47 protein-coding genes (1 of these 47 running past the window's edge) are annotated in these 57,671 nt (G+C 68.5%); 24 read left to right on the top strand and 23 right to left on the bottom strand.

Annotation, left to right across the window (positions count from 1 at the left end):
- The 3 genes from ACFE64_RS03430 to ACFE64_RS03420 all read right to left on the bottom strand — a co-directional run.
- A protein-coding gene (locus tag ACFE64_RS03430) for a hypothetical protein (RefSeq protein WP_375391054.1) crosses the window boundary here: on the bottom strand, nt 1-1,153 show its beginning. Its footprint begins 2,885 nt before the window's first position; the window shows 1,153 of its 4,038 coding nt (coding positions 1-1,153); it begins with the start codon at nt 1,151-1,153; its stop codon lies beyond the left edge, outside the window.
- Nucleotides 1,150-3,642 (bottom strand): beta strand repeat-containing protein, encoded by a 2,493-nt coding sequence (locus ACFE64_RS03425; protein ID WP_375391053.1) that lies wholly within the window; start codon nt 3,640-3,642, stop codon nt 1,150-1,152. Before ACFE64_RS03425 ends, ACFE64_RS03430 begins: the two co-directional genes overlap by 4 nt.
- A 176-nt stretch (nt 3,643-3,818) precedes the next feature.
- Entirely contained in the window at nt 3,819-4,556 is a 738-nt protein-coding gene (locus ACFE64_RS03420) for a hypothetical protein (protein ID WP_375391052.1), read from the bottom strand.
- Nucleotides 4,557-4,804: 248 nt separating this feature from the next.
- Between ACFE64_RS03420 and ACFE64_RS03415 the strand changes: the two genes are divergently transcribed.
- A complete protein-coding gene (locus ACFE64_RS03415) occupies nt 4,805-4,993 on the top strand; it encodes a hypothetical protein (protein WP_375391051.1) in 189 nt (62 codons plus the stop codon).
- A 594-nt stretch (nt 4,994-5,587) separates the two neighbouring features.
- Here ACFE64_RS03415 and ACFE64_RS03410 read toward each other — a convergent pair.
- From ACFE64_RS03410 to ACFE64_RS03390, 5 genes are all read right to left on the bottom strand, one after another.
- Nucleotides 5,588-5,983: a recombinase zinc beta ribbon domain-containing protein gene (locus ACFE64_RS03410; protein WP_375391062.1), complete on the bottom strand. Its 396-nt coding sequence runs from the start codon at nt 5,981-5,983 to the stop codon at nt 5,588-5,590.
- 83 nt (nt 5,984-6,066) lie between these two features.
- Nucleotides 6,067-6,297: a hypothetical protein gene (locus ACFE64_RS03405; protein ID WP_375391050.1), complete on the bottom strand. Its 231-nt coding sequence runs from the start codon at nt 6,295-6,297 to the stop codon at nt 6,067-6,069.
- Nucleotides 6,298-6,727: 430 nt separating this feature from the next.
- A complete protein-coding gene (locus ACFE64_RS03400) occupies nt 6,728-8,764 on the bottom strand; it encodes an amidohydrolase family protein (protein ID WP_375391049.1) in 2,037 nt (678 codons plus the stop codon).
- A 343-nt stretch (nt 8,765-9,107) separates the two neighbouring features.
- Entirely contained in the window at nt 9,108-10,118 is a 1,011-nt protein-coding gene (locus ACFE64_RS03395; RefSeq protein ID WP_375391048.1) for a cell wall hydrolase, read from the bottom strand.
- 210 nt (nt 10,119-10,328) lie between these two features.
- Entirely contained in the window at nt 10,329-10,967 is a 639-nt protein-coding gene (locus ACFE64_RS03390) for an outer membrane protein (RefSeq protein ID WP_375391047.1), read from the bottom strand.
- 435 nt (nt 10,968-11,402) lie between these two features.
- Between ACFE64_RS03390 and ACFE64_RS03385 the strand changes: the two genes are divergently transcribed.
- From ACFE64_RS03385 to ACFE64_RS03365, 5 genes are all read left to right on the top strand, one after another.
- Entirely contained in the window at nt 11,403-13,313 is a 1,911-nt protein-coding gene (locus ACFE64_RS03385) for an SLBB domain-containing protein (protein WP_375391046.1), read from the top strand.
- 74 nt (nt 13,314-13,387) lie between these two features.
- On the top strand, nt 13,388-14,410 hold the full coding sequence (locus ACFE64_RS03380; RefSeq protein ID WP_375391045.1) for a hypothetical protein: 1,023 nt from the start codon (nt 13,388-13,390) through the stop codon (nt 14,408-14,410).
- The gene (locus tag ACFE64_RS03375) at nt 14,407-15,753 is read left to right on the top strand and encodes a glycosyltransferase family 87 protein (RefSeq protein ID WP_375391044.1); all 1,347 of its coding nucleotides are present in this window, start codon (nt 14,407-14,409) and stop codon (nt 15,751-15,753) included. The genes ACFE64_RS03380 and ACFE64_RS03375 overlap by 4 nt, the downstream gene beginning before the upstream one ends.
- 90 nt (nt 15,754-15,843) lie before the next feature.
- A complete protein-coding gene (locus ACFE64_RS03370; RefSeq protein ID WP_375391043.1) occupies nt 15,844-16,773 on the top strand; it encodes a glycosyltransferase family 2 protein in 930 nt (309 codons plus the stop codon).
- The gene (locus tag ACFE64_RS03365) at nt 16,721-17,185 is read left to right on the top strand and encodes a GtrA family protein (protein ID WP_375391042.1); all 465 of its coding nucleotides are present in this window, start codon (nt 16,721-16,723) and stop codon (nt 17,183-17,185) included. Before ACFE64_RS03370 ends, ACFE64_RS03365 begins: the two co-directional genes overlap by 53 nt.
- Here ACFE64_RS03365 and ACFE64_RS03360 read toward each other — a convergent pair.
- On the bottom strand, nt 17,170-18,198 hold the full coding sequence (locus tag ACFE64_RS03360) for an FkbM family methyltransferase (protein WP_375391041.1): 1,029 nt from the start codon (nt 18,196-18,198) through the stop codon (nt 17,170-17,172). The two genes, ACFE64_RS03365 and ACFE64_RS03360, sit on opposite strands and share 16 nt — an antisense overlap.
- Before the next feature lie 9 nt (nt 18,199-18,207).
- On the opposite strand from ACFE64_RS03360, the gene ACFE64_RS03355 reads away from it, so the two are divergent.
- The 8 genes from ACFE64_RS03355 (at nt 18,208) to rfbH (ending at nt 28,307) form a co-directional block, all read left to right on the top strand.
- The gene (locus ACFE64_RS03355; RefSeq protein WP_375391040.1) at nt 18,208-20,124 is read left to right on the top strand and encodes a hypothetical protein; all 1,917 of its coding nucleotides are present in this window, start codon (nt 18,208-18,210) and stop codon (nt 20,122-20,124) included.
- Entirely contained in the window at nt 20,121-21,050 is a 930-nt protein-coding gene (locus ACFE64_RS03350; RefSeq protein ID WP_375391039.1) for an NAD-dependent epimerase/dehydratase family protein, read from the top strand. Before ACFE64_RS03355 ends, ACFE64_RS03350 begins: the two co-directional genes overlap by 4 nt.
- 40 nt (nt 21,051-21,090) lie before the next feature.
- The gene (locus ACFE64_RS03345; RefSeq protein WP_375391038.1) at nt 21,091-22,326 is read left to right on the top strand and encodes an N-acetylneuraminate synthase family protein; all 1,236 of its coding nucleotides are present in this window, start codon (nt 21,091-21,093) and stop codon (nt 22,324-22,326) included.
- A gap of 63 nt (nt 22,327-22,389) precedes the next feature.
- Nucleotides 22,390-24,243, top strand: a complete 1,854-nt coding sequence (locus tag ACFE64_RS03340) for a thiamine pyrophosphate-binding protein (protein ID WP_375391037.1) — start codon at nt 22,390-22,392, stop codon at nt 24,241-24,243.
- 20 nt (nt 24,244-24,263) lie between these two features.
- Nucleotides 24,264-24,941 carry an HAD family hydrolase gene (locus tag ACFE64_RS03335; RefSeq protein ID WP_375391036.1) on the top strand — a complete coding sequence of 226 codons (678 nt, stop codon included), beginning with the start codon at nt 24,264-24,266 and terminating at the stop codon, nt 24,939-24,941.
- Between the two features lie 85 nt (nt 24,942-25,026).
- A complete protein-coding gene (gene rfbF, locus ACFE64_RS03330) occupies nt 25,027-25,800 on the top strand; it encodes a glucose-1-phosphate cytidylyltransferase (protein WP_375391035.1) in 774 nt (257 codons plus the stop codon).
- Nucleotides 25,800-26,900 carry a CDP-glucose 4,6-dehydratase gene (gene rfbG / locus ACFE64_RS03325; RefSeq protein ID WP_375391034.1) on the top strand — a complete coding sequence of 367 codons (1,101 nt, stop codon included), beginning with the start codon at nt 25,800-25,802 and terminating at the stop codon, nt 26,898-26,900. Before rfbF ends, rfbG begins: the two co-directional genes overlap by 1 nt.
- 51 nt (nt 26,901-26,951) lie before the next feature.
- A complete protein-coding gene (rfbH, locus tag ACFE64_RS03320; protein WP_375391033.1) occupies nt 26,952-28,307 on the top strand; it encodes a lipopolysaccharide biosynthesis protein RfbH in 1,356 nt (451 codons plus the stop codon).
- 700 nt (nt 28,308-29,007) lie between these two features.
- Here the strand turns inward: rfbH and ilvC are convergent.
- The 4 genes from ilvC to ilvD all read right to left on the bottom strand — a co-directional run bounded on the left by ilvC (nt 29,008) and on the right by ilvD (nt 34,582).
- Complete coding sequence (gene ilvC, locus ACFE64_RS03315) at nt 29,008-30,051, bottom strand: ketol-acid reductoisomerase (RefSeq protein WP_375391032.1); 1,044 nt, start codon at nt 30,049-30,051, stop codon at nt 29,008-29,010.
- Between the two features lie 24 nt (nt 30,052-30,075).
- Nucleotides 30,076-30,606 (bottom strand): acetolactate synthase small subunit, encoded by a 531-nt coding sequence (gene ilvN, locus ACFE64_RS03310; RefSeq protein WP_375391031.1) that lies wholly within the window; start codon nt 30,604-30,606, stop codon nt 30,076-30,078.
- On the bottom strand, nt 30,606-32,405 hold the full coding sequence (locus ACFE64_RS03305) for an acetolactate synthase 3 large subunit (protein WP_375391030.1): 1,800 nt from the start codon (nt 32,403-32,405) through the stop codon (nt 30,606-30,608). Before ACFE64_RS03305 ends, ilvN begins: the two co-directional genes overlap by 1 nt.
- A 323-nt stretch (nt 32,406-32,728) precedes the next feature.
- Nucleotides 32,729-34,582 carry a dihydroxy-acid dehydratase gene (ilvD, locus tag ACFE64_RS03300; protein ID WP_375391029.1) on the bottom strand — a complete coding sequence of 618 codons (1,854 nt, stop codon included), beginning with the start codon at nt 34,580-34,582 and terminating at the stop codon, nt 32,729-32,731.
- Between the two features lie 254 nt (nt 34,583-34,836).
- Here ilvD and ACFE64_RS03295 point away from each other — a divergent pair, with 254 nt between their 5' ends.
- From ACFE64_RS03295 to ACFE64_RS03275, 5 genes are all read left to right on the top strand, one after another.
- On the top strand, nt 34,837-36,417 hold the full coding sequence (locus ACFE64_RS03295; RefSeq protein ID WP_375391028.1) for a 2-isopropylmalate synthase: 1,581 nt from the start codon (nt 34,837-34,839) through the stop codon (nt 36,415-36,417).
- Between the two features lie 5 nt (nt 36,418-36,422).
- A complete protein-coding gene (leuC, locus tag ACFE64_RS03290) occupies nt 36,423-37,823 on the top strand; it encodes a 3-isopropylmalate dehydratase large subunit (protein WP_375391027.1) in 1,401 nt (466 codons plus the stop codon).
- The gene (gene leuD / locus ACFE64_RS03285) at nt 37,820-38,404 is read left to right on the top strand and encodes a 3-isopropylmalate dehydratase small subunit (protein ID WP_375391026.1); all 585 of its coding nucleotides are present in this window, start codon (nt 37,820-37,822) and stop codon (nt 38,402-38,404) included. The genes leuC and leuD overlap by 4 nt, the downstream gene beginning before the upstream one ends.
- 172 nt (nt 38,405-38,576) lie before the next feature.
- Entirely contained in the window at nt 38,577-39,695 is a 1,119-nt protein-coding gene (gene proB / locus ACFE64_RS03280) for a glutamate 5-kinase (RefSeq protein WP_375391025.1), read from the top strand.
- 26 nt (nt 39,696-39,721) lie between these two features.
- Entirely contained in the window at nt 39,722-40,954 is a 1,233-nt protein-coding gene (locus ACFE64_RS03275; protein WP_375391061.1) for a glutamate-5-semialdehyde dehydrogenase, read from the top strand.
- Between the two features lie 11 nt (nt 40,955-40,965).
- Here ACFE64_RS03275 and ACFE64_RS03270 read toward each other — a convergent pair whose 3' ends face one another.
- From ACFE64_RS03270 to ACFE64_RS03260, 3 genes are all read right to left on the bottom strand, one after another.
- Entirely contained in the window at nt 40,966-42,342 is a 1,377-nt protein-coding gene (locus ACFE64_RS03270) for a sugar MFS transporter (protein WP_375391024.1), read from the bottom strand.
- Nucleotides 42,343-42,524: 182 nt separating this feature from the next.
- Nucleotides 42,525-43,760, bottom strand: coding sequence for an MFS transporter (locus ACFE64_RS03265; protein ID WP_375391023.1), 1,236 nt, complete (start codon nt 43,758-43,760; stop codon nt 42,525-42,527).
- Between the two features lie 111 nt (nt 43,761-43,871).
- Nucleotides 43,872-45,038 carry an acyltransferase family protein gene (locus ACFE64_RS03260; RefSeq protein WP_375391022.1) on the bottom strand — a complete coding sequence of 389 codons (1,167 nt, stop codon included), beginning with the start codon at nt 45,036-45,038 and terminating at the stop codon, nt 43,872-43,874.
- 163 nt (nt 45,039-45,201) lie between these two features.
- On the opposite strand from ACFE64_RS03260, the gene ACFE64_RS03255 reads away from it, so the two are divergent.
- A complete protein-coding gene (locus tag ACFE64_RS03255; RefSeq protein WP_375391021.1) occupies nt 45,202-47,676 on the top strand; it encodes a TonB-dependent receptor in 2,475 nt (824 codons plus the stop codon).
- Between the two features lie 58 nt (nt 47,677-47,734).
- Here ACFE64_RS03255 and ACFE64_RS03250 read toward each other — a convergent pair whose 3' ends face one another.
- The 3 genes from ACFE64_RS03250 to ACFE64_RS03240 are packed head-to-tail and all read right to left on the bottom strand — an operon-like array spanning nt 47,735 to nt 50,991.
- A complete protein-coding gene (locus ACFE64_RS03250; protein ID WP_375391020.1) occupies nt 47,735-49,369 on the bottom strand; it encodes a sulfate adenylyltransferase subunit 1 in 1,635 nt (544 codons plus the stop codon).
- Nucleotides 49,370-50,263, bottom strand: a complete 894-nt coding sequence (cysD, locus tag ACFE64_RS03245) for a sulfate adenylyltransferase subunit CysD (RefSeq protein ID WP_375391019.1) — start codon at nt 50,261-50,263, stop codon at nt 49,370-49,372.
- Nucleotides 50,260-50,991 (bottom strand): phosphoadenylyl-sulfate reductase, encoded by a 732-nt coding sequence (locus ACFE64_RS03240; RefSeq protein ID WP_375391018.1) that lies wholly within the window; start codon nt 50,989-50,991, stop codon nt 50,260-50,262. The genes cysD and ACFE64_RS03240 overlap by 4 nt, the downstream gene beginning before the upstream one ends.
- Before the next feature lie 151 nt (nt 50,992-51,142).
- Between ACFE64_RS03240 and ACFE64_RS03235 the strand changes: the two genes are divergently transcribed.
- The 4 genes from ACFE64_RS03235 (at nt 51,143) to ACFE64_RS03220 (ending at nt 55,815) form a co-directional block, all read left to right on the top strand.
- A complete protein-coding gene (locus ACFE64_RS03235) occupies nt 51,143-52,369 on the top strand; it encodes a cysteine desulfurase-like protein (RefSeq protein ID WP_375391017.1) in 1,227 nt (408 codons plus the stop codon).
- A 132-nt stretch (nt 52,370-52,501) separates the two neighbouring features.
- Entirely contained in the window at nt 52,502-53,662 is a 1,161-nt protein-coding gene (locus ACFE64_RS03230) for an alpha-hydroxy-acid oxidizing protein (RefSeq protein WP_375391016.1), read from the top strand.
- 188 nt (nt 53,663-53,850) lie between these two features.
- On the top strand, nt 53,851-54,747 hold the full coding sequence (locus tag ACFE64_RS03225; RefSeq protein WP_375391015.1) for an alpha/beta fold hydrolase: 897 nt from the start codon (nt 53,851-53,853) through the stop codon (nt 54,745-54,747).
- A 36-nt stretch (nt 54,748-54,783) separates the two neighbouring features.
- The gene (locus tag ACFE64_RS03220; protein WP_375391014.1) at nt 54,784-55,815 is read left to right on the top strand and encodes a hypothetical protein; all 1,032 of its coding nucleotides are present in this window, start codon (nt 54,784-54,786) and stop codon (nt 55,813-55,815) included.
- Between the two features lies 1 nt (nt 55,816).
- On the opposite strand, the gene ACFE64_RS03215 is transcribed toward ACFE64_RS03220, so the two are convergent.
- The 4 genes from ACFE64_RS03215 to ACFE64_RS03200 all read right to left on the bottom strand — a co-directional run.
- Complete coding sequence (locus ACFE64_RS03215; RefSeq protein WP_375391013.1) at nt 55,817-56,326, bottom strand: homogentisate 1,2-dioxygenase; 510 nt, start codon at nt 56,324-56,326, stop codon at nt 55,817-55,819.
- Between the two features lie 8 nt (nt 56,327-56,334).
- The gene (locus ACFE64_RS03210; RefSeq protein WP_375391012.1) at nt 56,335-56,694 is read right to left on the bottom strand and encodes a Rieske (2Fe-2S) protein; all 360 of its coding nucleotides are present in this window, start codon (nt 56,692-56,694) and stop codon (nt 56,335-56,337) included.
- A complete protein-coding gene (gene maiA, locus ACFE64_RS03205; protein WP_375391060.1) occupies nt 56,691-57,320 on the bottom strand; it encodes a maleylacetoacetate isomerase in 630 nt (209 codons plus the stop codon). Before maiA ends, ACFE64_RS03210 begins: the two co-directional genes overlap by 4 nt.
- Nucleotides 57,321-57,336: 16 nt before the next feature.
- Nucleotides 57,337-57,671 (bottom strand): homogentisate 1,2-dioxygenase domain-containing protein (locus ACFE64_RS03200; RefSeq protein WP_375391011.1); only part of this gene is annotated, 335 nt, incomplete at its 5' end.

The following is a 57,671-nucleotide window of genomic DNA, read 5'->3' as shown; positions in this document are numbered from 1 at the left end:
CGGACGCGTTCGCGGTGACGCTCACCGTGTCCGCCGCGACGCCTGTCACGTCGAGGGTAGCGGCACCCCCCTGGCTCGTCACGGCCGCCGCGCCGCCGATCCGCCCCGCCACGTCGGCCCGTGCATCGCCGGCCAGCGGCGACACCGTGTCCGTCCGCGTGGTCACGATCGTGTCGACGCCGTTGGCGAACGTGTCGGTTTGGTCCGTGCGCGTGTCGGTTCCGCCCGCAGCGACGGTGAAAGCGCCAACCACGGAGCCCGCGTCGACGCTCGCGGTCGCCGCCGTGCTGCCCGCGCCGGTGCCGACGCCGGAGACCCGCACCGATCCGACCCCCGCGCCCGCGAGCGTCGCCGTCGCCGTGCCGCCCGCGAGCCGCGTGGAGGTCGAGGACGTCGTGGTCGACGACTGCTCGACGAAGGGCGAGTAGTAAGTAGTGGACGCGGCGCGCGTGTAGATGGTGGTCCCGTCGAGGCTCGTTGTCGTGTTCTGGCCCGCGCCCGCGTTGAGCAGGAGCGCGCCCTCGATCACCCCGGCGTTCACCGTTGCGCTCGCGGCGCCGATCGCGGCCTGCACGGTTACGTTGCCGGTGCCCGCGCCGTTGTTGCGGACCGCGCCCGTCACGACGACGCTGCTCGGGCCGCCCGTCGCGGTCCGATTGCCGCGGCTGCTGATCACCGTTGTCTCCGTCGCGGCCGCCGTGCCCGCGCCGACCAGCGGCTGCGTCGTGACCCTGTCGGCGGAGGAGTTGGTCGTACTGGCGGTCGCGCGCCCGGTCGAGCTGGTGACGTTCGCGTGCACGACGCCCGCCAGCGTGGCGGTGCTCGAGCCGTCCGCCGTTTGCGTGATCTCCGTCCGTTGCGCCTGACGCGGGTCGGTCGGGTTGGTGCCGACGGTCCCGCTATAGACGGCGACGACGTTTCCGCCGACCGGTCGCGACGTGCTGTTGTTGGTGGACGTGTTCGTCGAAACGGTGGTCGCGCCGCCGCCGGTCGCCGGGGTCGACGTGTAAACCGACTTGTTGGACTGGTTCGAGGTCGTCTGGCTGGCGGTCGCGGCCAACGCGATGCCTCCCGCGACGGTGCCGTCGTTGCGGAAACTTGTGTTGCCCGTCGCAGTCGCGGCGACGGACCCTGCCGAGCCGGTATTAGTCACGCTCGCATCGGCCGCCACAGGCGTGCTGGTGTTGCCGGATTCGACTGGTTGGTGGAGGTCGTCACCCCGCCGCTGGTCGTCGCGGACCCCGTGCTGTCGCTGCTGTTCACCGTGTTGGCGGCGCCCGCCGCCGCCCGGAGCGCGCCTGTGACGGAACCGGCGTTGACCACCATCGCGCCCGCATCGCCCGTCGCGACCACGTCACCGGACATGACGCCGCCAGCCAGAATCGTCGCCGTTGCCTGACCCCCGACCGCGGTCGAGCTGTTGCTGTAAGCGTTGCGGTTCGGCCCGCTGGTCGATGTGCTCCGCGTGTCGACGCCGGTGGCGGTCGCGGAGAGGCTCGGGGCCGGGCTGTAGTTTTGCGCGTTCGCCACACCCGCTCGTCCCGCAAGCGTGGCGGTCGCCGGGCCACGGTTGCTGCCCGCCGACACGGAGCCGATCACGCTGCCCGTCGCGCTCACCATCACGGTCGCAGGGCCGCCCCGCGCTGACGAAGAGCTGTCTTGCGTTTGCGTGTAGTTTGCCCCTCCAGCCGAACTGGTGGACGTCGTCGTGGTCGTTCCGTCGGTGCCGTACGCCGACACGAATACGCCGCCGAACGGGCTCGCGGTCGATCCGACTACGCCGTCGATCGTGGCGGTCGCGCTCGTCCCGCCCGACACGCCGACGCCGCCAGCAACCCGCCCGGTGGCGGTGACGAGTGCGCTGGCCGCGCCCGCGCGCGAGGTGTTAGTGTTGGCGCTGGTGCTGTTCGAGCCGGTCGTGCCCGTAGAAAAGCTGGAACCTGACGAGGTCGTGTCCGACCCTTGCGCGACCACGCTCACGCCCCCTGGCGTTTGAGCGGTCCCGACCGTGCCGGCGATGGTAGCGGAAGCGTTGGTGATGCCGTTCACCTGCACGGCGCCGGCGACCGAGCCGATTTCGCCTATCGTGACGCTCGCGGCCCCGCCACGCTGGGTGGTGCTCGCCGATGATGTGGAGGAGCTGCCGGAAGGATCACTGCGGCTCGAATAGCTCGATGTCGAGTCGGCCGCCCCCGCCGTCACGGCAAGATTGCTGACGTAGTAGGACGAGCCGCTGGTCGAGCTGATCGCGCCGTTGACGGTTGCACCGGCCGTCGATCCCCCGATGACGGACACGCCGCCCGCGACGTTGGCGCCGGTCCCGACCGTGACGCTGGCCGTTCCGCCACGCGACGTGCTGGTGTTCGCTCCTTGGTAGCTCGACGAGGCGTTCGCGCCGAAGCCGGAAGAGGTCTGCGAATTGGAATAGGCCGTGTCTGCCGCGTTCGCCGTCACGGTCAAGAGCGGCGAGCCGTACAGTTGTCCGCCGGGCAGCATCGCGCCGTTCACGGAAGCGGTGGCGATGGTGAGCCCCGTGACCGATGAGGTCCCGTTTACCGTCGCGCCGGAGCTGACCGTCAGCGTGGCGGCACCCCCGACAGCCTGGCTGTTGTTGACATTGGTCGAAGCAGAGTTCTGTACTTGGTACGAATAGGTGCTCCGGAAAACCGTGTTCGCATCCAGCGCACTCACGGTGACCCCGCCCGTCGTGCCGCCGATCCCCACGGTCGACCCGCCGATCCCGGTGACGGATACGCCAAGGAAGTTGGGCTGGGTGCCGGGCGACCGCAGGACGCCGTCCACCGTAGCGCTGGCCAGGCCGCCCGTGACGGACGTCGTCCGGGTGCCATCGGCGGCGGTGGTCGTGGTGGACGCGCGCGACGCAAGGGTTAGTGCGTTGAAGTAATAATAGTTGTAAGGCCCGCCCTGCATCGCGCCGCCGCCCGTGTAGCTCTGGTCGCCCGAGCCCTGTAGCGACACCGTGCCCGTCACGGTCCCGGTGTTCGCGAACGATCCCGCACCGGCCCCGGGGCTGCTACCGAACTGTGACCCCACGCTGACCGAGCCGTTGACCACGCCCGAGTTCACGCCCGTGGACCGGCTCGCGCCGGCGACCGACAGGTCGGTCGTCACGGTGGGCGATGTGCCGATGACGCCAGCGTTGTTGATGGCGACCGAGGCGCTATTCGGAACGTATATTTGGCGCTGGACGGTCGCGATCCTGGCGCCCGCGTTGATGTTGAATGTCAGGTTCGGCGGCGTCGCGCCATCGATCGCCTGCTGCGCTTGCCCGTCCGTGGTCGCGCCGTTGCAGGTCACGGTGGACCCGCTCGTCACGCATTGAGCGGCGGCCGGAGCGGCGCCGACGCACCCGACGGTGAGCGCGGTCGCGGCGACGCCGCCCAGCAGAAACGGCTTGACCGAATTATGCATTGATGACGTCCCCCGCGGGGCGGGATATAGCCGCTCTCGCGACGGCACAACCCAGATCAAGACGTGATCGGCGGTCGGAACGCGATGCGCCATCCGGCGATCGTCCCGGTTCGACAGCAATCGAGCGCCCTTAGCTACGCTGGCCTCATGCAATGACAACGGCTTCGACCGGTAGCGCGGCCTGTTCGTTTTAGGCAGGCTGAGACCCACAAGCAGACGATGAGAGCGGCGTGGCCAGCACCCGATACCAGTCATTCGTTCAGCTGAAACTAGCGGCATTCGATTGATTGTTGCAACCGACGCTTACTTGTTAAAAAGCGGTTATCCGCGACTTGGGCGCTGATGACGTCGGGTCTGCGATCGCGCCGACGCGCTATTGGTCCGACCTATGCCGCCAGTAGCAGGTCTTGTTCCGCGAGAGCACTCAGATACGGTGACAAGCCGTCGCAATCTTTCGACGCGATGATCTCGAGCCTCCTTTCCGCTCGACTGATTCCTAGATACAGTTCTGACGGGAAATTTCGTTCTGAATGGCCGCGAAAGCCCCCATCTGGCACTAGGTTCGCATTCGCGTCAGCGAGCACGACCGTGTCGAATGGCAGCCCCGCCACGTATTCCGGCATGCTGAAGACGATGCGTCTATTCATATAGCGCAGCTTGTTGATATCGTCACGCGAACGGATCACGAAGACTTCGCGCGAGTGCTGATATTCCGCGGCAAGATAATAGGTGCTGAACCGCTCGTAGTCGAGACAGAGGATCGCCACCTGCCCACCTCGGCTCCGCGCCTCTCCCTGCAGGGACGCCGCAAGCTCCATCGATCGCCTGAAGACCCGCGTCGCGTCGGGCTCGATCCGGAAATTTGGTTTCGGTCCGCTGCCAACCTTGCTGACGCCCGTTGGAAGGTTCCAGTCGTCGTTCATGTCGAGCGCCGGCGCCGCGTCGATGACGCCCTTGATCAGGTCCGCTATCTCCGTCGTGTAGCGATACACCTCGACAAGGTCGATCTTGTCGGGGTTAGGCAGACGAGCCCGCTGGTAGATGCCGGGAGCCCTGTCGTCCTTCTCGTCGCTGACCTCGGTGTAGACTTGCCTTGGCGACTGCTTGGGATCTAGCGCCATCATGACGAGCGGCGTTCGATCGCCGTTCGAGCAGGTTGTGGAAGATCAGCCGCTCCTGGGCGTTGAACAGGTGCATCTCGTCAACGAACACTACGTCCCACCCTCGGGCCGCACGCGCCGCCTCCCAAAAGAACGTCTGCAACTCGTTGAGGTAGTCGCTCACGATCTGATCCGACGAGATTAGCCCGTGCTCTTTAAGATGGCCCAGGAAGTCGGCCCAGAGCCGGAAAACTACGTCCTTCTCCGTCGAGTTGGCCAGCGGCATCATGCAGGCGTTCGACCAAGGCAGCAGCATGCTGGCGCTCGGACTCACCGCGGCGCTCACCTATGCCGGCACTGGCGATCTGCGTTTCACGATGCGCGTACTCGCGATCGTGGCGTGTATCGCCACGGGGTCGTCCCAATCGTCGGACGGCGCCAGTTCGAGAGCGCTGCTGTAGCGCACGCCGCGGAGATCAGCTCTTCCTTGTTCGGGAAGTGCAGATAATCGCCCCAGTACTGAGCCCCGCCTTGCGGCAGATGTCCGCGATCGGTTGCGCCGCAGGGTGGGTGGCCATCTCGGAGAAGATGCTAATCCAGACCATGCGTCTGCTGGACCGTCATGGATTGGTGCGTCGGCATTCCTACGCCGCGGTTTTCGCCGAGGGTGGAATACTCGCTGAATGAACTCGACGTATCGTTAAGCGAACTCGTCAGCGCGCTCGACCTTTGGTGGAGCGACACGCTGGCGAGATCGATTGTGCGCGACGTTCGTTCGACGGGGACCGAAAGCTATCGGTCGGCTAGGCAGCATATCGTAATAATCGCTCCTAAAGCCGGCTCTGAAGCAGAAGCCTAGATACGAGCCCGATTGGTATATTATCGCGTTGCAAGTTGAGCACAAAGCGGGTGCCCGATTTGGAGATGCTGCCGCCTTAGTCGGTGCAGATTACTGGAACGGGACCGAAATTTCCCGACGATCAGAGTGCCCGATCGGGTGGTCCATGGGGCACCACTTCCGGTCAGAACCGCGAACTGCGGCGGCGGCGCTCATCTTACCCTTGGTGGCTGCAGCTTCGAGCATGGCGATAGAGCCGGCCACGATGATCTCCTTGTCGTTGATAGGAGCAGCTTGAGCTGCGACGGTCGAGAACTAGCCGGAGAAGGCCATCCAGCACGATAGCGTCAAGCGCGTCTTCGGGGATCACCTTGCTCGGGCAACTCGCGGCGCCGGCGGTCGCTTCCGGTTGCGGACATAGTAGCGATAGGCACCGCCTTTGCCGGTTGCGCATGACCATTCCGGAACCGCACTCGGGATGGCCGCACGTGGCGATCCCGCCGAGGAGACCGGGCGAGTTGGTGATCCTGGGCGGCTTACCGCGGGCGCGGCCTTGGCGCGAATGGCGGCGACGTTGGCGATCAGGTCGGCGCGATGATCTGTGGCAGGCCACGACAATGGCCTCGGCCTCGGTCGGCTTACTTCCCCTATCGTCCACGGCGCGATCGCGGTATGAGCCGCTGTAATGCTCGCGGGTCAAAATGACATCGACGTTGCTATGGAAGAACGACTATGCTGCGAAGCGCGTATCCGTTGGCGTTGAGGTGCTTGGCATGCGCGGGTACCGATTGGCCTGCCGGTCAGACCCAGGCTGGCGAGTTCGTAGATCAGGCGGACAATCGCCGCTTCTCCCCCAATGATGAAGAGCTTCTTGCGTCCCTTGCGACCATCGGTGACGACGACACGCGATTCGTAGCCGAACGGCACCGGTTCGCCGTTCTAGTAGCCAGCGCGGGCATTGCCGCGGCGATCACGGGCAGTGAAGCTCGAGGCGTCGTTTGCATATTTTCCATTTACCAGACCGATCATGCCGCGCATGAACGGCCGTTGGCATCATCGGCGATACATCAATCACCGAATTACCGAATACCTGCTTCATCCAATGTTTGTTTCGCGGTCATCTGGGTCAGCAACCGCCGCGCAAAGCGTGAAAGTGCGTAAGCGACGATGATCTGAATAGACCGGTTCGCCGCGGTCGCCTGCGCAATCATGCGGTCGAATTCACGCGACGGAGCTTGCGACCGGAGACGTTCAGTTCTTCAACGCCTCGGCGACGGCGACGCCGTGCTTCTCGCACCAGGCGCGGCAGGCGGCGCGCTGGGCTGCGCCTCGCCGATGATCGTGCGAGGTTACTCAGTCACCTTGGCATCCCGCTAAGGCCGCTCGCCTGCCGAAGCGCTTGCCCGTCCAGGCGATAGCCGTCCAGGAACACCGTTTCCACGTGGCGGAGGCTGGCGATATCGTGCGAGACATCGCCGTCCACCAAGATGATGTCGGCCGTCATGCCCGGCGCGATCGATCCGGTGCGGTCGGCCATGCCCGTCATCCGCGCAGGAACGATGGTAGCGGTCTGCAGCGCCTCGGCGTTGGTCAGTCCAGCCTGCTGATACAGCTCCAGCTCTCGCACCAGTTCCAGCCCGGATCCGTCGGTGCCGGCGACGATCGGTACGCCGGCCTCGTGCAGCTTACCGACCAGTCCGATCATCTTGGCGAAGCTCTTGCGGTAATCGTCTCGCGTCAACCCGCCGGACAGGGGATAACCCGACGTCTTCCACCCGCGCGCGACGCCCGGCGGCGAGACGGCGGCGAACGGCGCGTACTCGGGGGCGATCGCCGTGCCGTCGGAGGTCATCAGCGGTTCCCACACGACCAAAGTCGGGTCGACGATCGTGTGGTGGGCGACCAGCTCCGCATAGAACGCCTTCATCGCCGGCGAGTCCAGGTCGACATCCTTGCCGTAGCGCGCCGGCCCCTCCAACCGCGCTGCCGTGTTGGACTTGTCCACCACGTCCTGCGGCATCGCCTGCATCATGATGAAGTTGATGTGCGTGACCTCGTCATAGCCCGCGCGCACCGCGTCGAGCGGGCGCATGCCGGCGGGGACATGGCCGTGGACGTGCAGCCCCAGCCGGTGCGCCTCGGCGGCGCCCGGCGCGATCCAGGCCGGGTCCATCGAGGTGTAGAACTTCGCACCCCACAGCCCCGCCGCCTTGATCTTGTCGACCGCGGCGATCGTCTCGGCCGCGGACGAGACGGTGAGCGCGCCTTGGGCGGCGAGCGGGTCCTTACGGTCGATGATGACCGAGATCTTGCCGTCGGGCGCGAGGAGGTCGCCGGCGGCACGTCGCTTGTAGATGCTGAGCGCATCCTCGATCATCGTGCCCGGGCTGCGATAGTTCGTCATGCCCGTGGCGACGTTCTGCAGCAGGTTCCAGTCATCGCCGACATGCTGGTGTGAGTCCCACAACCCCGGCGTCAGCGTCCTGCCGCGGCCGTCGATCACGCTGGCGCCAGTCGGCGCCTTCACCGTGCCGCCGACACCCACGGCCGCGACCTTGCCGTCGGCGATCAGCACCGCTCGGTCAGGCAGATACCGACCCGCGACTGAATCGAACATCAGCACGTGATCGATCAGCGTGGGCGTGCGGTTCGCGGGCACGAGGAATCGATGAGCGTCGTCGCGCACCATGGCCGCGATCGCCTTGTCCTGGATCGCCTTCAGCTTCGGGCCGGCCGCTTCATATCCCTCCGGCAGCAGCGAGATCTGGCCAGCGTTCCCGAAATACCGGTTGTCGGCGCTGAGCCATACCGGGAACGGGGAGAAGCCGTAGCCGGTGATGAAGGCGAGCTTGACCGACTTCTGGCCCTGCGGCCCGTCGATCCGCGCCGGCGCGCCGATCGCGATGAAGGCGTGGCCGCTCGGTAGCAGGTCCACGCCCTTGTCGCCGGCAGCCACCAGCGCCGCCACGTCAAGCTCGCTCGCCAGCGGTGGGCCGCCATAGCTGTTGTAGCGCCGTCCCGTGAATGGCGCGGCGCCGTTGTCGACGGCCGTCCTCCAGTGCGCGTCGCCCGCGGCATCGACGTGGAAGTCCTCGGTCGCATCGCCCTGGTCGGTGTAGCCGCGTACGGCGATCGTGGTGGGCCGGCCGTCATGGCCCAGCGTGACCAGCTCATCGTTTTCGGTCACCCAGCCGCGCAGGGACATCGACATGCGATAGGCGCGCCTGCCGTCCGGCAGCCGCCAGGACCAGATGTCGCCATGCTTTCCGGCGACGGAGCTGATCGTGTAGTGGCGCGCACCCGCCGGCGGCGTCATCAGCTGCTCCTTGGTCGCCGGCTCGGCGGCGGCGAGCGGCGCGGCGGTCAGCAGGGAGGCAAGAAGGAAGCGAAGCATGTGGCGTTCCCCAATCGGAAGTGGCCAGAGTGGCAAGCCGTTCGCGTCCGCGCAACGCAATCGTGCATGGCTCTCGATTCCGGCTCGCTGAGCGCGACCAGACGGAACTCGTGCTGGTGAGACCCTTGACCGGCCATTCGGGCCGCTTTCCGCTCTCCACCTTCACGCGCTCATTTATCAGAGGATGCATGACGAAGGTCCGGCCGCCGCCGCCGACAATCATAACGCGCAGCGATTGGCGATCTGCGGTGTCAAGCAGCGATGCCGCTCCTGACGCACTCCCTCCATACTCATCATGCGCGAAAAGCCTTGGACTCACGCGCATCGAGTCCGGTCCTGTCAGTCACGATCCGGGCAGACGCGGTGCCCCGCCGTGCAGGCACTCGCTCGGGTCGGGACGAACGACGCGCTCGCAATCCCATTGGCTGCGCTCCAGACCCGTCCCCCTGTCCCGAGCGTAGCTGAACGCCAAGGACGCCAGCTGATCGGGCGAAAGCGGCAGGGCACGGGCGACGCGCCGACGGTCGGTCCATCCCAGCACGCGGCAGATCTCACGCGTCCCGCACAGCGCTCCGGCCCGACGAGCATAGCCTGATTCTCCGCCGGGCAGGAGTTCGACGAGGAACATGTCAGGATCACTCGCGGTCGAAAGGACCGGGCGATGGCCTCCCGCCGTGACGGTCAAGCCGGCACCGGCGAGCGCATCCTCACCAATGCCGGCATGCGCCGGAGAAAGTCCGGCGAGCGCAGCCACCACAGGTTCCTTGATGTCGCTGGGCTGGTTGAGCGCTGCAGCTCCGCCCCACCAGCCGGTCCAGCGGAAAAACAGATGCGTGTTTACCTTTGCAATCTTGTCCATGCTGGCGCTCCAGGCAGGGACCACCCAATCAGTATGGTAATGCGTCGCGATCCCGACTGTTTCGTCAACCGCACCCGACAAGGCGGCGGCGGCGATCGCGCGCGCGCCGCCCCATGCCGACGGCGTAGGTCGGTAACGGATCAGCGCCCCTCGACAGGTGAAAGTGAACTGACAGCCCGTGGTACGTTGCGAACCTTCGAACACCACCGCGCAGATCGATTTGGGAAATGCAGGATGCCGAACCCGGTTCAGCACCACTTGCACCACGGCGCGTTGGCCCATCGGATCGCTGCCCGCCTCGTAATAGGCAGCTGCGGCCAGACAGTCGGTGGCACGCGCTCGATCCGCGTCCGCGCCGGTAAACCGGAATGGCTGGGCCGGGCTTGGTCGGCCGCTCGCGAACGGCACGCCGGCGTTGATGGTGCGAGCGGATGCCGGTGCCACCTTCTCAAAGTGGAGCGGTTCCACGACCGGGATCACCGACCGCGACAGCACGCGTGGAGTATGCAGCCTACTCCTGTGAGTCGGTGCGTCCGCGGGCCGGACAAGTAGGAAGGCCAGCGGGACGCCGATCGATACGACACCTAAGCAGAGCAGGACCGACTTGATGATCGTGTCGGACCGGGTCAAGGACATGTCGGCAGGCGCAGTTTACCGTAGCAATCCGGGCAGGGGCGGTCATGCCCCTGCCCGCGAAGCGAACGATCAGAAGCGGACCCCGAACCCGCCAAGCACCTGACTCTTGGTCTGACGATAGTCGGTATTGGCAAAGCCATAGGGCTGAAGGCTGAAACGGCTCGTCTGGGTGTAATCATATTCGACTTTGATATACGCATGCTCGGCCAGGGCATACTCCGCGCCTGCCCCGACGCGCCATCCGTCCTCGTTCACATGCGTGTTGAAGGTGCCACCCGCTGTGAAAGTCGATTGCACCTTGACGCTGGTATTCACGTACGCCCCCTTGCCATAGACGAGCGCACGCGGCCCGAACTTGACACCCACGCGCGCGCCGCCTTCGATCTCCCGCTCGGGCCGGACGCATTGGTCCGGCAGGAACGCCGGACGCGACGCGCAGAAATTGGACGTTGGCAATGCATAGCTACCGAACGCCCCAACCACGAGGCCCCCGACGCCGATGTCAAAACCGCCGAGCACACCCGCAACGCCGCCCGTGTGCTTGGTTTCGGCGCCAGCCGGCGTCGGATTGATCTTGTAGTGCTGGAAATCGACCCCGCCGAAACCCTCGACGCGCGGCCCGGTGAACACCGGATCAACGTCCTGAGCCATGGCCGGGATCGCCGTCAGCGCGGTTGCAGCAACGAAAATCAGTGGGATCAACTTCATACGACATCTCCGCTTTGGCGGTCCGCGCGACGGACACTTGCAGCCTGGCCTTACCGCCAAGCCGTGTCTTTGTTCCCAAAATGAGGCCAACGTCCCCAGGCAGCCGCCGATTGATCCCGTGTGTTGCCCTTGTGCAACGCAATAGGCCAAGGATCCACGCCGCCACTGGTCGGACACCCTCTTGGCGTACGGGTTCGCTTTCGGCTAAACGCGTGGCCAACACGAATATCGCACGGCGTCAGACGGTAAGCCCGGCTGTATGCGCAGGAGACAATCTTGAATCATACTGGGCGCGATGCGGCGAAGGTGCGCCGTGACGATGTGGCCTGCGGCGTAAACAAGGCATCCAGATGCTTTTCTGCCGATGATATGCCGGCGCGCGGATCCCGTCCTCGCGCGATGTCCGTCCGCAACGCCGGGACCGGTCTCGTCGCCATGACAACGCTTCTGGCGGCAAGCGTCGCTCCGGCCCAGATCAACGGCACCGTGGTTCCGATCCAGCAACAGGCCTATGGTCGCAACGGCGGCTTTGATCAGCAGGCACAGGCTCAGGCCGCGCCGGTGCAAGCGTCGGCACCGTCGATCGCGCCGACCGCCCCGCCGCCAAATATCAGCGCCGTCCCGGCGCAGGCCGCACAGATCGGACAACAGGTCCAGACGGAAGGAGCCAATCGCGCCACGACCGGCGTCAACGAAGTGCCGGTCGCGACACCGACCGGGGAGCGGCTCGCACCTTCGTCCCCGGGCGAGTACGAGCGCTATGTGACGCAAGTGCTGGGCAGGGAGGTGCCGCGGTTCGGCGCGTCGCTGCTGCTGCCATCGGCCCGCAATTTCACCCCGCCACCGACCGCGGCGGTGCCCCCCGACTATCGCCTCAATCCGGGTGATGAAATTCTGCTGGGGCTGACCGGATCGGTGGAGTCCGAGTTGCGCCTGACGCTCGACAATAGCGGCGCGGTGTTCATCCCGCGCGTAGGACGCGTCAGCCTGGCCGGGGTGCGTAACGGCGATCTTGCCAGCGCGCTGTCGCGCCGGATCAGCGAGGAATATCGCGACTATCGGATCGCTGTGTCGGTGACCCAGCTGCATGGCATTCGGGTATACGTCACCGGGTTTGCCGCGAATCCGGGTGCTTATACGGTCAGCAGCCTATCGACCCTGGTCAACGCGGTGCTGGCCGGCGGGGGGCCGACCGCCGGGGGCAGCTTTCGCTCGATCCAGGTGCGGCGCGCCGGCCGCATCATCAGCGATTTCGATCTGTACGATCTGCTGCTGCGCGGGGACAAGTCGAAGGACATCGTGCTCGAAAACGAGGATGTAATCTTCATCACCCCCGTTGGACCGCAGGTGGCGGTGACGGGTAGCGTCAATGCCGAGGCGATCTATGAGGCGCGCCCGGGTGAAAGCGTTGGTCAGGTGCTGGCGTACGCCGGCGGCCTGTCCACCCTCGCCGACCCGTCCAGAACGATCGTTTCGCGCTTGTCGGAGCTGGATCGCAACGGCTGGGTCCAGCTGAACCTGGCCGACGCCAACCAGACGGCGGTCGCGGGCGGGGATATCCTGCGGTTGCTGTCGGTGGCAGATTATGCGCGCCCGCTGGAACGGCAGAACATCCTGGTCACGATCGAGGGCGAGGTGGACAAGCCGGGCCATTTCTATCTGCCGCCGAACGCGACCATGGCCGACGCGCTCGCCGCGGCAGGTGGCCTGACGCGGCGTGCGTTCGTCTACGGGGTCGAGTTCGATCGCGCGCGGGTCCAGCAGGAGCAGCAGCGCAGCTTCGACGAAGCGCTTCAGCAACTCGAGCTGTCGTTGGCGGCGGCACCGCTGGCCAACACCGCACTCGATTCGAGCGATGCGGTCGTGCGGGCGCAGCAACTCGCAGCGGCCCGCGCCGTGGTCGACCGGCTGCGTGCGGCCCGGCCCGATGGGCGCGTCGTGCTCGAGGTGCAACCGGACTCGACGGCGCTGCCGTTGACGACGGTGCTGGAGAACAACGATCGGCTCTACATCCCGCCCGAGCCGACCACGATCGGCGTGTTCGGCGCGGTCTATCGGCCAGGTTCGTTCCAGATCAACCGCGCGCGGCGGGTGTCCGACTATCTCGATCTCGCCGGCGGATCGCAACGGGTCGCCGACCGGCGCGAAATCTTCGTGGTGCGCGCGAACGGAGCGGTGATCACCCGCCGCCATGGGGGCCTGAACCAACGCGCACTCCCGGGCGACGTGGTGTTCGTGCCGGTGAAGACCCAGGGCAGCACCTTTTGGGCCCACGCGCGCGACGTGGCCGGGCTGCTGATCGGTGCCGGTCTAAGCGCCGCCGCCGTGATCTCGCTCACGCGATGACGAGAGTGCTGGCGTTGACCGATGTAGCTGCGGGTTGGCAATGGTATCGCCGGCCCTGGTTACGGCGAGCGATCTTGGGTGTCCTGATCGTGATTGCCGCGCTCTTCACGCTGTTTCCCGAGCGGTATGTCGCGGACGTGAAGCTCGCGCCGCAGGACACCAACACGGCTGGATTGAGCTCGATCCTAAGTCAGCTGGGCGGTAACTACGCCGCACTGCTCGGTAATCATCAGCCGGTCGAAATCGATCTCGCCATCGGGCGTAGCTTCGACGTGCAAAAGGACGTGGCCCGTACCCTCGGGATGGTGGACGGAACGGGCGCGGGTTCGCTCGATCGCGCCGTGCGCAAGCTAAACGCGATCGCCGACGTCCGCGCTTTGCGCGCCGGGATCATCGAGATCGAGGTGAGCGGCCACGATCCCGACCAGACCCTGCAAACCGCGCAGGTCTATGCCCGCGCGCTGCAGAACCGGCTGGCGACTCTCAGCCGCGACCAGACCGCGTTCAAGCGCACCGTCCTGAACCAGCGCATGCAGGAGGCGACCGAGCGCCTGAGCCGCGCGGAAAACGCGGTGAACCGCTTTCGCACGCAAAATCAGATCATCGCGCCCGAGGCGCAGCTCAGCGACGCCGTTGCCAGCCTGTCCGCCTTGCGCGCGCAATATCAGGCGGTGCAGGTCGAGCTTGCCAAGGCGCGTCGGTTCAATGCCGAGCAAAGCTACCAGGTCAAATCGATCCGCGCGGCGCTGGCGGCGATCCAGCGGCAAATTGCCGACGCCGAGGACCGCACCCGGAGCGCCAATGGCCTGACCGCCTCGGGCATCGCGCCGCGGGCGGTGGAATTCGATCGGCTCAACCGCGAACTGGGTTTCTCGCGCGCGCTGTACGAAAGCTACACCCGCTATCTCGAAGGCGCGGCCGTCGAAGATTTGACGGCGAACTTCAACATGCAAATCCTAGAACCTGCCTTTCTGAAACCGGAACGGCAATTCAACCCGATCCCGCTGGCCGTTCTAGCGTTGCTGGTGTTGCTGGCGATCGCGTCCGAATTTTATTGGTTGCGGCCCCCAAGCGGGTCTCGCCTCGCCCCGGCATGACCGCAGGCACGTCGCAGGAGCAGTCCGCCGGCAAATCTGTCTGGCGATCCGGGCGTGGCATCGAATGGCTGTTCGCGGTGGCGTTGATCGGGGGCCTGGTGAAGGCCTATGTCGATCTGCGGCACCTCGGCTATCTGCCGCTGCCATTCTGGCCGGACCCGAACGACGTATACGCGGATGGCTATTCGACCGCCTGGTGGGCGTTCAACGGCGGGATGTACGATACCTGGCGCACGGTGTACCCGCCGCTGTCGTTCGTCTTGACGAAGGCGTTTGGCGAGACCCGCTGTTATGATGCCGATGTCGGGTTCGTGCGCGATTGCGACTGGAGCCTGTGGCTGTGGACGCTGGCGTTTTACCTGCTGAACGCAGGCCTGGCGTATCGCAGCTTTCGGGCCAACGATCGCGGCTCTGCGGTTCCGCGCGCGGTGATGTTGATGCTCGGATTGCCGATGCTGTATTCGTTCGAGCATCTCAATTTGTTGGTTTACGCCTATACTGGGCTGATCGTCATGTTCGGGATCGGGGTCCGATCGGCGCGGGTGCGCTGGCTGGCGATCGCCATCGCGATCAATCTCAAGGTGTATCTGATCGTCGTTCTGGCGGGCCAGCTTCTCAAGCGGCGCTGGCGGGCGGTGGAATGGTCGCTGATTGCAACCGCCGTCGTATACGCCGTCTCGTTCGCGATCGTCGGGCACGGCACGCCGATGGAAGTTTATCGCAACATCGCCATTTTCGCGTCCGACGCGGACCGCTCGTCCAACTGGTATTTCGTCTTTTACGCCAGCTCCTATGCCTCGATGGTCGAGTTCTTCAATTCCCAGTTCCGGCTGATGCCAATCGTCGGCTCGTGGGAGCTGGAGTTCTGGGGCAACGCACTGACCGTGTTGCTCAGAGTGGTACAGCTGGCATCGCTGGCGGCGTTCGTCGCGATCTGGGCAACCCCTGCGCCGATATCCCGGACGCGCATCGCCGCCTTATGTTATTTGCTGGTGCTGATCAGCAACGAGACTGGCGGCTACACCGCGGCTGGAGCGATATTCCTCGTGTTTTTCGAACCGTGGCGCGGGGCAGGGCGAATCACCGCGCTTGTGTCGTCCTTCATGCTCTGCCTTGCTTTTGATTACCGGCTGGTGCCGATCGGCTCGCATGTGACCGACGCCTATTTTGGCGGCCGCCCGGTCTGGCAGGACATGTGGTTGAGCGCGGGACCGTTCGCCCGTCCCGGATTGCTCATCCTGATGCAGATCGGCCTTATCGGGGCGACCTGGGGCGACCTCATGCGACATCGGCGAGAGCGTCGGAGCGAAGCCAGCCTGTCCTCGCAGCCGATCCTGGCGTGACCAGCCGTCTGCGGGGTTGCGACGCCGCAAGCACCGGCTATGCCGGGATAAGCCTCTGACCTTAATTCAGACCCTAGCATCGGTGCGATTATGACTCCCGACATTTCGATCGTCTGCCCGTGCTATAACGAAGAGGCCAATGTCGAAGGCATCGCCGCCGCGGTGATCGCACAGCTCGAAGCTTGCGAGGTCAGCTTCGAATATCTGTTTATCGACAACGCCTCGACCGACCAAACCGTATCGATCATCGAGCAAATGTGCGCCCGCGATCCGCGCATCAAGCTGATTGCCAACACCCGCAACTTCGGGCAGATGCGATCGCCTACGCATTGTATCTATGCGACGGTCGGTCGCGCGGTGATCGGCATCGCCTCAGACTTTCAAGATCCGCCCGAGCTGATCCCTGAGTTCATCCGCCGCTGGCGGGCCGGCGCGCCGATCGTGCTCGGCACTCGCATCGTCGAGCGGAGCAGCTGGTGGTTGAGTTTGGGCCGAAAATGGGCTTACGGCTTCTTGAAGCGGTTCGGCGATTACTCCATTGTGCCGCACGCGACCGGGTTCGGGCTGTACGATCGCAAGGTGGTCGACCTGCTCGCGTCGCTCAACGAACCCGAACCGTTCTTTCGCGGCCTGCTGGTCGAGACCGGCTATCGCATCGAGACCGTACCGCACGCCCGCGCGCCCAGGGTAAGGGGGATCTCGTCCAACACGTTTTTCCGGATGGTTGACTTCGCGCTGTCCGGACTGGCCGGTTCTGCCAAGAAGCTGTTACGCGCACCGTTGTTTCTGGCGCTGTTCTCGCTCGTGCTCGCCGGTATCGCGGGCGGTGCGGCGTTGCTGAGCTGGCGGTGGGGCGGCCCGACCGGCTGGCTCGGGCTGCTGGCGTGCCTTGAGCTGAACGCGGCACTGCTGTTCCTATTCCTCGGCCTGTTGGGCGACCAGGTGCGGCTGATATCGGAGCGGACGCGTGGCACGCCGCTGGTGGTCGAGCGGGAGCGGATCAATTTTACGCAGGATTGAGGCCCGCATCATCGGCCTGGACCCGCGGCTGGAACGTCCGCTGCGGCTGGTCCGCTTTTATGGTATTGCGGCGATCAACACGCTGTTCGGCTATGGCGTCTATGCCGGCTTCATCGCGCTGGGCGTAAACCTGTTCGTCGCGCAAATCCTGTCGCAGGTGATCGGGGTGTGCTTCAACTATTTCTCGTACAGTCGCGGCGTCTTCCGCCGGCCTCCGGGATCAAAAGCAGCCTATATCGGCGCCTATGTCGTCAATTATCTTGCCGGACTGACATTCCTGGCCGGCTTCCACGCGATGGGATTATCGGATTATCTTGCCGGGCTGGCCACGCTGCTTTGCGCATCCCTGCTCAACTTTCTCGTGCTCAGCCGGTTCGTGTTCCGCGCGCCCAAAGCTCAGTGGACCGCATAGAGCACCGTGTCGAAGCCATTGAACCCGTGCTGACGCACGAACAGCCGCGCTTCGGGCAGCAGCTGGTGGACCAATAACGGCAGCTCCCAAAGGTCTTCGGGCCGATGATAGATGCTGACGGCCAGCGCCGGCCGGCACCGCTCCAGCGTGCGCCGCATGCCCGTCAGCGCGCTCCGCTCCGCGCCCTCGATGTCGAGCTTGATGTAATTGGGCGCGATCGTCGGGAGCACTTCGTCGAGCGCCACCACCTGAACCATGCTGTCGCCGTTGTCGGCAGCGTGCGAGCCGGCGCTCTCGCCCGACGCGAAGCGGATTTGTGCGGTTCGCTCCCCCAATCCGCACGGGAACAGTGCCGCCATGCCGACGTCGGGATCGCGCGCGGTGGCAACCAGTGCAGCGAAGTTGGCGAGGTCCGGCTCGAACGCAAACCATTGCGCGAGCGATCGGCCCGATGCGCGGACCGACGCGAGCGCGTCGCCGGTGAAGGCTCCCCCGTCGACCAGGCAAAGCGGTTCATGCGCCAGCGGCACGTCAGGTGGGAAATATTGCGAGGCCTGGTGCGAGGCCGGATGCAGGGCGTGATCGGCGGTGATTCGGAACCCGGCGATACCGGTCAGCACCTCGCGCGAGTGCGCGTCGGCGACCAAGCCGGACGCTTGCTCGATTGCGTCCAGGTGACCGGTGCTGTGCTCGCGCGCGGTGAGCCAATAACTGCCGAGCTCGGGGCCGATCAGATCGGGCAACTCGCCCGGAACGATGATTTCACCAAACCCCTTTGCTTTGGCCCAGGCCAGGATCGGTGCGGGATCAACGGCGAAGTTGTGGATCCCGACGACCAGTACGCCATCGACGGCCGCCTCGGCATCGACGTGATCGGGCAGCACGGCCGGAACGGGCAAGCTGGCGGCGAACCCGGGATCGCATGCACGCCGGTCGATGATGCCGTGCACCGCCAGCCCACGGCCGAGCAGCGATCGCGCGACAAGCTGGCCATAGCCGCCGGCCCCGTACACCCAGCACCCTTGCGCGAGCTGTTCGCGGAGCAAGTCCGCCGGTCGACGGTCTCGCGTCCGGTCCGCAAGCTTGCGCAAGGTATCGCCCACGCCACCTGCGGGGAATGCTGGCATCATCACGGTCCCGTTGCCTTTGCGGCCATGGCCCTACCGATCGCGGTGACGGCTGCCAAGCTTGCCATCGCCGACCGCCTCCGTCACTGGCACCCGATGAGCGCGCGCCCACGCATCGACCGCCGAAGCTTGCTCCGTGTCGCACCCGTCGCGGGCCTGATTGCGGCTGCCGACACCGTGCAGCAGGGGCAAGGCGCCAACGCGACGCCGCTCCCGGCGCACGCGGCAACCTTGTCGGCGGGTCGCTACCGGGTCGATCGCGACATGCTCGTTTCCGGCGACATGCTGTTGCTGCCCGGTGCCCAGATCGACATCGCCGCCGATTGCACGCTGACCTTTACGGGCGATCTCCAGGCACCCGCGTCGCGGGTCTTCACCGGCGCGGGGCGAGTGGACCTGAACCGCAGCCGCGTGCTGGCTGCACGGCCCGAATGGTGGGGAGCGGTGACGGACGAGCTGAGCGTCGATTGCCTTGCCGCGATCCAGGCGTGCATCGCCGCGCATTCGGTCGTGGCGCTGGTCGCAGGCGACTATCACATCGCTGACACGCTCCGGATCACGCTTCCCAACCGGCTGGTCGAGGGCAGGACCGGCTTTTCCGAAGGGCGCACCACGATCAGTCGGCTGGTGCTGGGCAAGAGCACGGGCGACGTCGTCCAGGTCGGGCCAGATCGGCAGCCGCTGAGCGCGGCGGGCTTTCTGCCCGGCATCCGGCTCCGCGGTTTCGAGCTGGCCCGCTCGGTCGCGGTCACGCCCGCCCCCGCCGGGCAAGAGGCGCGCGGGCCTGCGGGCCTGCGCGTGCAATATGCCACCGCGTGCCAGTTCGACGATCTGACCTCGATGGAGCACGCCAACGGCTATGTGATGCGCGCCACGGTGCGCAGCTTCCTGCGCAACTGCAGCGCGTTCCGCTCGCGACCGGGAACCTCGTCGACGAGCGACGTGTTCGTCGGCTTCCTGTTCGACGGCAACGTCGACTTCGGAGCCGCCGGGGGCAATGCATCGCTTTATGCGATCGAGTGCGTGGCAAGCACTGGGGGAGCGCCCGGCCTGGCGCGATCGATCGGCGCGTACCTGCCGGGCGCGTTCGCCGATCTGTTCCTGGTGCGGTTCGAGATGGCATCGATGACCGACGGGATCGTCGCGCAAGGCACCGCAGGAACCCGTGACCCACACCGATTGAAGTGGGGTAACGGTGACCTGCATTTGGTGATGCCGATCCTGGACAATGTCGCGCGCACGGGCATCGAACTCGCCGATCTGTCGCCCTATGCCCTGGTCGACATCGTCGAACCCTATGTTTCGGTGGCTTCGAGCGCGACCGCGGCAATCATGGTCCGGGACGGCGGCGGGGCCGTGACGGTCACGGGGGGGCAGCTCATCGGTTGGAACAATGCCGAGGCGGGCGGCACCGCCCATGGCGTGCTTGGCAGCGCGATGTCGGGGCTTGCGCTCAAAGGCGTGAAGCTGCTCGGCTGGCAACGCCCGGCGGCGTTCAGCGGCTGTCGCGATCTCGATCTCGACTTGGTCGCGCACAATCCCGACCAGAGCGCAGATCAGGCCGCGGTGCGGCTGACCGCGTGCGAACGGGTTTCGGTACGCGCGCGCGTCACCGGCAAGGCCGGCGCGTTTCCGGCCGGGGTGTTGCTGGAAGGCACGGCGAACCAGCGGATCGCCGTCGACGCGACCGGGATCGACCCCGACGCGATCGCCGGCGGTGCCCCGGCCGGGGCCAAGCTGATCTGGAACGGCACACCGGTCCGCACCGCCGGGCCGTTCGGGAGTCACGTCGCCAGCGGCATCATGATTTGAGCGAGCAGGACCGGCCCCGCATCGTCGTAACCGGCCCGACCGGGTGGATCGGGTCCGCGCTGCTGACGCGCATCGCGCATCTCTATGGTCCGGGTTGGGATCGGTCGGTGCTGCTGTTCGGGTCGCGCGGCGCGGAGATCGTCGCGCCCGACGGGGCCGTGTTGCGCATTCGTCCGCTATGCGAACTGGCCCCCAAAGACGTCGCCGGTGCCGTGGTGATCCACCTGGCATATCTCACCAAGGAGAAGGTCGAACTGCTCGGGGAGGCGCGCTTCGTTGCGGAAAACCTCGCGATCGACCAATTAGTGTTCACCGCCTTTGCAGACGCCGCGCCGCGTGCCGTTTTTGTTGCCTCGTCGGGTGCGGCGGCGCTCGCGGCGGACGGCCGCGACCGGCATCCTTATGGTTGCGCCAAGCTGCGGCAGGAGGATCGGATGCTCGAATGGGCGGCGCGGTCAGGCGTGCCTGCGATTGCCGGGCGGATTTGGAATCTCACCGGGCCGTTCATCAACAAGATCGGGTCCTACGCGATCGCCGACATGCTTATCCAGGCGCGCGCAACCGGTCGGATCCGCATCGCGGCGCGCGTGCCCGTGTTCCGGTCTTATCTTCACGTGTCCGATCTGTGTGACCTGATCCTGCTGGCATCGATCGGACGGATCGGTCATGCCGAACCGATCGATCTCTGTGGAGCAGAGACGTTGGAGATGAGCGATATCGCTCGGCAAATCGCGGTGCTGGTCGGGTTGTCCGCGGACGCAATCGAGCGCGCACCAGTCGTGTTCGATCGACCAAGCGCGTACTTGGGCCAGTTTGCCCTGACCAAGGCACTGGCGATGCGCGTCGATCAAGTCCTGCTCCCCTTTGCTCAGCAGCTGGCCGACACCGATCGGTGGTTGCACGCGGGAAGGCCTCGAAAAGCCTGACGTTTTTCGCCGACCCAATTGCTTGCGAACGGTGGCGGCATTGGGTACCGCCCCGGATCGACGGCGGGAGACGACGAAGCCGGGCAGGAACGGACACGCTCGCGCTCCGTTCACGTGGCGGCGGTGCCCGAACGGTACGAAAGGAAGAAGTGTGGCTAGCTCCGTTTTCGACGACCTGTTTGTCCTCGAACTTGCCAACAATCATTGGGGAAAGCTGGACCGCGGGCTCAAGATCATCAGCGACTTCGCGCGCGTGGTCCGGTTCAATGAAGTCAAGGCCGCGATCAAGCTGCAGTTCCGTGATGTCGATTCCTTCGTACATGCGGATTTTCGCGATCGCGCCGATGTGCGGTACATCAAGAAGACGCTCGACACGCAGCTGCCCTGGGACAGCCTGCAGCAAATGGTCGCGGCGGTGCGCAATTGCGGCATGCTGACCATGGTGACGCCGTTCGACGAAGTCAGCGTCGATAAATGCGTCGAGTTTGGTGTCGATGTGCTCAAGGTCGCCAGCTCGGACATCCGCGACAAGACGCTGCTGCGCAAGCTGGCGGCGGCAGGCAAGCCGGTGATCGCCTCGTCCGGAGGCGCGAACGAGCAACAGATCGACGAGTTGGTCGAGTTCTTCACCTCGCGCGGGATCAGCTTTGCGCTGAACCATTGCGTGTCGATCTATCCGTCGGAGGATAGCGAACTTGAGCTTAACCAGATCGATTACCTTCGCGCGCGTTATCCCCACATCACCATCGGACTGTCGACGCACGAGCATCGTGACTGGCGCGATTCGATCCTGATCGCCTATGGCAAGGGCGCGCGCACGTTCGAGCGACACATCGACATCGATCACGATGGCGTGCCCGTCAGTGCCTATTGCACCAAGCCGGAGCAGGCCGACATGTGGTTCAAGGCCTTTAAGAAAGCCCGCGAGATGTGCGGCGGGTCGCCGGCGTTCAAGCGTTGCGTGCCCGAAAAGGAGGTCCGCTATCTCGACGCGCTGCTTCGCGGCGTCTACGCCCGGCGCGATCTGCCCACCGGCCATTGCCTGACCGACGCGGACGTGTTCCTGGCGGTTCCGTTGCTCAAGGGGCAGGTGTCGACCCGAGAGTTCATGACCGGCGAAGTCTTGACTGCCCCGCTGGCGGCCAACGCGCCGGTGCGGCTGACGGACGTGGACGCGCCGTACGGGGCGGACGCCGATTTGGCGGCGATGATCGTCGATCGCGGACTCGACCCGACCGAGCCGATGCCGGCGATGTCGCGTGCGATGAACTCCTGACGGCCCTCGCCCGTCTGCTAACGTGCACGGGGTCGCAAGTCCGATAACTGAAAGTCTCTGACGATGGCCGCCGTGCGCTTGTCCGATTACGTCGCCCAGACGATTGCAGACCACGGCGTCCGGCATGTGTTCATGCTCACCGGCGGCGGTGCCATGCATCTGAACGATGCACTCGGTCGGGTGCCCGGGTTGCGATACGTCTGTTGCCATCACGAACAGGCACTGGCGATGGCGGCCGAAAGCTATACCCGACTATCGGGACGGCTCTCGGCTGTGAATGTCACCACGGGCCCGGGCGGGATCAACGCGCTCAACGGGGTGCATGGTGCCTATACCGATTCGATCGCGATGATCGTATTGTCGGGACAGGTGAAGCGCGAAACGCTGCGCCAGAACGCGCCGGTCCGGCTCCGCCAACTGGGCGATCAGGAAGCCGACATCGTAGCGATGGTCAAGCCGATCACCAAGTTCGCGGTGATGGTCGAGGACCCGCAGGATATCCGTTATTTGCTTGAAAAGGCATTGTGGTTGGCAACCACCGGTCGCCCTGGCCCGGTGTGGATCGACATCCCGATCGACGTCCAGGCGGCGCGGATCGACCCGGATGCACTTCGCGGCTTTTCACCCAAGGTGGAAGGCTTCGGTCGTGATTTCGCGTTGCCGGCCGAAGCGGGATGGCTGACCGGCGAGCCGCTGCGCGACGCCGCTCGCGCGGTGGTCGCGGCCTTTGCAGCTGCGAACCGGCCGGTTCTGCTTCCTGGCACCGGCGTGCGAATTGCAGGCGCGCACGACCTGTTCCTCGAGGTGGCTGCGTTGCTCGGCGCGCCGGTCGCGCCGGGCTGGAACGCGCAGGACGTGGTCGACGACGACCACCCACTGTATGTCGGGCGTCCGGGCACGGTGGGCGATCGATCGGGCAATTTCGCCGTGCAGAACGCCGACCTGCTGCTGGTGCTCGGCTGCCGTCTCAACATTCGCCAGATCAGCTACAATTTCGATTCGTTCGCGCGTGCCGCCAAGAAGATCATGGTCGACGTCGATGCGGCCGAGCTGTTCAAGCCCACGCTGTCGATCGACGTGCCGGTACATGCGGAGCTGAAACAATTCCTGACAGTGCTGCGTGAGGAGCTGCAAGGCTATGATGTACCCGCGGCACATAAGGCTTATCTTGCCTGGGCAATGGAACGTCGCCGTCGCTATGATCCCGTCCTTCCCGAATATTGGGAGGCGACGGGTGCGGTGAACCCCTATTGCTTTACCCAGACTCTGTTCGAGCAACTCGAGCCGAACGAAGTTATCGTCATGGCCGACGCGACCGCGGCGGTGGTGACCGTCCAGGTGGCCAAGCTGAAGCCAGGGCAGCGGATTTACTCGAACTCCGGCGCGGCATCGATGGGCTATGATCTGCCCGCTGCGATCGGGGCCTGGCATGCCATGCCCGAGGGCAGCCGGCGGCTGATCTGCATGGCGGGTGACGGCAGCATCATGCAGAACCTGCAGGAGCTGCAGACAATCGTGGGGCAGCGTATTCCGGCGAAGATCTTCCTGTATAACAACTCCGGCTACCACTCGATCCGTCAATCGCAGCAGGCGCATTTCGACGGCTTCTCGGTCGGATGTGGCCCGGACTCGGGCGTGACCTTTCCCGATTTCGGCAAGATCGCGGTGGCATTCGGCCTCGATTACGTTCGTACCCAGGATCACGCGACCATGGCGGATGCGATCCGGCAGACGCTTGCGAGCCCCGGCCCCGCTATTTGCGAGATCATGGTCGACAAGGGCCAGGGTTTCGCGCCGAAACTCTCGTCCAGGGTCCGTGCCGACGGCACGATGGTCACGGCTCCGCTTGAAGATCTATCGCCGTTTCTTCCCCGCGAGGAACTCGAGGCCAACATGCTGATCCCGTTGCTCGCCTGAGCGAGGTCGTGCCCAGGCAGGTGCTCCTGTTCGATCTCGATGGCACGCTGGTGGACAGCGCGCGGGACATCGCCCTGGCGCTGACGCGGATCAGCCACGCGCGGGGCGGACCCACGATCTCGCCCCAACAGGTGCGCCCACTGGTGAGCTTCGGTGCCGAACGATTGGTGGCCACAGCGCTCGACCAAGTGGCGGGCGAGGCGGCTGCGGACCTGCACGCCTTCCGCACGATCCTGCGCGACCTGCCGGCCGACCCGGGCGCGCTGTTCCCTGGCGTAGGTGCGACGTTGGCGACGCTGGCCGCGCAGGGTTTCCGCCTTGGTATCGTGACCAACAAGCCGGAAGCGCTCGCGGTGACGCTGCTGAGCGGGCACCGGCTCGGACACCTGTTCGACACGGTGGTCGGCGGCGACACGACGGCTGACGCCAAACCACACCCGCGACCGGTGCATCACGCCCTGGCGGAGATGGGAGCGAGCGCCGGGTCGGCGCTGTTCATCGGCGACAGCATCGTGGATGCCAAAGCCGCTCGCGCCGCCGCGATCCCGTTCATTCTTTATGAAGGGGGGTATGGCGGCGCGCTGATCGCTCGAGCCGAGGTCGCAGGGCGGTTTTCTCGCTTCCAGGATCTGCCCTTGATTGCTGCGGCGCTCCTCGCGCCAGGCAGGGCTTGGTTTCCCCATCCACGTTCAGCATAGGCGCGATCATGGTAGCGATCAGGGTTCGGGCACGAAGCGTGGCTTCGCTGCGCATTGTTTGCCGAGGGGCCGAGGCGGCGAGCGCATGAAGGCGGTCATCCTTGCCGGCGGCTTGGGCACGCGCTTCAGCGAAGAAACCTCGGTACGCCCGAAACCGATGATCGAGATCGGCGGCAAGCCGATCCTCTGGCACATCATGAAGATCTATGCCGCGCATGGCATCCATGATTTCGTGATCTGCTGCGGCTATCGCGGCTATGTCATCAAGGAATATTTCGCCAACTATTTCCTGCACATGTCCGATGTCACCTTTCGCATGGTGGAGAACCGGATGGAGGTGCACCAGAGGCGCGCCGAGCCGTGGAACGTCACGCTGGTCGATACCGGCGAGGCGTCGATGACGGGCGGCCGGCTGCTTCGCATTCGTGAGCATCTGGCGCATGAGGATGCCTTCTGCATGACCTATGGTGACGGGGTCGGCAATGTCGACATCTCCGCCAGCATCGCGTTTCACCGTGCGCACGGCAAACTGGCCACGTTAACCGCGGCCGTCCCGCCGGGACGATTCGGCGCGCTCGACCTCGATGGAGATCGCGTCGTGAGCTTCCTCGAAAAGCCGGAAGGCGATGGAGGTACGATCAACGCCGGCTTCTTCGTGCTTTCGCCTAAGGTGCTGTCGCTGATCGCGGGGGACGCGACCTTGTGGGAGCAGGAACCGCTGCGGCAACTCGCGGCTGACGGCGAGCTGATGGCCTTTCCGCATCGCGGCTTCTGGCAACCGATGGACACGTTGCGCGACAAACAGCATCTGGAATCATTGTGGCTGTCGGGAGCGGCGCCCTGGGCCGTGTGGGGCTGATGACGGACCCGGCGTTCTGGTCAGGCAAGCGCGTGTTCCTGACCGGCCATAGCGGCTTCAAGGGCAGCTGGCTGTCGCTGTGGTTGCAGGCGATTGGCGCCCGGGTAAAGGGCTTTGCTTTGCCGCCGCCCTCCAACCCGAACCTATTTGCGGTCGCACGGGTTGCCGATGGCATGGCGTCGCAATTCGGCGACGTTCGCGACCTGGCCGCCGTGCAGGCGAGCATGGCCGGGTTCGATCCCGAAATCGTCATCCACATGGCCGCCCAGCCGCTGGTGCGCGAATCCTATCGCGACCCGGTCGGCACTTATGCCACCAACGTCATGGGCACCGTACACGTGCTCGAAGCGGCTCGCGCGTTACCCGGCGTGCGCGCGATCGTCGTTGTGACGACCGATAAATGCTATGACAACAAGGAATGGGTCTGGGGCTATCGCGAGGACGAGCCGATGGGCGGCCGCGATCCGTACAGCAACAGCAAGGGGTGTGCAGAGCTCGTCACGGCAGCGTATCGCGCTTCGTTCTTCTCGAACAAGAGCAGCGTCGCGGTCGCGAGCGCGCGCGCGGGTAACGTCATCGGCGGCGGCGATTGGGCGCAGGACAGGATCATTCCCGACATCCTGCGCGCGTTCGAGCGACGATTGCCGGTCGCAGTCCGTAACCCGCGCGCTATTCGCCCGTGGCAGCATGTGCTGGAACCCTTATCGGGATATCTGATGCTGGCCCGGGCGCTGTACGAGCAGGGCGGCGCGTTCGCCGAAGCGTGGAACTTTGGCCCGCATGACGTCGATGCGCAGCCCGTGCAGGCGATCGTCGAACGCATGGCCGCGAGCTGGGGAGAGGGGGCTGACTGGGTAGTCGATGACGCAGCCCATCCGCACGAGGCGCGTCATCTAAAGCTCGACATCGCCAAGGCCGGGGACCGGTTGCACTGGCAACCGCGCTGGTCGCTTGACGAGGCGCTCGCACGGATCGTCGACTGGCACCGCGGCTGGCTGGCTGGTGCCGACATGCATGCCGCCTGCCTGGCCGAAATCGCCGCCTTTGCCGCTTCTTCGGAGTCGACGCGGGTTATCGACAGGCCAGCACCGACCCGATAACGCCCAACCAGCCCAGCCGCTTACCTCCCGGCGCAGTTCAGCGAGTGATCCATGTCCGAAGCCATGCGTGCCGATATCATTGAGCGGTCGCGCGCTTATTTCGATGCCAAGCCCGTGGCGCCGTTCATCCCCGGGGTCACGTACATTCCTCCGTCGGGCAAGGTCATGGACGCCGACGATTGCGCGCACCTGATCGACGCTTCGCTCGACATGTGGTTGACGGCCGGTCGCTACGCCGACCAGTTCGAAGAGGAGCTGGCGCTGCGGTTCGGCACCCGCTTCGCCAAGCTGACCGTATCGGGTTCTGCGGCAAACCTGCTCGCATTTGCCGGCCTTACCTCATGGAAGCTCGGCGAGAAGCGGATCAAGCCCGGCGACGAGGTCATCACCGTGGCCGCGGGGTTCCCCACCACCGTCACGCCGATCATCCAGTACGGCTGCATCCCGGTGTTCGTCGATGTCGATATGGTCACGCACAATGTCGATGTCGACCTGCTCGAAGCGGCGCTGACCGACAAGACCCGCGCGGTCATGATCGCGCATTCGCTTGGCAACCCGTTCGACGTTGCGCGGGTGGCGGCGTGGTGCAAGCAGCACGATCTTTATCTGATCGAGGATTGCTGCGACGCATTCGGGGCGAGTGTCGGCGGAAAGCCAGTCGGCACCTTCGGCGATGTTGCCACGTTGAGCTTCTATCCGGCTCATCACATCACCATGGGCGAGGGTGGAGCGGTGATGATGAACAGTCCGCGCTTAGCCAAGATCGTCGAATCGTATCGTGACTGGGGACGTGATTGCTATTGTAAGCCAGGCTGCGATAACACTTGTAACAAGCGTTACGGTTGGCGGCTTGGACAGCTTCCAAAAGGCTATGATCACAAATATACATACAGCCATATCGGCTTTAATCTGAAGGTCAGCGACATGCAGGCCGCGTTGGGAGTAAGCCAGCTCAAGAAGCTCGACCGATTCATCGCGCGACGCCGTGCGAATTTCGACGGCTTGACCGACCGACTACGCGCGCGCGGACTCGACGACAATTATCACTTGCCCGAAGCCACTCCCGGAACCGAGCCGAGCTGGTTCGGTTTTCTGCTGACGTTGCGCGACGGCACCGGCATCGATCGAGGCCAGCTCGTCCGCATGCTGGAAGATCGCAAGGTCGGCACGCGCATGTTGTTCGCGGGCAATCTGACCCGTCAGCCGGCGTTCCAGGACGTCCCCTATCGTATTCACGGCGCGCTCACCAATACCGACAAGATCATGAACGACAGCTTCTGGGTTGGTGTTTGGCCGGGCATCGACGATGTCCGGATGGATTATATGGCCGATACGCTGCTGGCGGTCACCGATGAGCTGAAAGATGGGCACGCGGCGTCGGCCAACATCGTAAGTCCTGCGATCTGAAACAGCATTCGGCAACAGGCAAGGTAGATTGAAGGGACAGAAAGGCAGCTGGTCCGATAGTCGATCGAGATCATCAACCGGCCTTGTTGCAGACACCGCCGGCGCGCCAATCGCCCAAGGCTGAATGAAGGCAGCTTACCGCCCCCGGCCCGCCGAAAGCGATCAGGCCATAATCCACCAGAGTGCCGACGTTCTGCTCTCACCAACATGGACAGGCTCAAGCCGTTGCGCGGCTGACCGTGTCTGCTATCGTGTCTCTCGGCGAGGGCGAGTGAAATCACGCCGCGAAGTCAGCCGCTTAGGTGTCACTAGCGCCGGTTGTGACCAGCCTGGCTCGTCCGACTGCTCCTGTTCCGTCACCCCCGCGAAGGCGGGGATCCAAGCTGATCCACTCGATCCGAACACATCATTGCTGTCCGCGTGGGTCGGGCTTGGATCCCCGCCTGCGCGGGGGTGGGAGAAGGCGGCAACCGCCGCGACCGGCTCCACCACTGGAATGGCCCGGCCGCCCCGAACCCATCGCAAAGCGCTCTAAAGGGTTGTCGATCACCCCCGCGCGTCGTTCGGCTGACGATCCCCGGATTTGCCCAGCGCACGCCCGACCAATGCCGCACCAACTACCGTGAAGTTCGACCGCCATTGTCGGGCTGTCCGAGTGCGCAGCCTGGTCGCCTGCGGGGCGCCATCGTCCCGCGCGGGGTCAGTTGACCGCGCGGTCGACCAGCTTGCCCTGTTCGATCCACGGCATCATCGCGCGGAGCTCGCGGCCGACCTTCTCGATCGGGTGGGCCGCCACGGCCTTGCGGCTCGCCTTCAGCTCGGGGGCGCCGGCGCGCATGTCGGTGATGAAGTCGCGCACGAACCGGCCGCGCTGGATGTCGTGGAGCACCCGCTTCATCTCCGCCTTGGTCGCCTCGGTGACGATGCGCGGACCGGTCGCGATGTCGCCATATTCCGCGGTGTTGGAGATCGAGTAGCGCATGTTGGCGATCCCGCCCTGATAGAGCAGGTCGACGATCAGCTTCACCTCGTGCAGGCACTCGAAATACGCCATCTCGGGCGCGTAGCCGGCCTCGGTGAGCGTCTCGAACCCCGCCATGATGAGGTGGGTGAGGCCGCCGCACAGCACCGCCTGCTCGCCGAACAGGTCGGTCTCGCATTCCTCGCGGAACGTCGTCTCGATGATGCCCGAGCGGCCGCCGCCGACCGCGGAGGCGTAGGAGAGCGCCAGCGCCATGGCGTGACCGTTGCCGCCGCCGCCCGCCTCGCCCGCCGCCTCCTGGGCGACCGCCACCAGGCACGGCACGCCGCCACCGCGCTGATACTCGGAGCGGACCGTGTGGCCCGGTCCCTTGGGCGCGACCATGAACACGTCCAGGTCGGCGCGCGGCTCGATCAATCCGAAATGGATGTTCAGCCCGTGCGCGAAGGCGAGCGCCGCGCCCGGCTGCATGTGCGGGGCGAGGTCCGCCGCCCAGATCGCCGCCTGCGCCTCGTCGGGCGCGAGCACCATCACCAGATCGGCCCAGCGCGCCGCGTCGGCGTTCGCCATCACGCGGAAGCCGGCGGCCTCCGCCTTGGCGGCGCTTGCCGAGCCGGGGCGCAGCGCCACCACCACCTCGCCGACGCCGCTGTCGCGCAGGTTGGCGGCATGGGCATGGCCCTGGCTGCCGTACCCGACGATCGCGACCTTCTTGCCCTTGATGAGGTCGCGATCGGCGTCGGCGTCATAGTACACGCGCATTTGTGGTCCCCTTGATGAAGTTCGTTAGCGGGCAGTGCCGCGGCGGATGGAGAGCACGCCGGTGCGGGATGTCTCGACCAGGCCGAGCGGGCGCATCAGCTCCTCGAAGCTGTCGATCTTGTCGGGCGCGCCCGTCACCTCGAAGATGAAGCTCTCCAGCGTCGTATCGATCACCTTGGCGCGGAAGATCTCGGCGAGCCGCAGCGCCTCGACCCGCTCCGGCCCGCCGCCGCGCACCTTGACCAGCGCCAGTTCGCGCTCGACGCCGAGCGGATCGCGGCTCACGTCGACGACGGTGCGCACGGCGACCATCTTCTGCAGCTGCGCCTCGATCTGCTGGAGGATCGGCTCGGTGCCGCGGCTGACCACCGTCACGCGCGAGACATGCTCGGCATGATCGGTCTCGGCGACGGTCAGCGTCTCGATGTTGTAGCCGCGCGCGGAGAACAGCCCGACCAGCCGATGCAGCACGCCCGGCTCGTTGTCGACCAGCACCGCGAAGGTGGCGCGGCGCTCGGGCGCGGCCTCCGTCGTCAGGTCGTAGGCCGATGCCATCAGACCAGCCGCCGCCCGGCCGGGTCGATCGCCTCGCCAATGTCCATCGCCGCGGCGACATCGCCCAGCAGCATGTCATTGTGCGCGCGGCCCGACGGGATCATCGGGAAGCAGTTCTCCTCCTTCACGACGCGGCAGTCGAGCACCACCGGGCCGGGCGTGTCGATCATCGTCCGGATCGCATCGTCGAGCCCATCCGGGTGCTCGACGCGCAGGCCCGTCGCGCCATAGGCCTCGGCCAGCTTGACGAAGTCGGGCAGCGATTCCGAATAGCTGTGGCTGTAGCGCTCGCCGTGCAGCAGCTGCTGCCATTGCCGGACCATCCCCATCCACTCGTTGTTGAGGATGAAGATCTTGACCGGCAGCCGGTGCTGGACGGCGGTGGACAGCTCCTGGATGCACATCTGGATCGAGGCCTCGCCGGCGACGTCGATCACCAGCGCGTCGGGGTGCGCGAGCTGGACGCCGATCGCGGCGGGCAGGCCATAGCCCATCGTGCCGAGCCCGCCCGAGGTCATCCAGCGGTTCGGCGCCTCGAAGCGGAGATACTGCGCCGCCCACATCTGGTGCTGGCCGACCTCGGTGGTGATGTAGCGGTCGCGATCGCGGGTCAGCGCCTCCAGCCGCGCGACCGCGTGCTGCGGGCGGATGCGCGCGGGATCGGGCGCGAAGCCGAAGCAGTCGCGCGCGCGCCAGCCGGCGATCCGCTCCCACCACCCCGCCAGCCGCGCCGCGCGGTCGCCGCGCTCGCGTGCCCGCCACGCCGTCAGCATCGCGTCGAGGACGCGGCCCGCGTCGCCGACGATGCCGATCTCGGTCGGCACCACCTTGCCGATCGAGCTCGGGTCGATGTCGACATGGATCTTGCGGCTGCCGGGCGAGAAGGCGTCGGGCCGCCCCGTCACCCGGTCGTCGAAGCGCGCGCCGACGCACAGCATCACGTCGCAGTCGTGCATGGCGTGGTTCGCCTCGTACGACCCGTGCATCCCGAGCATCCCCAGCCATTGCGGATCGCCGGCCGGGAACGCGCCCAGCCCCATCAGCGTCGAGGTGACGGGCGCGCCGATCGCGCGCGCCAGATCGGTCAGGGCACGGCTGGCGTCCGGCCCGGCGTTGATGATCCCGCCGCCGGTGTAGATGATCGGCCGTTCCGCCCCGGCCAGCAGGTCGATTGCACGTGCGATCGCCGCCCGGTCGCCATCGACGCGGGGCGCATAGCGGCGGCGATGCTCGCCCGCTTCCGGTCCCTGATAGGTCACCTCGCTCAGCTGCACGTCCTTGGGGATGTCGATCAGCACCGGGCCGGGGCGGCCGCTGGTGGCGATGTGGAACGCCTCGTGGATCGCCGGCGCCAGGTCCTCGACGCGGCGGACCAGCAAATTGTGCTTGGTGCACGAGCGCGTGATGCCGACCGTATCGCATTCCTGGAAGGCGTCGGACCCGATCAGGTGCGTCGGCACCTGGCCGGTGAGGACCACCATCGGGATCGAGTCCATCAGCGCGTCGACGATGCCGGTGACGGCGTTGGTCGCGCCCGGCCCGCTCGTCACCAGCACCACGCCCGGCTTGCCGGTGGAGCGCGCATAGCCCTCCGCCGCATGCGTCGCGCCCTGCTCGTGCCGGACCAGGATGTGGCGCAGCCGCGGCTCGTGGAACAGCGCGTCGTAGATCGGCAGCACCGCCCCGCCGGGATAGCCGAAGATGGTGTCGACGCCCGCATCGAGCAGCGCGCGCACGACGATCGCGGCCCCCGTCGTCGGCGCGGTCTCGGCAGTCTTGGCTTCGGCTTCCAGCAGCATGGCGTCCATCCAGGTCAGGCGGGCATGAAAAAGGCCCCCGAAGGAGCCTGCATGCGACACCGGGAGCGGGCGATCAGGAGATCACCCGTCCAGCATCGCTCCGATAAGTACGAGAGTGCGCAACTTTGTTGCTCCAATAGGATCGTGAGAGCAACTAGCCGTCGCGAGCAGGTTCGTCAACCGGCTTCCATCATCCCCGTCATTCCCGACGGCGCCCTCGTCATTCCCGCGAAGGCGGGCATCCATTCCGGACCAGCCTTCGGAGCTGGCACTGCGCAGCGATAATGGATCCCCGCCTGCGCGGGGATGACGGGAAAGGGGGCCTAAACCCGCGTGAGCTGCGTCACATCGCGCACTGCGCCCCGCGCGGCGCTGGTCGTCATCGCTGCGTAGGCCTGGAGCGCGGGCGACACCGCCCGCTCGCGGCTCACGGGCGTGAACGCGGCCGGGCCGCGCGCGCGCTGGGCGGCGCGGCGGCGTTCCAGCTCCTCCTCGCTCACCGCCAGCGCGATCGTGCGCGCCGGAATGTCGATCTCCACCCGGTCGCCGGTCTCGACCAGCGCGATCACGCCGCCCTCCGCCGCTTCGGGCGAGACATGGCCGATCGACAGCCCCGACGTGCCCCCCGAGAACCGCCCGTCCGTCACCAGCGCGCAGGCCGCGCCCAGGCCGCGCGCCTTGAGATAGCTGGTCGGGTAGAGCATCTCCTGCATCCCCGGCCCGCCGCGGGGCCCCTCGTAGCGGATCACCACCACCTCGCCCGCGACGACCTGGCCGGTGAGGATGCCGGTCACCGCCGCATCCTGGCTCTCGAACACGCGCGCCGGGCCGTGGAAGCGCAGGACCGAATCGTCCACGCCCGCCGTCTTCACGATGCAGCCATGCTCGGCCACGTTGCCGTGCAGCACCGCCAGCCCGCCATCGGCCGAGAAGGGGTGCGCCACGTCGCGGATCACGCCGCCCGCGCGATCGAGGTCGAGCGCCTCCCAGCGCCGCGCCTGGCTGAACGCCTGCTGCGTCGGCACGCCGCCGGGCGCCGCGCGGTAGAACTCGGCCGCCGCCTCGCTGTCGCTCCGGCCCACGTCCCAGCGCGCCAGCGCATCGCTCATCGTGGGCGAATGCACCGTCGGCAGCGAGGCGTCGATCAGCCCGCCCGCCGCCAGCTCGCCCAGGATCGCCATCACCCCGCCGGCGCGGTGGACGTCCTCCATGTGGACATCGGCCTTGGCGGGCGCGACCTTGCACAGCACGGGCACGCGGCGGCTCAGCCGGTCGATGTCGTGCATCGTGAAGTCCACCTCCGCCTCGTGCGCGGCGGCGAGCAGGTGGAGCACGGTGTTGGTCGAGCCGCCCATCGCGATGTCCAGCGTCATCGCATTCTCGAACGCCGCCTTGGTGGCGACGCCGCGGGGCAGGGCGGTGGCGTCGTCGCGCTGGTACCAGCGCTCGCACAGGTCGACGACCAGCCGCCCCGCCTCGCGGAACAGCCGCTCGCGGTCGGCATGCGTCGCCAGCGTCGAGCCGTTGCCGGGCAGCGACAGCCCCAGCGCCTCGGTCAGGCAGTTCATCGAATTGGCGGTGAACATGCCCGAGCAGGAGCCGCAGGTCGGGCAGGCCGAGCGCTCGATCACCGCCAGCTCCGGTTCGGGCACGCGATCGTCGGCGGCCGCCACCATCGCGTCGACCAGGTCGAGCGCGCGCGTGATCCCGTCGATCTTGACCTTGCCCGCCTCCATCGGCCCGCCCGACACGAACACGGCGGGGATGTTGAGCCTGAGCGCCGCCATCAGCATGCCCGGCGTGATCTTGTCGCAGTTGGAGATGCACACCAGCGCGTCGGCGCAATGGGCGTTGGCCATGTATTCGACGCTGTCGGCGATCAGCTCGCGGCTGGGCAGCGAATAGAGCATGCCCCCATGCCCCATCGCGATGCCGTCATCGACCGCGATGGTGTTGAACTCCTTGGCGACGCCGCCGGCCGTCTCGATCTCGCGCGCGACCAGCTGGCCCAGGTCCTTCAGGTGGACATGGCCCGGCACGAACTGGGTGAAGCTGTTGCACACGGCGACGATCGGCTTGCCGAAATCCTCGTCCTTCATCCCCGTCGCGCGCCACAGCCCGCGCGCGCCCGCCATGTTGCGGCCATGAGTGGTGGTGCGGGAGCGGAGGACAGGCATGGCGCGCATGTAATGCCGCAAGGGTCGGGGAAACAACCCTGCAGACGACCCGCCGCTATCAGCAACATTGTTACGCGGCGCGATGGCGAGCAGAAAGGAGGTTGTGCTTGACCACCGGCCCGCTATGCTGTCGGCGATGAGGATGCTCCCGGCCCTGCTTCGACTTCGCCGCCCCTGAGCGCGTCGATGCCCGTGCGAGGGGCAGGCGGCGCTCAGGGGAGCCCGCCCGGACCCTCCAGCAGCACGAGCCAGCGATGACCTTCCACCACCCCAGTTTCGGTAGCCTCGCCGACGATCGCGTGATCGTCTTCGATACCACCCTGCGCGACGGCGAGCAGTCGCCCGGCTTTTCCATGACCACCGCCGAGAAGCTGCGCATGGCGCACGCGCTCGCCGCGCTCGGGGTCGACGTGATCGAGGCGGGGTTCCCGATCGCCTCGCCCGACGACTATGCCGCCGTCGAGGCGATCGCGCGGGAGATCGAGGGGCCGGTGATCTGCGGCCTCGCCCGCGCCGCGCGTGCCGACATCGCCCGCGCCGGCCAGGCGGTCCGCCCGGCCGAGCGGCGGCGCATCCATACCTTCCTCTCCACCAGCCCGCTGCACATGAAGCACAAGCTCAGGATGGCGCCAGACGACGTGCTCGACGCGATCACCGCGTCCGTCACGCAGGCGCGCGACCTGGTCGAGGACGTCGAATGGTCCGCGGAGGACGCGACGCGGACCGAGCGCGACTTCCTGCGCCGTGCGGTCGATCGCGCGATCCGGGCCGGCGCGACCACGATCAACCTGCCCGACACGGTCGGCTATGCGACCCCCGCCGACATGGCCGCGATGTTCGCCGACATCCGCGCGGCCGTGTCCGGCGCGGACGGCGTGATCCTGTCGACCCACAACCACAATGATCTGGGCCTGGCGGTCGCCAACGCGCTGGCGGCGCTGTCGGTGGGCGCGCGGCAGGTGGAATGCACGATCAACGGGATCGGCGAGCGCGCGGGCAACGCCGCGCTGGAGGAGGTGGTGATGGCGATCCGCACCCGCCCCGACGCCAACCCCTATGAGACGGGCGTCGACACCACGCGCCTGCTCGCTACCTCGCGCCTGCTCGCCACCGTCACCGGCTTCGATGTCCAGCCCAACAAGGCGATCGTCGGCCGCAACGCCTTCGCGCACGAGAGCGGCATCCACCAGGACGGCATGCTCAAGAACGCCGGCTCCTACGAGATCATGACGCCCGAGAGCGTCGGCTGGAAACGCTCCAGCCTGGTGCTGGGCAAGCATTCGGGCCGCGCCGCGTTCCGCGCCAAGCTGGCCGAGCTCGGCTATCCCGACATCGGCGACAACCGGCTGCAGGACGCGTTCCGCCGCTTCAAGGAGCTCGCCGACCGCAAGAAGACGGTGTTCGAGGAGGACCTGGTGGCGCTGATCGACGAGGAGCTGGTGCGCGATCACGCGCGCATCCGCCTCGTCGAGATCAGCCTGTCGTCGTCGAGCAAGGGCGGCGCGCGCGCGACCGTCGAGGTGATGGTGGACGGCGAGCGCCATGTCGCCGAGGCGGCGGGCGACGGACCGGTCGACGCCGGCTTCAACGCCGTGCGCGCGGTGCTGCCGCACACCGCCGAACTGACGCTCTACGCGGTCGGCGCGATCACCGGCGGCTCGGACGCGCAGGCGCGCACCACCGTGCGGCTGGAGGAGGACGGGCTGTCGGTGGACGGCCAGGGGTCCGACGTCGACACCGTCATCTCGGGCGTGCGCGCCTATATCCACGCGCTCAACAAGCTGCTCCACAAGCGCGAGCGCCGCATCGCGCCCGTCGTCGCGGCGCAGGGGTGAGCGCGATGGCCCGCACCCTCTACGACAAGCTGTTCGACGCGCATGTGGTCGACACGCTGCCCGACGGCACGGCGCTGCTCTATATCGACCGGCACCTGGTGCACGAGGTGACGAGCCCGCAGGCGTTCGAGGGGCTACGCGCCGCCGGGCGGCGCGTCCGCCGCCCCGACCTGACCACCGCGGTCGCCGACCACAACGTCCCCACCACCGATCGGGCCACGCCGGTGAGCGAGCCGGAGAGCGCGCTCCAGCTCGCGACCTTGGAGCGCAACGTCGCCGAGTTCGGCGTGCCCTATTTCCCGCTCGACGACGCGCGGCAGGGCATCGTCCACATCATCGGCCCCGAGCAGGGACTGAGCCAGCCCGGGCTGACGATCGTCTGCGGCGACAGCCACACCTCGACGCATGGCGCGTTCGGCGCGCTCGCCTTCGGGATCGGCACGTCGGAGGTCGAGCATGTGCTCGCCACCCAGACGCTGCTCCAGCGCCGCGCCAGGACGATGCGGATCACCGCGCACGGCCGCTTGCGCGAGGGCGTATCGGCCAAGGACCTGGCGCTGGCGGTCATCGCCACCATCGGCACCGCCGGTGGCACCGGCCACGCGATCGAGTTCGCCGGCGAGGCGGTGCGGGCGCTCGACATGGCCGGGCGGATGACGCTGTGCAACCTCGCCATCGAGGCGGGCGCGCGTGCCGGGCTGGTCGCCCCCGACGACACGACCTTCGCCTATGTGAAGGGCCGCCCCTTCGCGCCCGCCGGCGCCGATTGGGACGCGGCGGTGGCGTGGTGGCGCACCCTGCCGAGCGATGCCGACGCGCACTTCGACGCGGAGATCGCGATCGACGCCGCCACCGTGCGCCCGATGGTGACCTGGGGCACCAGCCCCGAGACGGCGGTGCCGGTCGACGGCCGCGCGCCCGATCCGGCCGACGCCGCCGATCCGGCGCAGGTGCAGCGGCAACTCGATTACATGGGCCTCCAGCCCGGCCAGTCGCTCGCCGAGGCAAGGGTGGACACCGTGTTCATCGGCAGCTGCACCAACGGGCGCATCGAGGACCTGCGCGAGGCCGCCCGCGTCGCGCGCGGCCGCCACGTCGCGCCGGGCATGCGCGCGCTGGTGGTGCCCGGCTCGGGGCTGGTCAAGCGCCAGGCGGAGGAGGAGGGGCTCGCCCGCATCCTGATCGACGCCGGGTTCGAATGGCGCGAGGCGGGCTGCTCGATGTGCCTGGGCATGAATCCGGACAAGCTCGGCGCGGGCCGGCGCTGCGCGTCCACCTCCAACCGCAACTTCGAGGGCCGGCAGGGACCGGGGGGGCGCACCCACCTCGTCTCGCCCGCGCTCGCCGCGGCGGCCGCGATCGCCGGCCGCTTCGTCGATCCCGCCGCGCTGGAGCCGGTCGCATGACGCCCTTCACGCGGCTGACCGCCGCCGCCGCGCCGCTGGGCCAGGCGAACGTCGACACCGACCAGATCATCCCGGCGCGCTTCCTCAAGACGATCGAGCGCACCGGCCTCGGCCGCCACCTGTTCGCGGACCTGCGCCGCGATTCCGGGTTCGTGCTGGACCAGCCGCGCTATGCGGGGGCGAAGATCCTGGTGGCGGGCGACAATTTCGGCTGCGGCTCGTCGCGCGAGCACGCCTCCTGGGCGCTGCTCGATCACGGCATCGCCTGCGTGATCGCGCCGAGCTTCGGCGACATCTTCGCCAACAACGCGCTCAAGAACGGCCTGCTGCCGATCGTCCTGCCGCGCGCGGCGTGCGAGGCGCTGATGGAGGACGCGCGGCGCGGGCCGAACGCGATGATCGAGGTCGATCTGGAGCGGCAGGTGGTGGTGCGGCCGGACGGCGAGGCGATCGCCTTCACCCTCGATCCGTTGCGTCGGCGGATGCTGCTGGAGGGGCTGGACGATATCGGCCTCACGCTGACCCATGCCGCTGCGATCGACGCCTATGAGGCGCGCCGGCCGCAGCCCTGGGCGGCGTAGCCGGCGTCGCGATGAAGTTACTCGGGGTTGCTGAATGCGCCCAACACCCCCGTCATTCCCGCGAACGCGGGAATCCATCTGTGCTGGTCGGCGGCGCAGCTCCTGGCGCGGCGAGAATGGGTCCCCGCCTGCGCGGGGATGACGGGCGGGTGCAGGAAGCGGGAGCGCTCGCGTGACCATCGCCGACCGCTTCGCCCCCGCGCGCTGCCCGCGGCTGGTGGTCAAGATCGGCTCGTCGCTGCTGATCGGCCCCGACGGCGCGCCGCGGCGCGACTGGCTGGCGACGCTGGTCGACGACGTGGCCGAGCGGCGCGCGGCCGGCCAGGCGGTGGTGCTCGTTTCCTCGGGCGCGATCGCGCTCGGCGCCAGGACCCTGAACCTGCCGCGCGGCGGCCGCGCCAGCCTGGAGGACTCGCAGGCCGCCGCCGCCTGCGGCCAGATCGCGCTCGCCGGGCTCTGGGCCGCGCTGCTCGCCGCGCGGGGGCTCACCGCCGCGCAGATGCTGCTGACGCTGGACGATCTGGAGGACCGACGCCGCTATCTCAATGCCGCCGCCACGCTCGATCGGCTGCTCGGGCTGGGGGCGGTGCCGGTGCTCAACGAGAATGACAGCGTCGCGACGGCCGAGATCCGCTTCGGCGACAATGACCGGCTTGCCGCCCGCGTCGCGCAGGCGGCGGGCGCGGCAGGCGTCATCCTGCTCTCCGACGTGGACGGGCTCCACACCGCCGATCCGGCGCGCGATCCGGCGGCGGCGCTGATCGAGATCGTGCCCGTGGTCGACGCCGCCGTCGAGCGCCTGGCCGGGGCTGCCTCCACGCTCGGCACCGGCGGGATGGCGGCCAAGCTGGAAGCGGCGCGGCTGGCGGCGCGCGCGGGCGTCGACCTCGCCATCGCCTCGGGCCGCGAGGATCACCCGCTGCACCGCTTCGCGGCGACCGGGCGCGGCACGCTGTTCCCCGCCGCCGCCGGCGTTTCGCGCCGCAAGGCATGGCTCGCCAGCCGGCGCACGGCGCGCGGGCGGGTGACGGTCGACGCCGGCGCGGCGACGGCGCTGGCGAAGGGCGGCAGCCTGCTCGCCGCCGGCGTCACCGCGGTCGAAGGCGGCTTCGCCCGCGGTGACGTGGTCGAGGTGCTCGGCCCCGGCGGCGCGGTGGCGCGCGGCATCGCCGCCTATGACGTGGCCGAGGCGAGCCGGATCGCCGGTCATCGCCATGAGGCGCAGGCGGCGCTGCTCGGCTACCCGCCGCGTTCGGCGCTGATCCACCGCGACCAGCTGGTGCTGCTGTGAGCGACGCCGCGGCGCTGATCGGGGCGATGGGCGAGGCGGCGCGCGCCGCCGCGCGCGCGCTCGCCCATGCGCCGACCGTGCAGAAGGCGGACGCGCTCCGCCGCGCCGCCGCCGCCCTGCGCGAGGAGGCCGACGCGATCCTCGCCGCCAACCTCGCCGACATGGGACGCGCCGGCGCGGCGGGGCTAGGGGCGGCGATGCTCGACCGGCTGCGCCTCGATCCTGGCCGGGTGGCGGCGATGGCCGCCGGGCTGGAGACGGTCGCCGCCTTGCCCGACCCGGTCGGGCGGGAGATCGCCGCCTGGACGCGCCCCAACGGCTTGCGCTTCGCGCAGGTGCGCGTGCCGCTCGGCGTCATCGGCATCATCTACGAAAGCCGCCCCAACGTCACCGCCGACGCCGCCGCGCTGTGCGTGATGGCGGGCAGCGCCGCGATCCTGCGCGGCGGCTCCGAGGCGACCGCGAGCAACCGCGCCATCCATGCCGCCTTCGCGCACGGCCTTGCCGCCGCCGGGCTGCCCGAGGCGGCCGTGCAGCTCGTCCCTACCGCGGACCGCGCCGCCGTCGGCGCGATGCTCGCCGCGCGCGGCCTGATCGACGTCATCGTCCCGCGCGGCGGCAAGGCGCTGGTCGCGCGCGTCGAGGCCGATGCGCGCGTCCCCGTGCTCGCCCACCTGGAGGGGCTGTGCCACGTCTATGTCGATCGCTCCGCCGATCCCGCCAAGGCGCGCGCGATCGCGCTCAATGCCAAGCTGCGCCGCACCGGCGTGTGCGGCGCGGCCGAGACGCTGCTGATCGACGCCGCCACGCCGCCCGCGCTGACGGCGGCGCTGCTCGCCGACCTGCTCGCCGCCGGCTGCGAGCTTCGCGTCACGCCCGATCTGCTCGGGCTCGACCCGCGGCTGCGTACGGCCGCGGCGGCAGACTGGTCGACCGAATATCTCGACGCGATCCTGTCGGTCGCGACCGTCGACGGCGTGGCGGGCGCGATCGCGCATGTCGAGCGCCATGGCTCGCACCATACCGACGCGATCGTCGCCGAGGACAGCGCGGCGGCGGCGCGCTTCCTGGCGGAGGTGGACAGCGCGATCGTGCTCCACAACGCCTCCACCCAGTTCGCCGACGGCGGCGAGTTCGGTTTCGGCGCGGAGATCGGCATCGCCACCGGCCGGCTCCATGCGCGCGGGCCGGTGGGGCTGGACGCGCTCACCACCTACAAGACGGTGGTGCGCGGCGACGGGCAGGTGCGGCCGGGCTGACGACCGGCCGTTCAGGCCGGCGCCGGCCCCGCATAGGGCCGCCGCGCATAGAGGCCGAAGCCGGCGATCACCGCGTAGCAGGCGGCCGGCAGCAGCAGCGCCGACGTCAGGCCCGTCGCATCGGCGAGCGCGCCCGTCACCAGCGGGATCACCGCGCCGCCGAAGATCGCGACGTTGATGATCCCCGATCCGTCCGCCGCGCGCGCGCCCAGCCCCTCGCTGGCCAGCGCGAAGATGGTCGGGAACATGATCGAGTTCATCAGCCCGACCGCCAGCAGCGTGTCGGCCGCGGTCGCGCCGCCGGTATTGATGGAGAGGAGGATCAGCGCGATCGCGCCGACCGCGACCCCGGCCAGCACCTTGCCGGGGCTGACCGCGCGCAGCACCGCCGAGCCGATGAACCGGCCGACCATGGCGCCGCCCCAGTAGAACAGCAGCTGCTTGCCCGCCGATTGCCCGGTCAGGCACAAGGCATGGCCGGACTTGAGATAGTTGACGAGCGTCGACCCGATCGAGACCTCGGCGCCGACATAGAGGAAGATGCACAGCGCCCCGAACGCGAAGCGCGGCCGGCGAAGCAGCGCGATGCTGGCGGACAGGCTGGACGCCTCGTGCCGCTCGCCCTGCAACCGGTTGCGGAACAGCCACACCACGCCGGCGATCGCCGCCAGCGCGATGGCAAGGCCCAGATAGGCATGGGCGACCACCTGCGTCTCGGCGATGCGGAAGGCGGCGGTCGGCGCGGCGGCGGCGGCCGCGGCCTCGCCGCCGCCCTGGCAGGCGGGATCGACGACGCGCGTGACGTCCCAGAAGGATTGGGGCGTGGTCCCGGCGGTGGCGGCGAGCGGTGCCAGGATCAGGATCGAGCCGACGAACGGAAAGATCGTCGTGCCGACCGAATTGAACGCCTGCGCGAAGGTGAGGCGGCTGGGCGCGGTCTGCGGCGGCCCGAGCAGGCTGATGAGCGGGTTGGCGACGATCTGCACCAGCACCACGCCCGTCGCGAGCACGAACAGCGCGAACAGGAACAGGCCGTAGATCCCCGTGCGCGAGGCGGGGATGAACAGGAGGCAGCCGGCCATCATCGTCAGCAGCCCCGCCGCCGCGCCGCGCATGTAGCCGGTCCGCTTCACCAGCGCCGCGCCCGGGATGCCGATCACGGCATAGGCGGTGAAGAAGCAGAACTGGATCAGCATCGCCTGCGTGTAGTTGAGCGTGAACAGGTCCTTCAGCTTGGGGATGATGACGTCGTTCAGGCTCGTGATGCCGCCAAAGATGAAGAAAAGCGCGAACACGAACAGGCGCAACTCCGGCGCGTCGACCCCGGCGCCGCCGCCGGACGGGGCCACCGGATCGCTGGAGCTGGTCGTGGTGACGCTGACGGCCATGCGTGATCCCCTCCGGTGACCGGCCCCGCGTGTCTCGGCCGGCCAGGTCAGAGAAGCATGGCGCCGTCGGCGGTGTCAAACCGGCATCACGCCCGCCACGAGGCTCGGCCCGGATCGGCCCCGATCTGAGACCCGGGCAGGCCAGGACCGGATGGACGGGTGGATCACCGGCGTGATCGGCGTCACGCCAGCGCCAGCCGGGGCCGCGCCCAGGCGCCGGCGCAGGCGAGCGCGAACGCGGCGATCCCCAGATAGCAGAGCGCCGGCAGCGCGAGGGACGCGGCCAGCCCATAGGCGTCGGCAAGCGCGCCGGTCAGCACGGGCACCACCGCCCCGCCCACCACCGCCATGCACAGGGCCATCGCGGCATAGGGCGCGGCGCCCTCGTCGTCGGGCAGCGACAGCGCGAACAGCGTCGGATACATGATCGCGTTCATCAGCCCGACCGCGATCAGCGCCGCCGCGCCGAGCGGCCCCGTCGCCGCTATCGCCAGCGCCACCAGCGCGACCGCGCCGGCCGCGACGCCCGCCAGCACCCGCGGCGGCGGCCAGCGCACCAGCACCAGTGCGCCCAGGAACCGCCCCGCCATCGCGCCCGCCCAATAGAGGCTCACCAGCCGCCCCGCCGCCGCCGGGCTGACACCCAGGATCGCGGGCTGGACGAGATAGTTGGTCAGCAGCGTGCCGATCGTTACCTCCGCACCGACATAGGCGAACATCGCCGCCGTGCCGGCGAGCAGCCGCCGATCGGCGAGCACGCGCCCGAGCCCCGCGAGCGGCATCCGCCGCGGCGCGGGCAGCCCCGCGAGCAGGTCGCGCGCGCGCCAGAAGGCGACCGCCAGCGCGAGCAGCACCAGCGTCGACGCGACGAACGGCAGCGCCAGCGTCGCCCAGGCGCGCTCGGTCCCGGCCGCGCTGTTCTCGGTCAGCAGGAACGACGCGCCGATCAGTGGCGCCAGCACCGTGCCCAACGAGTTGAAGCCCTGCAGCAGCGTCATCCGCGAGATCACCCGTGCCTCCGGCTCCACCACCGCGACGACGATGTTGCCGGCGATCTGGAGGAAGGTGATGCCCCCCGCCAGCGCCAGCAGGGCCAGCAGCACCGCGCCGTAGCTCGCCGCCCCCGCCGCCGCGACGAAGCCCGCGCAGCCCAGCGCCATCACCGCCAGCCCGGCCGCCATGCCGCGCATATAGCCGATCCGCACGAGCAGCGCGGTGATCGGCAGCGCGAACAGCAGGTAGCTGGAGTGGAAGGCGAGCTGCACCAGCGACGCGCGGAAATAGTCGAGCCCCATCAGCAGCTTCAGCCGCGGCACCAGCAGGCTGATGAGCGACACGATGAAGCCGCCGGAGAGGTAGGTGCCGATCGACAGCCGGAACATCCGCGCGGCGCGCGCGGCGGGGGAAGGGGCGCTCATGCCCGCCAGCCTATCGTACGCCTCGCGCCGCGCAACGGCCGGTCAGCGGCAACCGACCGGTCCCATGGCGGCGATCGGATTGCTGGCCTGCAGCAGCGCGGCCGCGGCCGTTCAGAGGGGTGCAGGCGCGCCCGTTCCGTTCCCCCTGGTGACCACCTTGCGGCGCCATCTGACAAGCATGAGCGGCTTTTCGATCGTCAGGAACGTCATCGAGCCGATCACCAGGACGAGCAGGCCGATGATGAGGCCGTCGGCCGCCATCCGCGCCGGCCCGATCATGCGCCAGCGGGTTCCCGTCAACGCCGTGAACGCGACGATCACCGGCATGTGCAGCAAGTAGATGCTGAAACTGATCTCTCCCAGATACCGCAGCGGCCGCACCCCGAGCAGCGCGAACCAGCGCCGTCCCTGCAGGATGGCGACCAGCGTGGGGATGAGCAGCAGCGCCTGCTTCCACGAGACGGATTGATAGTAACGGGCAAGCAGGATCGCCAGCGATGCGGCGCCGGCCAGGGGCCACAGGCGCGACAGCCGGACGCTGGGGAGGGCGGCGAGCTGCGCGCAGGCGAGCCCCGCGACGAAGAAATAGAAGCGGCCGTCGTGGAGCAGCTGCACGGAGGCGAGCAGCGGCACGTACAGCACGACCGACCATCGCAGCCGCCGGTACAGCAGCGCCATCAGCGGGATCTCGGCGTAGAGGATCCATTCGTAGCGCAGCGTCCAGACGGGACCGAGCATCTCCCGCGCGCCGGCGACGCCGTTCACGGGGCAGATCGGCGTGAAATTGAACAGCAGGTTGCAGCCGACTTCCTTGGCCAACGCGATCGGCGGCTCGGTGAGGGCGAAGCCCTGCAGGGCCAGGCACAGGCAGGCGACGAGCGCCACGACGAACAGGTAGAGCGGCACGATCCGCATGACGCGGCCGACCGCGAAGGACGCCACGTCGAGCCGGCCCCGACTGGCGAACAGCCGCCCGCCGAACAGATAGGCGGAGATCATGAAGAACAGCGCGACCGACGCCGATCCGAGCTGGTTGACGAACGGGTGGGCCCGCAGCGGACCATCGTCCTTCAACGGCAGCTCCATCAGGTGGCGGAGCAGCAGGTGATGGATCATCACCGAGCAGGCGAGGATGCCGCACGCGCCGTCCAGCGCATGCTTCCGGTTGGTCTCGCCGCCGAGCACCGCCCGCTCCAGCGCGGGCCAGGCCTTCAGCGCGAGCCAGGTGAGCAGGACGAGGGAGCCCAGGATCGTGACGTACAGCGCTATCTCGATCATCTTCCGTTCGTCCCCGCCGCGCCGCTCCTTTGGCCAATCGGTCGCGCGACATCAATCATGCGTCGGCGGCGCGGTCGATAGCCCGGCTTGTTTCGGGACAATCACGAGCCGAATTGTATCTCCCCCGATTTGATGGACGTTGCGCGCAACTCGGGAGACACGCATGACCATCACGCTCGCCTGGCTACTGGCCGCGCAAATCGCCGCCGGGGCCACGCCGCCGGGCCAGACCGCCGGCCCGCAGACCCCGCCCGCCGCGGCGGCGGACGAAGGCCGGCTCGGCCCCGCCCCGGTCGGCGGCGATGTCCTGGTGACCGCGCGCCGGCGCTCGGAAAGCGCGCAGCGCGTGCCGATCGCGATCTCGGTCATCGGCGGGACCGCGCTGGCGGAGACGGGCACCTACAATGTCAACCGGCTGACGCAGCTACAGCCGACGCTGCAATTCTATTCCACCAACCCGCGCAACTCGGCGGCGAACATCCGCGGCCTCGGCGCGCCGTTCGGCCTCACCAACGACGGCATCGAGCAGGGCGTCGGCATCTATGTCGACCAGGTCTATTACAGCCGCATCGCGTCCGCGACCTTCGACTTCACCGACACCGACCGCATCGAGGTGCTGCGCGGGCCCCAGGGCACGCTCTACGGCAAGAACACCACCGCCGGCGCGATCAACGTCTACACGCGCGCGCCCAGCTTCACGCCGGAGGCGCGCGTCGAGCTGACCGGGGGCAATTACGATTTCTTCCAGGGCAAGGCGTCGGTCTCTGGCCCGCTGGTCGACGACAAGCTCGCGATCCGGCTGTCGACCTCGATCACCACGCGGCGCGGCACGATCTACAACACGCGGGTCGCCCAGGATCAGAACAGCCAGGACAATCAGGGATTCCGCGGTCAGCTGCTCTGGCGCGCCACGCCGACGCTCGATCTCACCTTGTCCGGCGACTATAATCACCAGGACCCGAATTGCTGCGTTCAATATTATGTGCGCACCGGCGCCACGCAGCGGCCGCTGTCGCGCCAATATGCCGCGCTGGCCGCCGCGTTCGGCTATCAGGTGCCCTCGACCGATCCGTTCGACCGGCTGACCGATCTTGATACCGTGCCGCGCGCCAAGCAGTCGCTCGGCGGCGCCTCGCTGCTCGCCAATCTGGACCTGGGCGGCGCGACGCTGACGTCGATCACGGCCTGGCGCTTCTGGGACTGGGTGCCGAACAGCGACCGCGACTATATCGGGCTGCCGGTCACCACCGTGTCGGCCAACACCTCGCAGCAGCAGCAGGTCAGCCAGGAAGTGCGGATCGGCTCGAACGGCGATCGCAAGGTCGATTACCTGGCCGGGCTGTTCTATTTCTACCAGACCGTGGACGTGCAGGGCCTGCAGGTGCAGGGCGCGGCCGCCAGCCGGTATACGCTCAATCCTACTTCGGCCGACGCCAACAATCCGGCGGTGCTGAACGGGCTGACCCAGACCGTCACCAGCCATCTCGGCAACACCAGCGCCGCCGCATTCGGCAAGCTGACCTGGCATCTGACTGACGCCGTCTCGATCGCGCCGGGCGTCCGGGTCAATTACGACGAGAAGAACGCCGCCTATCTGGCGGTGATCACGACGGGGACGGGCGCCGTGCTCTCCTGCTCGCCGGCGCCGACCGCGGCCATCCCGCGAGATCAATGCGCGACGCTTACGCCGCAGAGCTATGACCCGCGCCTCAAGAAGTGGAATGTGTCGGGTGACATCACCGCCGCCTGGGCGGTAACCCCCGACATCAATGCCTATGCGACCTTCGCGCGCAGCTACAAGTCCGCGGGCGTCAACCTGTCGGGCTTGCCGCTCGACGCCGCCAACAACCCGATCCTCGCCTCGGCAACGGTGAAGCCCGAGAAGGTCAATCACTATGAACTCGGGCTCAAGACGCAGTTCGCCGATCGCCGCGCGACGGTGAACCTGGCCGCGTTCTGGACCGATATCTTCGATTACCAGGCGACGGTGAACAACAGCCAGTATGCCGTGCTGCGCGGCTATCTGGCCAATGCCGGGCAGGTCCGCACCCGCGGGATCGAGGCGGACAGCGCCTTCCGGCCGAGCGCCCGGCTGAACCTGTATGCGAACGGCGCCTATACGGACGCCAAATATGTCCGCTTCACCGATGCGCCGTGCCCCCCCGAGCTGTCCGGCGGCACCACCGCCGATGCGACGCACCCGGCGACGCCAGCCGGCCAGCCGGGCGGCACGGCGGCGTTGCCGGTCGCGTACAGCCCCGCGAACTGCGACATTTCCGGCCAGCTATTGCCGGGCGTGTCGAAATGGGCGGCCTCCTTCGGCGTCGAATATGATCTGCCCGCGCGCGTCGGGGGCGCGGACGGGCAGTTCTACCTCGGCTATGACGGCAGCTATCGCTCGCGCTTCTCGTCCAATCCGTCGGCGTCCGCCTATACGTTCATCGGCGGCTATGCGCTCAGCAACTTCAGGATCGGCTTCAAGACGGCGCGCGATCTCAACGTCTTCGCCTGGGTACGGAACGCCTTCGACCGCAACTATTTCGAAGTGCTCGCGACGCAGTCGGGAAGCACCGGCTTGATCGTCGGCCAGCCGGGCGATCCGCGGACATTCGGGGGAACCATCTCGCGGTCGTTCTGAAGCCCATCGTCTTTCCCGCGCAGGCGGGACTGACGGATCGAGCGGCAGCCGGCTGGCCTCAGATCACCCAGTCGGGATCCGGCCGGTCGATCTCGGCGGACGTGAGCGGGTCGCCGGCGGGCGTCAGCCCCGCCTCGCCGCCGAAGGCCAGCACGACGTCCGTCCCGGCGTCGCGGAGCAGGCGCGCGGCGGCGTTGGCGAGCTCCAGCCGTGCGGCGGCGGGCGCAAGCGCGCGCAGCTCGGCGATCGCTGCCGCGTCGACGATGCGCACGGCATGGCCGCGCGCGCGCAACAGCGTCGCTGCCCGCGCCGCCAGCGCGTCCCGCTCGGCCGCAGGTGCGTCGATCCAGCGGATCGTCGCGCCGTGCCGGTCGCGCCCGTCGCTCCCCGCCACGATCTCGCGCACCATGCCCGCGGCGACGGTGGCATGACTGACCGGGTCGATCAGGATGAACGCGCCGAGGACGCGCGAGCGGCGGTAGAGATTGAGCGCGACCGGCCGGTCCCAGTGCAGCCGTGCGGCCGCGATGTCGTTCAGGCCGATCGGGCCCACGGGTCGGCGATGGTCGCCCGTGTCCGGATCGAACACGGACGCGATCTCGCTTACCCGTGCGACCACCGTGCGCGTGCCGAGCTTGGCGAGATAGCGCCGCTCGGGCGCGAGCGGCTCGCGATCGAGCCAGGCCAGCGTCGCCTGCACCTCGGTTGCCACCCGGACGGCGCTGTCGGGCGCGACCAACACGTCGCCGCGCGCGCAGTCGACCGGGCCGGCCAGCGTCAGCATGACGGAGTCGCCCGCGGTCGCCTCGCGGCGGTCGCCGCCGGGCGTCACGATCCGCGCCACGACCGCCTCCGTGCCCGCCGGCAGCACGCGCAGCCGGTCGCCCGGCCGGACGCGGCCCGCGGCGATGCGGCCGGCATGGCCGCGGAATCCGGCATCGGGGCGGCTGACGAGCTGGACCGGCATGGCGAACGGCCGGTCGGCGCGCCAGTCGAGCGCCGGCGCGGCCTCCAGCGCATCGATCAGCGTCGGCCCCTCATGCCACGCCATCGCCGCGCTTCGGGCGAACACGTTGTCGCCATGGCGCGCAGCGACAGGCACCGCGATCGGCTCGGGCAGGCCCAGCCGGGCGGCGAGCGCGCGATACTCGGCCGCGATCGCGCGGAACACGCCCTCGTCATGGCCGACCAGGTCCATCTTGTTGACCGCGAGCACGACCGTGGGAACCCCGAGCAGCTGCAGCACCGCGCTGTGCCGCCGGGTCTGCGGCAGCAGCCCGGTGCGCGCGTCGACCAGCACCACCGCGGCGTCCGCCGTCGACGCGCCCGTCACCATGTTGCGGGTATATTGCTCGTGGCCAGGCGTGTCGGCGACGATGAAGCGGCGGCGCGGCGTCGCGAAATAACGATAGGCGACGTCGATGGTGATGCCCTGCTCGCGCTCCGCATCCAGCCCGTCCAGCAGCAGCGCGAAGTCCGGCGCCGCGCCGGTGGTGCCGAAGCGGCGGCTGTCCGCGGCGAGCGTCTCCATCTGGTCGGTGAACAGCGCCCGGGCGTCGTGCAGCAGGCGGCCGAGCAGCGTCGACTTGCCGTCGTCCACCGAGCCGCAGGCGATGAAGCGCAGCGCCGGCAGCACGTCCGCCGGCGCCGGCGCGGGCGCCGGATCATTGGCGGGCTTCAACCGCGTCGCCATCTAGAAATAGCCCTGCGCCTTCTTGCGTTCCATGCTCGCGGTCTCCTCCCGGTCGACGGCGCGACCCTGCCGCTCCGAGGCGGTGGCGCCCACCGTCTCGGCGATCACCTCGTCCAGCGTCGCGGCCTCGCTCTCCACCGCGCCGGTCAGCGGCCAGCAGCCGAGCGTGCGAAACCGCACCGCCCGCTCGACCGCGTGCTCGCCGGGGCGCAGCGGCAGGCGCGCGTCGTCGGCGACGATCAGCAGCCCGTCGCGCTCCACCACCGGGCGCGGCCGCGCGAAATACAGCGGGACGAGCGGGATCGCCTCGGCGGCGATGTAGCGCCACACGTCGAGCTCGGTCCAGTTCGACAGCGGAAAGGCGCGGATCGTCTCGCCGCGGCGCTTGCGCGTGTTGAACAGCTGCCACAGCTCGGGCCGCTGGTTGCGCGGGTCCCAGCGGTGATCGGCCGAGCGGAAGCTCAGCACGCGTTCCTTGGCGCGCGCCTTCTCCTCGTCGCGCCGCGCCCCGCCGAACGCCGCGTCCCAGTTGCCGGTGTCGAGCGCGTTGCGCAGGCCGGCGGTCAGCATCGCCTCGACATAATCGGGCGTCGGCGTGGCGAACGGATCGATGCCGCGCGCCGCCGATGCCGCCTCGTGATGGACGATCAGCTCGAACCCGTGCCGCGCCGCTTCGGCGTCGCGATGCGCGAGCAGCTCGGCGAAGTCCCAGCCCGAGGCGATGTGCAGGCAGGGGAAGGGCAGCGGCGCGGGATGGAACGCCTTGAGCGCGAGGTGCAGCAGCACCGCCGAGTCCTTGCCCACCGAATAGAGCAGCACGGGCCGCGCGCATTCGGCCGTGACCTCGCGGATGATGGCGATGGCTTCGGCTTCGAGCTGGTCGAGATGGTTCATGGGTGCGGGCCCGCCCGCTGGAGGCGGCCGTCCGCGCCGACGTGCAGCCCGCACTCGCGCGTGTCGCTCGCCTCCCACCACCAGCGCCCGGCGCGCTCGTCCTCACCCGGCAGGATGGCGCGCGTGCAGGGCTGGCAGCCGATCGAGGGGAAGCCGTGCGCGTGGAGCGGGTTCACCGGCACGGCGTTCGCGGCGCACCAGGCGGCGACGTCCCCGCGCGTCCAGTCGGCGAGCGGCGCGCCCTTCCACAGGCCGTGCGCGTCGTCCCAGGCCAGCGGTTCGACCGTCGCGCCGGTGCCGCGATCGCCGCGCAGGCCGGTCAGCCAGCCGCCCGCGCCCGCCAGCGCGCGCCCGAGCGGCTCCACCTTGCGGACATGGCAGCACCGCAGCCGCGCGTCGCGCGATTTCCGGAAGCCCGCCACGCCATCGGCGTCGATCAGCGCCTCCACCGCGCCCGTGTCGGGGTTCATCGCGCGGATGCGCAGGCCGTAGCGCGCCTCCGTCTCGGCCCACAATTCCAGCGTCTCGGGAAAGAGCCGGCCGGTGTCGAGCGTCACCAGCGCGGCGGGAAAGGCGGTGGCGGCGACGATCGCCGTCAGCATCTGATCCTCCAGCCCGAAGCTGGTGGTGAAGACGATGCGCCCCTGCGCACGCGCCGCCAGCGCCTCCAGCCGCGCCGTGACGGCGGCGGGGAGGTCGGCTGGGCGAGGCGTGGCGACCGCGGGCATCGTGCCGTTCCATCGCGCGGCCGGCCCCCGATCGCCACCAAGCAACTCTTCGTCGCGCCCAAGGCTCGCTTCGACGGCGATCGCCGTGATCCATCCTCCGTTCGGGGGCGGTCGCTTGCGCCCGGCGCGGCGCTGGGGAACAGCGCTGCGCGTGACCTTTCCCATCATCGCCGTCCGCGCCCACTTCCCCGCGCTCGACCCCAGCAGATCGAGGCGCGCCTTTTTCGATGCGCCCGGCGGGACACAGGTCTGCGCGCCCGCAATTGAGCGGATGGCGGCGCACCTGCGCGACGGCACCGCCAATTCGGGCGGCGCTTTCGCCACCTCGCGCGAGACCGACGCGCTGTCGGGCGAGGCGCACGCCGCGGTGGCGGACCTGCTCGGCGGCCGCCCGGACGAGATCGCGTTCGGGCCGAACATGACGTCGCTCACCTTCGCCGTCAGCCGCGCGCTGGCGCGGGACTGGCGCGAGGGCGACAACCTCGTCGTCACCCGGCTGGATCACGACGCCAACGTCGCACCCTGGCTCGCGGTGGCGGCGGACCGGGGCATGGCGGTGCGCTGGCTCGATTTCGATCCGGCGACCGGGCGGCTGCGCTATGACGAGCTTGCCGGCCTGCTCGACGACCGCACCCGGCTCGTCGCGGTCGGCGCGGCGTCGAATGCGCTCGGCACGTTGAATGACGTGCCCGCCGTCGTGGCGGCGGTCCGCGCGCACTCGCCCGCGTTGGTCTATGTCGACGCGGTCCAGTCCGTGCCGCACGTCGCCACCGACGTCGCCGCGCTCGGCTGCGACCTGCTCGCCTGCTCGCCCTACAAGTTCTTCGGGCCTCACCAGGGGGTGCTCTGGGCGCGCGCCGATCTCGCCGAGCGGATCCAGGCCTACAAGGTCCGTCCGGCCGGGGACGAGGGCGCGCATCGCTTCGAGACCGGCACGCCGTCGTTCGAGGGGCAGGCGGGCGTGCTCGGCACGATCGACTATCTCGAATGGCTGGGCGGCGAGGCGGACCCGCACGCCAACAGCCGCCGCGCGCGCCTGCTCGCCGCGATGACCGCCAGCGCCGACCATGAGCGCGGCCTGGGTGAGCGGCTGCTGGCGGGACTGGCGGGGATCGACGGGCTGAAGCTCTACGGCGCGCCGACGATGGACGGCCGCGTCCCGACCTTCGCCTTCACGCTGGCCGGCCACCATCCCGACGCGGTCGCCGCGCATCTGGCGACGCGCGACATCTTCGCCTGGTCGGGCCATTTCTACGCGGTCGAGGTGATCCGCCGGCTTGGCCTGGAGGCGGCCGGCGGCCTCGTCCGCGTCGGCCTGTGCCACTATTCGACCGCCGACGAGGTGGACCGGTTGATTGCGGTGTTGGGGGAGCTCTGACCCTGTCGTCACCCCGGCCTTGTGCCGGGGTCCACCGACGGGCAAACCCGATGCGCAATTGCGAAGCGACTGGCCCGGTTCAGGCGTGGATGCCGGGACGAGCCCCGGCATGACGAAGGAGAGGGCAGGCCCATGCCGCATTACGGCGATTACCAGAACCAGATCTACGGCGCCGGCCTGCAGGGCGTCCAGCCGCGCCTCCCGGTCGACTTCGCCACCCTCGTCGAGCGCGCCACCGCCGCGATGCCGCCGCAGGTGCTCACCTATGTCCAGGGCGGCTGCGGCGACGAATGGACGCAGGACGAGAACGCCCGCGCCTTCCGCCACTGGGGCATGATCCCGCGGATGATGGTCGACACGCGCGCGCGCGACCTGTCGATCGAGCTGTTCGGGCTGACGCTGCCGAGCCCGGTCTTCATGGCCCCGATCGGCGTCACCGGCCTCTGCACGCAGGACGGGCATGGCGACCTCGCCGCGGCGCGCGCCTCGGCGATGACCGGCGTGCCGCTCACCGCCTCCACCCTCTCCAACGATCCGCTGGAGGACGTGAAGGCGCAGTGCGGCGACACGCCCGCCTTTTTCCAGCTCTACACGCCCAGGGATGGGGCGCTTGCCGAAAGCCTGATCGGCCGCGCCGAGGCGGCGGGCTACAAGGCGCTGGTGGTGACGCTCGACACCTGGGTCACGGGCTGGCGGCCGCGCGACCTCAACGTCGCCAACTTTCCGCAGCTGCGCGGGGCTGTGCTCCAGAACTATTTTACCGACCCCGTCTTCCGGAAGCTGCTGGGCAAGCCGGTGGCCGAGAACCTGCGCGAGGCAATCGGGCTGTGGGGCGCGAACTTCGCGCGCCCGATCACCTGGGACGACATCGCCTGGTTCCGGTCCGCGACCAAGCTGCCGATCGCGCTCAAGGGCATCTGCCACCCCGACGACGCGCGCCGCGCGGCCGATCTGGGGGCGGACGCGATCTACTGCTCCAACCATGGCGGCCGCCAGGCGAACGGCGGCATCGCCGCGATCGACCTGCTGCCGGGCGTGGTCGCAGCGGCCGGATCGACGCCGGTGCTGTTCGATTCGGGCGTGCGCTCGGGCTCGGACGTGGTGAAGGCGCTGGCGCTCGGCGCGCGCGCGGTGGGCGTCGGCCGGCCCTATGCCTATGGCCTCGCGCTCGACGGCGACGCCGGCTGCGCGCACGTGCTGAAATGCATCCTGGCCGAGGCGGACCTGCTGATGGCGGTCAATGGCTGGCCCACGGTCGCGGCCGTGCGCGAGGCAGGGGCGCAGCGGGTCTGAGTCCTCTCCGGAACGGGGAGGGGGACCGCCGCCGAAGGCGGTGGTGGCGGGGGCCCCGGACCAGGGGACACCGCCAGACCCGGGCCCCCTCCGTCACGCGCTGCGCGCGCGCCACTTCCCCGTTCCGGGGAGGATTTACAGAGCCCGCCGCCCGCGCCAAACTCACCCAAAGCCATCAGGAGAGCACCATGCCCAAGGCCACCGCGAACGGTGTCGAGATCGAGTGGGATGACCGCGGCGACGCCGCCGATCCTGCCGTCCTCCTCATCATGGGCCTGGGCGGGCAGATGACGCGCTGGTCGGAAGAGTTCATGGCCGCGCTCGTCCGGCACGGCTTCCGCGCGATCCGCTTCGACAATCGCGACGTCGGCCTCTCCACCAAGTTCGACAGCGCCGGCCTGCCGGACCTCACCGCGATCGGCGCGCAGCTGCTCGCCGGCGTCAAGCCGGACACCGCCTATACGCTGGAGCACATGGCGGCCGACGCGGTCGCCGTGCTCGATGCGGCGGGCGTCCGCCGCGCGCACGTCGTCGGCGCCTCGATGGGCGGGATGATCGCGCAGCTGGTCGCGACCGAGCATGCCGATCGCGTGCTGACGCTCACCTCGATCATGTCCTCCACCGGCAACCCGGCGCTGCCGCGCGCGACCAAGGAGGCCAACGACGTGCTGATGAGCCGGCCGCAGGGGACGGACACGGAGTCGCTGGTCGCGCACGGCCTGAAATCCGCCAAGGTGATCGGCAGCCCCGGTTACCCCGCCGACGATGAGGTCCTCGCCGACCGCATTCGCGCCGACCTGCAGCGCATGCATTATCCGCCCGGCTTCGCGCGTCAGCTCGCGGCGATCTGGGCGAACGGAGACCGCCGCGCGCGCCTCGCCGGCGTCACCGCGCCGACGCTGGTCATTCACGGCGCCGACGATCCGCTGGTGCCTGTCGAGGGCGGCCGCGACACCGCCCGGAGCATCCCCGGCGCCAGGCTGATCGAGATCCCCGGCATGGGCCACGACCTGCCCGCGGCGCTGATCGGTCGCATCACCGACGCCATCGCCGAGCACGCGCGCGAGGTCAGCGTCCCGGCCTGACGGACACGCCGCCCCGTCCGGGCGTTCCGGCGGGGCATGATCGTCCAGACCCTTGTGGAAGCGGCAGCGGGGCTGCTGCTGACCGGCGCGACGCTCGCCGATATCTTCGCGACCATTCTCGTGCCCGGTCAGGTGGAGGGGCAGCTGCGCGTCGGCATGCGCGTGCGCCGCGCGACCATGCCGCTCGCGCGGTGGAGCGCCCGCGGCGTGCGCGCGCCCGGCAGCCGCCCGTCCAACACCTTTGCGCCGGGCGTGTTCGTGATCTCGTTCGGCGCCTGGATGCTCCTTCTCCTCGCGGGCTACGGCCTGCTGTTCCACGCCGCGCGCGCCCTGTTCTCGCCGGCGCTGTCGGCGCCGGACGCAATCTACATCGCCGGATCGTCGCTGCTGACGCTCGGCGTCAGCGAGGTGGACGCGCACGGGGCCGCGCGCTGGCTCATCCTGGCGGCCGGTCTGTCCGGCTTCGCGGTGATCTCGGCGACGATCAGCTACATCCTCCAGATCCATCAGGCGCTGCACCAGCGCGAGGTGCGCGTGCTGACGCTCGGCAGCCTCGCGGGCAACCCGCCGTCCGGTCTGCGGCTGCTGGAGGAGGTCGCGCATCTCCAGGTGACGGACGAACTGCCCGAGTTCTTCCGGTCCTGGCGCGACTGGGCGGCGGGCGTGCTCCACAGCCACACCAGCTCGCCGGTGCTGATCTACTTTCATTCGGTGGACAGCGAGAGCGACTGGCTCGCGTCGCTGGAGGCGATGCTGGACGCCGCGACGCTGCTGATGGCGCTGACCGAGCACCCGGCCCGCGGCACCGCGGCACTGCTCCACCGCACCGGCAGCCGCACCGCCGCCCGACTTTGTCAGCTGCTGAAGCTGGATGAAGTCCAGGTCGACCCCCTCGACCAGCCCGCGGTCGAGGTGCTCGTCGCCCGGCTGGAGGCCGCCGGATTTCCCGTGGTCGCCGCGGACGCGACCGCGGTGACGACGCTCGGCCGGCTCCGCGCCGACTATCTCGGCCGGATGCACGCGATCGCCGATGCGCTCGGCGCCGGCCGCACGCGGCCGCTGGCTTAGGTCAGCCGAGCTTCGCCACCATCAGCGCCAGCACCGACGGGTCGCCGGTCACCTGCAGCAGGTAGCGCCCCGGCTTCAGATCGAAATCGACGTATTTCCGCACCGGGGTGCAATCCGGCCCATGGCCATGCGCGACGGAGGTCAGCGCGGCGCCGTTCGCCACCACGTCCACCCACACGCCCGCGCCGAGCGCGACGCGATAGCGCCCTGCCGCCGCGGCCTCGAACGCGAAGACGCCGCCATGCCCGGTCGCGCCGAGTGGCCTGGCCGAGGGCACGGGCAGCCGCAACGCGCTCGCCGGCTGCAGCGTCGCGCGCGCGCCCTGGCCGATCCTGAGCATCGCATCGCCGACTCGGCTGGCGTCGGGCGCGGCCGTCACCGGCGCTGCGACGCTCCAGCCCGCATAGTCGGCGGGCAGCGCGGCGGGCATGGCCGGACACACCGTCTTGGCGACGTCCATCGCGGCGGGGGTGGGCGCAAGGGCCTGGGCGAGGATCAGCAGCGCGAGCATGGCGCTTCCTACGCCGTCACGATCATTCCGTCGACCACCGCCACCGGCCAGGCGCCCAGCCGCTGCCCGACACACGGGCCGCCGACGCACAGCCCGTCCGCCACGCGGAACAGCGCGCCGTGCCAGCTGCACTGGATCAGGCCGCCGTCGGGCGTGAGATAGCCGTCCAGCCGCTCCGCCAGCGGCATCCCGGCGTGCGGGCAGCGATCGACATAGCCGCTGACCGTCCCGCCCCGCCGCACCACGAAGCCATGGAACCGCCCTGCGCGCAGCTGCAGCACGAAGTTGCGCGCCGTCCCGTCGGGCACCGCGTCCAGCGCCGCCAGCGTCACGCCCGGGGGCGTCGCCTGGACGCGCGCATCGTTCATGCCGGATCGGCGTCGGGCTGCGCGGCAGGATGCGCCGCCTGGCACGCCGCCAGCGCGCGGGCATGCTCGGCCGCCGCGACCAGCCGGGGAAAGGCCGACAGGTCCACCCCGAACCGCTCGGCATGGTAGACCTGCGGGACGAGGAAGCAGTCGACCAGCCCCGGCGCGTCGCCGAGCGCGAACGGCCCGACGATCTGCGGCTCCAGCGCGGCGAAGCCCTCGCCGATCCAGCGCGCGATCCATGCCTGCACCTGGCGCTCGTCGGCCCCGAAATCCTCGCGCAGGGCGTTCACGATGCGCAGGTTGTTGACCGGATGGATGTCCGCCCCGATCACCGCCGCCATCGCCCGCGCCGTTGCGCGGCCCGCGGGCGTCGCGGGCAACAGCGGCGGGACGGGATGGAGTTCATCCAGCAGCTCGATGATCGCGCCGCTCTGCATGAAGACCTGCTCGTCCAGCGCCAACGCGGGCACCAGCCCTTGCGGATTGAGCGTCAGATAGGCAGCGTCCCGCTGTGCGCCGGTGCGCAAATCGTGGTTCACCTGTTCGTAGCGCAGCCCCTTCAGCGCCAGCGCGATTCGCACGCGATAGGCGGCGGTCGAGCGCCAATAGCCGTGCAGGATCAGGCTCACGTCTATGTTCTTATCGGGGCAGCTGTGCCTTGGGGAAGTCCGCCCACACCTCGTCATAGTCGAGCTGGCTGTGCTCCAGCGCATAGCGGGTCGGGCGATAGGCCCAGCAGCTTTCGACCATGAACGCCATCGTGCCCTCGATCTTGTGCGGTTTCAGGTCGGCGACCGACGCGCCTTGCCAGCTCGCCAGGTCCGGCCCGTGCCCTGCCATGAGGTTGTGCAGCGACAGCCCGCCCGGCCGGAACCCCTCCGCCTTCGCGTCGTACGCGCCCGCGATGAGCCCCATCGCCTCGCTCATCACGTTGCGGTGGAACCAGGGCGGGCGGAACGTGCCCTCCGCCACCA

Source organism: uncultured Sphingomonas sp. (assembly GCF_964250165.1).
Lineage (GTDB): Bacteria > Pseudomonadota > Alphaproteobacteria > Sphingomonadales > Sphingomonadaceae > Sphingomonas.
This window is presented reverse-complemented; position numbering and strand designations above follow the sequence as displayed.

Excerpts from the sequence above, each read along its gene's own strand:
- ACFE64_RS03420 (WP_375391052.1), bottom strand. The coding sequence starts at position 4,556 with ATGATGGCGCTAGATCCCAAGCAGTCGCCAAGGCAAGTCTACACCGAG.
- ACFE64_RS03400 (WP_375391049.1), bottom strand. The coding sequence starts at position 8,764 with ATGCTTCGCTTCCTTCTTGCCTCCCTGCTGACCGCCGCGCCGCTCGCC.
- ACFE64_RS03390 (WP_375391047.1), bottom strand. The coding sequence starts at position 10,967 with ATGAAGTTGATCCCACTGATTTTCGTTGCTGCAACCGCGCTGACGGCG.
- ACFE64_RS03385 (WP_375391046.1), top strand. The coding sequence starts at position 11,403 with ATGACAACGCTTCTGGCGGCAAGCGTCGCTCCGGCCCAGATCAACGGC.
- ACFE64_RS03375 (WP_375391044.1), top strand. The coding sequence starts at position 14,407 with ATGACCGCAGGCACGTCGCAGGAGCAGTCCGCCGGCAAATCTGTCTGG.
- ACFE64_RS03370 (WP_375391043.1), top strand. The coding sequence starts at position 15,844 with ATGACTCCCGACATTTCGATCGTCTGCCCGTGCTATAACGAAGAGGCC.
- ACFE64_RS03340 (WP_375391037.1), top strand. The coding sequence starts at position 22,390 with ATGGCCGCCGTGCGCTTGTCCGATTACGTCGCCCAGACGATTGCAGAC.
- rfbF (WP_375391035.1), top strand. The coding sequence starts at position 25,027 with ATGAAGGCGGTCATCCTTGCCGGCGGCTTGGGCACGCGCTTCAGCGAA.
- rfbG (WP_375391034.1), top strand. The coding sequence starts at position 25,800 with ATGACGGACCCGGCGTTCTGGTCAGGCAAGCGCGTGTTCCTGACCGGC.
- rfbH (WP_375391033.1), top strand. The coding sequence starts at position 26,952 with ATGTCCGAAGCCATGCGTGCCGATATCATTGAGCGGTCGCGCGCTTAT.
- ilvC (WP_375391032.1), bottom strand. The coding sequence starts at position 30,051 with ATGCGCGTGTACTATGACGCCGACGCCGATCGCGACCTCATCAAGGGC.
- ilvN (WP_375391031.1), bottom strand. The coding sequence starts at position 30,606 with ATGGCATCGGCCTACGACCTGACGACGGAGGCCGCGCCCGAGCGCCGC.
- ACFE64_RS03305 (WP_375391030.1), bottom strand. The coding sequence starts at position 32,405 with ATGCTGCTGGAAGCCGAAGCCAAGACTGCCGAGACCGCGCCGACGACG.
- ilvD (WP_375391029.1), bottom strand. The coding sequence starts at position 34,582 with ATGCCTGTCCTCCGCTCCCGCACCACCACTCATGGCCGCAACATGGCG.
- ACFE64_RS03295 (WP_375391028.1), top strand. The coding sequence starts at position 34,837 with ATGACCTTCCACCACCCCAGTTTCGGTAGCCTCGCCGACGATCGCGTG.
- leuC (WP_375391027.1), top strand. The coding sequence starts at position 36,423 with ATGGCCCGCACCCTCTACGACAAGCTGTTCGACGCGCATGTGGTCGAC.
- leuD (WP_375391026.1), top strand. The coding sequence starts at position 37,820 with ATGACGCCCTTCACGCGGCTGACCGCCGCCGCCGCGCCGCTGGGCCAG.
- ACFE64_RS03275 (WP_375391061.1), top strand. The coding sequence starts at position 39,722 with ATGGGCGAGGCGGCGCGCGCCGCCGCGCGCGCGCTCGCCCATGCGCCG.
- ACFE64_RS03270 (WP_375391024.1), bottom strand. The coding sequence starts at position 42,342 with ATGGCCGTCAGCGTCACCACGACCAGCTCCAGCGATCCGGTGGCCCCG.
- ACFE64_RS03265 (WP_375391023.1), bottom strand. The coding sequence starts at position 43,760 with ATGAGCGCCCCTTCCCCCGCCGCGCGCGCCGCGCGGATGTTCCGGCTG.
- ACFE64_RS03260 (WP_375391022.1), bottom strand. The coding sequence starts at position 45,038 with ATGATCGAGATAGCGCTGTACGTCACGATCCTGGGCTCCCTCGTCCTG.
- ACFE64_RS03255 (WP_375391021.1), top strand. The coding sequence starts at position 45,202 with ATGACCATCACGCTCGCCTGGCTACTGGCCGCGCAAATCGCCGCCGGG.
- ACFE64_RS03250 (WP_375391020.1), bottom strand. The coding sequence starts at position 49,369 with ATGGCGACGCGGTTGAAGCCCGCCAATGATCCGGCGCCCGCGCCGGCG.
- cysD (WP_375391019.1), bottom strand. The coding sequence starts at position 50,263 with ATGAACCATCTCGACCAGCTCGAAGCCGAAGCCATCGCCATCATCCGC.
- ACFE64_RS03240 (WP_375391018.1), bottom strand. The coding sequence starts at position 50,991 with ATGCCCGCGGTCGCCACGCCTCGCCCAGCCGACCTCCCCGCCGCCGTC.
- ACFE64_RS03230 (WP_375391016.1), top strand. The coding sequence starts at position 52,502 with ATGCCGCATTACGGCGATTACCAGAACCAGATCTACGGCGCCGGCCTG.
- ACFE64_RS03225 (WP_375391015.1), top strand. The coding sequence starts at position 53,851 with ATGCCCAAGGCCACCGCGAACGGTGTCGAGATCGAGTGGGATGACCGC.
- ACFE64_RS03220 (WP_375391014.1), top strand. The coding sequence starts at position 54,784 with ATGATCGTCCAGACCCTTGTGGAAGCGGCAGCGGGGCTGCTGCTGACC.
- ACFE64_RS03215 (WP_375391013.1), bottom strand. The coding sequence starts at position 56,326 with ATGCTCGCGCTGCTGATCCTCGCCCAGGCCCTTGCGCCCACCCCCGCC.
- ACFE64_RS03210 (WP_375391012.1), bottom strand. The coding sequence starts at position 56,694 with ATGAACGATGCGCGCGTCCAGGCGACGCCCCCGGGCGTGACGCTGGCG.